54 protein-coding genes and 1 riboswitch (2 of these 55 running past the window's edge) are annotated in these 56812 nt (G+C 65.2%); of the genes, 22 read left to right on the top strand and 32 right to left on the bottom strand.

What is annotated here, in order from left to right; genetic code table 11:
* Both thiS and thiO read right to left on the bottom strand, forming a co-directional pair.
* Positions 1-201, bottom strand: the 5' portion of a protein-coding gene (thiS, locus tag Q8Z05_RS00770) for a sulfur carrier protein ThiS (protein ID WP_055796656.1). Its footprint begins 36 nt before the window's first position; the window shows 201 of its 237 coding nt (coding positions 1-201); the start codon lies at positions 199-201; its stop codon lies beyond the left edge, outside the window.
* Entirely contained in the window at positions 198-1505 is a 1308-nt protein-coding gene (gene thiO, locus Q8Z05_RS00775) for a glycine oxidase ThiO (protein ID WP_371745905.1), read from the bottom strand. The genes thiS and thiO overlap by 4 nt, the downstream gene beginning before the upstream one ends.
* A riboswitch (TPP riboswitch) is annotated at positions 1492-1611 on the bottom strand. It overlaps the preceding gene by 14 nt.
* Positions 1612-1637: 26 nt before the next feature.
* Between thiO and thiE the strand changes: the two genes are divergently transcribed.
* A complete protein-coding gene (gene thiE / locus Q8Z05_RS00780) occupies positions 1638-2357 on the top strand; it encodes a thiamine phosphate synthase (RefSeq protein ID WP_305941645.1) in 720 nt (239 codons plus the stop codon).
* On the opposite strand, the gene Q8Z05_RS00785 is transcribed toward thiE, so the two are convergent.
* Positions 2358-3032, bottom strand: coding sequence for a ferritin-like fold-containing protein (locus Q8Z05_RS00785; protein WP_305941646.1), 675 nt, complete (start codon positions 3030-3032; stop codon positions 2358-2360).
* A 41-nt stretch (positions 3033-3073) separates the two neighbouring features.
* Between Q8Z05_RS00785 and Q8Z05_RS00790 the strand changes: the two genes are divergently transcribed.
* The 3 genes from Q8Z05_RS00790 (at position 3074) to Q8Z05_RS00800 (ending at position 7460) form a co-directional block, all read left to right on the top strand.
* A complete protein-coding gene (locus Q8Z05_RS00790; RefSeq protein WP_305941647.1) occupies positions 3074-4546 on the top strand; it encodes an RNB domain-containing ribonuclease in 1473 nt (490 codons plus the stop codon).
* Positions 4547-4845: 299 nt separating this feature from the next.
* Positions 4846-6579: a DEAD/DEAH box helicase gene (locus Q8Z05_RS00795; protein ID WP_305941648.1), complete on the top strand. Its 1734-nt coding sequence runs from the start codon at positions 4846-4848 to the stop codon at positions 6577-6579.
* An 8-nt stretch (positions 6580-6587) separates the two neighbouring features.
* Positions 6588-7460, top strand: coding sequence for a DNA-methyltransferase (locus tag Q8Z05_RS00800; RefSeq protein WP_305941649.1), 873 nt, complete (start codon positions 6588-6590; stop codon positions 7458-7460).
* A 64-nt stretch (positions 7461-7524) separates the two neighbouring features.
* Here Q8Z05_RS00800 and Q8Z05_RS00805 read toward each other — a convergent pair whose 3' ends face one another.
* Positions 7525-8373 (bottom strand): PHP domain-containing protein, encoded by an 849-nt coding sequence (locus tag Q8Z05_RS00805; RefSeq protein WP_305941650.1) that lies wholly within the window; start codon positions 8371-8373, stop codon positions 7525-7527.
* A 72-nt stretch (positions 8374-8445) separates the two neighbouring features.
* Between Q8Z05_RS00805 and Q8Z05_RS00810 the strand changes: the two genes are divergently transcribed.
* On the top strand, positions 8446-10038 hold the full coding sequence (locus Q8Z05_RS00810; protein WP_305941651.1) for an aminopeptidase P family protein: 1593 nt from the start codon (positions 8446-8448) through the stop codon (positions 10036-10038).
* A 60-nt stretch (positions 10039-10098) separates the two neighbouring features.
* Here Q8Z05_RS00810 and Q8Z05_RS00815 read toward each other — a convergent pair whose 3' ends face one another.
* Entirely contained in the window at positions 10099-10986 is an 888-nt protein-coding gene (locus Q8Z05_RS00815; protein WP_305941652.1) for a general stress protein, read from the bottom strand.
* Positions 10987-11062: 76 nt separating this feature from the next.
* Between Q8Z05_RS00815 and Q8Z05_RS00820 the strand changes: the two genes are divergently transcribed.
* Genes Q8Z05_RS00820 through Q8Z05_RS00830 form a run of 3 tightly spaced genes read left to right on the top strand, consistent with a single transcriptional unit; the run spans position 11063 to position 14182 of the window.
* Complete coding sequence (locus tag Q8Z05_RS00820) at positions 11063-12346, top strand: magnesium transporter MgtE N-terminal domain-containing protein (protein WP_305941653.1); 1284 nt, start codon at positions 11063-11065, stop codon at positions 12344-12346.
* Complete coding sequence (locus tag Q8Z05_RS00825; RefSeq protein WP_305941654.1) at positions 12327-13043, top strand: DUF1003 domain-containing protein; 717 nt, start codon at positions 12327-12329, stop codon at positions 13041-13043. The genes Q8Z05_RS00820 and Q8Z05_RS00825 overlap by 20 nt, the downstream gene beginning before the upstream one ends.
* 11 nt (positions 13044-13054) lie before the next feature.
* Positions 13055-14182, top strand: a complete 1128-nt coding sequence (locus Q8Z05_RS00830) for an Mrp/NBP35 family ATP-binding protein (protein ID WP_305941655.1) — start codon at positions 13055-13057, stop codon at positions 14180-14182.
* Positions 14183-14216: 34 nt separating this feature from the next.
* Here the strand turns inward: Q8Z05_RS00830 and Q8Z05_RS00835 are convergent, their stop codons facing one another.
* From Q8Z05_RS00835 to sigE, 3 genes are all read right to left on the bottom strand, one after another.
* A complete protein-coding gene (locus tag Q8Z05_RS00835) occupies positions 14217-14618 on the bottom strand; it encodes a Sec-independent protein translocase TatB (RefSeq protein ID WP_305941656.1) in 402 nt (133 codons plus the stop codon).
* 81 nt (positions 14619-14699) lie between these two features.
* Complete coding sequence (locus tag Q8Z05_RS00840) at positions 14700-15752, bottom strand: anti-sigma factor (protein WP_305941657.1); 1053 nt, start codon at positions 15750-15752, stop codon at positions 14700-14702.
* Positions 15753-15760: 8 nt separating this feature from the next.
* Complete coding sequence (gene sigE, locus Q8Z05_RS00845; RefSeq protein ID WP_305941658.1) at positions 15761-16390, bottom strand: RNA polymerase sigma factor SigE; 630 nt, start codon at positions 16388-16390, stop codon at positions 15761-15763.
* A 296-nt stretch (positions 16391-16686) separates the two neighbouring features.
* On the opposite strand from sigE, the gene Q8Z05_RS00850 reads away from it, so the two are divergent.
* Entirely contained in the window at positions 16687-17319 is a 633-nt protein-coding gene (locus Q8Z05_RS00850) for an O-methyltransferase (protein ID WP_305941659.1), read from the top strand.
* Positions 17320-17364: 45 nt separating this feature from the next.
* Here Q8Z05_RS00850 and Q8Z05_RS00855 read toward each other — a convergent pair whose 3' ends face one another.
* The 4 genes from Q8Z05_RS00855 to Q8Z05_RS00870 form a co-directional block, all read right to left on the bottom strand.
* Positions 17365-17532 (bottom strand): DUF3117 domain-containing protein, encoded by a 168-nt coding sequence (locus Q8Z05_RS00855; protein ID WP_009357720.1) that lies wholly within the window; start codon positions 17530-17532, stop codon positions 17365-17367.
* Between the two features lie 245 nt (positions 17533-17777).
* Positions 17778-19040, bottom strand: coding sequence for a hypothetical protein (locus tag Q8Z05_RS00860; protein WP_305943445.1), 1263 nt, complete (start codon positions 19038-19040; stop codon positions 17778-17780).
* A gap of 50 nt (positions 19041-19090) precedes the next feature.
* Positions 19091-19450 (bottom strand): DivIVA domain-containing protein, encoded by a 360-nt coding sequence (locus tag Q8Z05_RS00865; RefSeq protein WP_305941660.1) that lies wholly within the window; start codon positions 19448-19450, stop codon positions 19091-19093.
* 23 nt (positions 19451-19473) lie between these two features.
* Entirely contained in the window at positions 19474-20298 is an 825-nt protein-coding gene (locus tag Q8Z05_RS00870; RefSeq protein ID WP_305941661.1) for a TIGR00730 family Rossman fold protein, read from the bottom strand.
* 164 nt (positions 20299-20462) lie between these two features.
* Here Q8Z05_RS00870 and Q8Z05_RS00875 point away from each other — a divergent pair, with 164 nt between their 5' ends.
* The 4 genes from Q8Z05_RS00875 to Q8Z05_RS00890 all read left to right on the top strand — a co-directional run bounded on the left by Q8Z05_RS00875 (position 20463) and on the right by Q8Z05_RS00890 (position 23754).
* Positions 20463-21218: an amino acid ABC transporter ATP-binding protein gene (locus tag Q8Z05_RS00875; protein ID WP_305941662.1), complete on the top strand. Its 756-nt coding sequence runs from the start codon at positions 20463-20465 to the stop codon at positions 21216-21218.
* A 68-nt stretch (positions 21219-21286) separates the two neighbouring features.
* The gene (locus Q8Z05_RS00880; RefSeq protein WP_305941663.1) at positions 21287-22171 is read left to right on the top strand and encodes a glutamate ABC transporter substrate-binding protein; all 885 of its coding nucleotides are present in this window, start codon (positions 21287-21289) and stop codon (positions 22169-22171) included.
* 96 nt (positions 22172-22267) lie between these two features.
* On the top strand, positions 22268-22918 hold the full coding sequence (locus Q8Z05_RS00885; RefSeq protein WP_305941664.1) for an amino acid ABC transporter permease: 651 nt from the start codon (positions 22268-22270) through the stop codon (positions 22916-22918).
* Positions 22915-23754: an amino acid ABC transporter permease gene (locus Q8Z05_RS00890; RefSeq protein ID WP_305941665.1), complete on the top strand. Its 840-nt coding sequence runs from the start codon at positions 22915-22917 to the stop codon at positions 23752-23754. The genes Q8Z05_RS00885 and Q8Z05_RS00890 overlap by 4 nt, the downstream gene beginning before the upstream one ends.
* Before the next feature lie 74 nt (positions 23755-23828).
* Here the strand turns inward: Q8Z05_RS00890 and dapE are convergent, their stop codons facing one another.
* Positions 23829-24953 (bottom strand): succinyl-diaminopimelate desuccinylase, encoded by a 1125-nt coding sequence (gene dapE, locus Q8Z05_RS00895; RefSeq protein ID WP_305941666.1) that lies wholly within the window; start codon positions 24951-24953, stop codon positions 23829-23831.
* Between the two features lie 50 nt (positions 24954-25003).
* Between dapE and dapD the strand changes: the two genes are divergently transcribed.
* Positions 25004-26035: a 2,3,4,5-tetrahydropyridine-2,6-dicarboxylate N-succinyltransferase gene (dapD, locus tag Q8Z05_RS00900; protein ID WP_305941667.1), complete on the top strand. Its 1032-nt coding sequence runs from the start codon at positions 25004-25006 to the stop codon at positions 26033-26035.
* 55 nt (positions 26036-26090) lie between these two features.
* Positions 26091-26942 carry a hypothetical protein gene (locus Q8Z05_RS00905; protein ID WP_305941668.1) on the top strand — a complete coding sequence of 284 codons (852 nt, stop codon included), beginning with the start codon at positions 26091-26093 and terminating at the stop codon, positions 26940-26942.
* Positions 26943-26952: 10 nt separating this feature from the next.
* On the opposite strand, the gene Q8Z05_RS00910 is transcribed toward Q8Z05_RS00905, so the two are convergent.
* Both Q8Z05_RS00910 and Q8Z05_RS00915 read right to left on the bottom strand, forming a co-directional pair.
* Entirely contained in the window at positions 26953-27564 is a 612-nt protein-coding gene (locus tag Q8Z05_RS00910; RefSeq protein WP_305941669.1) for a hypothetical protein, read from the bottom strand.
* Positions 27565-27635: 71 nt separating this feature from the next.
* Complete coding sequence (locus Q8Z05_RS00915; RefSeq protein WP_305941670.1) at positions 27636-28274, bottom strand: TetR/AcrR family transcriptional regulator; 639 nt, start codon at positions 28272-28274, stop codon at positions 27636-27638.
* 81 nt (positions 28275-28355) lie between these two features.
* Between Q8Z05_RS00915 and galE the strand changes: the two genes are divergently transcribed.
* Entirely contained in the window at positions 28356-29369 is a 1014-nt protein-coding gene (gene galE, locus Q8Z05_RS00920; RefSeq protein WP_305941671.1) for a UDP-glucose 4-epimerase GalE, read from the top strand.
* 177 nt (positions 29370-29546) lie between these two features.
* Here galE and Q8Z05_RS00925 read toward each other — a convergent pair whose 3' ends face one another.
* The 3 genes from Q8Z05_RS00925 to fdxA form a co-directional block, all read right to left on the bottom strand.
* On the bottom strand, positions 29547-30830 hold the full coding sequence (locus tag Q8Z05_RS00925; protein WP_043482784.1) for a citrate synthase: 1284 nt from the start codon (positions 30828-30830) through the stop codon (positions 29547-29549).
* 259 nt (positions 30831-31089) lie between these two features.
* On the bottom strand, positions 31090-32238 hold the full coding sequence (dapC, locus tag Q8Z05_RS00930) for a succinyldiaminopimelate transaminase (protein WP_305941672.1): 1149 nt from the start codon (positions 32236-32238) through the stop codon (positions 31090-31092).
* A 10-nt stretch (positions 32239-32248) separates the two neighbouring features.
* A complete protein-coding gene (gene fdxA / locus Q8Z05_RS00935) occupies positions 32249-32575 on the bottom strand; it encodes a ferredoxin (RefSeq protein WP_055796733.1) in 327 nt (108 codons plus the stop codon).
* A 201-nt stretch (positions 32576-32776) separates the two neighbouring features.
* Here fdxA and Q8Z05_RS00940 point away from each other — a divergent pair, with 201 nt between their 5' ends.
* Positions 32777-33022, top strand: coding sequence for a putative acetyltransferase (locus Q8Z05_RS00940; RefSeq protein WP_305941673.1), 246 nt, complete (start codon positions 32777-32779; stop codon positions 33020-33022).
* An 18-nt stretch (positions 33023-33040) separates the two neighbouring features.
* On the opposite strand, the gene Q8Z05_RS00945 is transcribed toward Q8Z05_RS00940, so the two are convergent.
* Both Q8Z05_RS00945 and typA read right to left on the bottom strand, forming a co-directional pair.
* Complete coding sequence (locus Q8Z05_RS00945) at positions 33041-33403, bottom strand: hypothetical protein (protein ID WP_305941674.1); 363 nt, start codon at positions 33401-33403, stop codon at positions 33041-33043.
* A 49-nt stretch (positions 33404-33452) separates the two neighbouring features.
* Positions 33453-35381, bottom strand: a complete 1929-nt coding sequence (typA, locus tag Q8Z05_RS00950) for a translational GTPase TypA (protein ID WP_305941675.1) — start codon at positions 35379-35381, stop codon at positions 33453-33455.
* Positions 35382-35652: 271 nt separating this feature from the next.
* On the opposite strand from typA, the gene Q8Z05_RS00955 reads away from it, so the two are divergent.
* Complete coding sequence (locus Q8Z05_RS00955; RefSeq protein ID WP_305941676.1) at positions 35653-36594, top strand: SGNH/GDSL hydrolase family protein; 942 nt, start codon at positions 35653-35655, stop codon at positions 36592-36594.
* 82 nt (positions 36595-36676) lie between these two features.
* Here Q8Z05_RS00955 and Q8Z05_RS00960 read toward each other — a convergent pair whose 3' ends face one another.
* The 5 genes from Q8Z05_RS00960 to Q8Z05_RS00980 all read right to left on the bottom strand — a co-directional run bounded on the left by Q8Z05_RS00960 (position 36677) and on the right by Q8Z05_RS00980 (position 44182).
* Entirely contained in the window at positions 36677-38404 is a 1728-nt protein-coding gene (locus Q8Z05_RS00960; RefSeq protein WP_305941677.1) for a dipeptide ABC transporter ATP-binding protein, read from the bottom strand.
* An 11-nt stretch (positions 38405-38415) separates the two neighbouring features.
* A complete protein-coding gene (locus Q8Z05_RS00965; protein WP_305941678.1) occupies positions 38416-39366 on the bottom strand; it encodes an ABC transporter permease in 951 nt (316 codons plus the stop codon).
* Positions 39356-40285, bottom strand: coding sequence for an ABC transporter permease (locus Q8Z05_RS00970; protein WP_305941679.1), 930 nt, complete (start codon positions 40283-40285; stop codon positions 39356-39358). Before Q8Z05_RS00970 ends, Q8Z05_RS00965 begins: the two co-directional genes overlap by 11 nt.
* A gap of 133 nt (positions 40286-40418) precedes the next feature.
* The gene (locus Q8Z05_RS00975) at positions 40419-42104 is read right to left on the bottom strand and encodes a peptide ABC transporter substrate-binding protein (RefSeq protein ID WP_305941680.1); all 1686 of its coding nucleotides are present in this window, start codon (positions 42102-42104) and stop codon (positions 40419-40421) included.
* Between the two features lie 239 nt (positions 42105-42343).
* Complete coding sequence (locus Q8Z05_RS00980; protein WP_305941681.1) at positions 42344-44182, bottom strand: ABC transporter ATP-binding protein; 1839 nt, start codon at positions 44180-44182, stop codon at positions 42344-42346.
* Between the two features lie 77 nt (positions 44183-44259).
* Here Q8Z05_RS00980 and Q8Z05_RS00985 point away from each other — a divergent pair, with 77 nt between their 5' ends.
* Positions 44260-44889: a PH domain-containing protein gene (locus Q8Z05_RS00985; protein ID WP_305941682.1), complete on the top strand. Its 630-nt coding sequence runs from the start codon at positions 44260-44262 to the stop codon at positions 44887-44889.
* A gap of 24 nt (positions 44890-44913) precedes the next feature.
* Here Q8Z05_RS00985 and Q8Z05_RS00990 read toward each other — a convergent pair whose 3' ends face one another.
* The 4 genes from Q8Z05_RS00990 to ychF form a co-directional block, all read right to left on the bottom strand.
* Entirely contained in the window at positions 44914-46014 is a 1101-nt protein-coding gene (locus Q8Z05_RS00990) for an ABC transporter permease (RefSeq protein ID WP_305941683.1), read from the bottom strand.
* On the bottom strand, positions 46011-47552 hold the full coding sequence (locus Q8Z05_RS00995; RefSeq protein ID WP_305941684.1) for an ABC transporter permease: 1542 nt from the start codon (positions 47550-47552) through the stop codon (positions 46011-46013). The genes Q8Z05_RS00990 and Q8Z05_RS00995 overlap by 4 nt, the downstream gene beginning before the upstream one ends.
* A gap of 178 nt (positions 47553-47730) precedes the next feature.
* Positions 47731-49509, bottom strand: coding sequence for an ABC transporter family substrate-binding protein (locus Q8Z05_RS01000; protein WP_305941685.1), 1779 nt, complete (start codon positions 49507-49509; stop codon positions 47731-47733).
* A gap of 322 nt (positions 49510-49831) precedes the next feature.
* The gene (gene ychF / locus Q8Z05_RS01005; protein WP_305941686.1) at positions 49832-50917 is read right to left on the bottom strand and encodes a redox-regulated ATPase YchF; all 1086 of its coding nucleotides are present in this window, start codon (positions 50915-50917) and stop codon (positions 49832-49834) included.
* Positions 50918-51018: 101 nt separating this feature from the next.
* Here ychF and Q8Z05_RS01010 point away from each other — a divergent pair, with 101 nt between their 5' ends.
* Positions 51019-52242: a DNA recombination protein RmuC gene (locus Q8Z05_RS01010; protein WP_305941687.1), complete on the top strand. Its 1224-nt coding sequence runs from the start codon at positions 51019-51021 to the stop codon at positions 52240-52242.
* Between the two features lie 17 nt (positions 52243-52259).
* Here the strand turns inward: Q8Z05_RS01010 and Q8Z05_RS01015 are convergent, their stop codons facing one another.
* Together Q8Z05_RS01015 and Q8Z05_RS01020 are read right to left on the bottom strand one after the other, a co-directional pair.
* Positions 52260-53339 (bottom strand): 4-hydroxy-3-methylbut-2-enyl diphosphate reductase, encoded by a 1080-nt coding sequence (locus Q8Z05_RS01015; RefSeq protein WP_305941688.1) that lies wholly within the window; start codon positions 53337-53339, stop codon positions 52260-52262.
* Between the two features lie 9 nt (positions 53340-53348).
* Positions 53349-54221 carry a hypothetical protein gene (locus Q8Z05_RS01020; protein WP_305941689.1) on the bottom strand — a complete coding sequence of 291 codons (873 nt, stop codon included), beginning with the start codon at positions 54219-54221 and terminating at the stop codon, positions 53349-53351.
* A 226-nt stretch (positions 54222-54447) separates the two neighbouring features.
* Between Q8Z05_RS01020 and xseA the strand changes: the two genes are divergently transcribed.
* On the top strand, positions 54448-55722 hold the full coding sequence (gene xseA, locus Q8Z05_RS01025) for an exodeoxyribonuclease VII large subunit (protein ID WP_371745963.1): 1275 nt from the start codon (positions 54448-54450) through the stop codon (positions 55720-55722).
* 65 nt (positions 55723-55787) lie between these two features.
* Positions 55788-56018 (top strand): exodeoxyribonuclease VII small subunit, encoded by a 231-nt coding sequence (locus Q8Z05_RS01030; protein WP_305941691.1) that lies wholly within the window; start codon positions 55788-55790, stop codon positions 56016-56018.
* Between the two features lie 39 nt (positions 56019-56057).
* On the opposite strand, the gene Q8Z05_RS01035 is transcribed toward Q8Z05_RS01030, so the two are convergent.
* Positions 56058-56812, bottom strand: the 3' portion of a protein-coding gene (locus tag Q8Z05_RS01035; RefSeq protein ID WP_305941692.1) for a polyphosphate kinase 2 family protein. Its footprint extends 100 nt past the window's final position; 755 of the gene's 855 nt are visible here — the last part of the coding sequence; the start codon falls outside the window, past its right edge — the gene reads right to left on this strand; it ends in the stop codon at positions 56058-56060.

Below are 56812 nucleotides of genomic sequence, written 5' to 3' on the forward strand. Positions count from 1 at the left end.
GTCGCCCTCGGCGAGCGCCGTCACGAACCACTGGCTGCGGGGCACCACCTCGGAATTGCGTGCCACCGCCACGCCCAGCTTCCGGCCGTCGGCCGCCTGCCCGTTGGGGGCGAGGTTCCTGCCGGTGACCTGGCTGATGAGGGTGGTGACGGACGCGCCGTCGTCCACCGCGTGGACCGTGCCGTTCAGTGTGATGTTCATGCTGTTTCCTTGATCGGGGCAGGGGTGGGAAGTTTCGCGGGGGTGGCCGGAGGCCCGGAAAACCGGTCGGGCCGGAACGGCGCCCACCGCGGATCGGCCGTGCCGTCCAGGAGCTGTCTGCAGATGGAGGCTGCCGCAGGAGTGAGCAGGACGCCATGGCGGAAGAATCCGGTGGCAATGATGAGCCCCTGTACATCACCGCCGGTTCCGGCGTCCGCGACGCGCCCCAGCAGCGGCGCGTTGTCGGGTGTTCCCGGCCGGGCCCGGGCTGTGGCTTCCAGGAGTTCCAGTTCAGCGACGGCGGGTACCAGCACCTGCGCGTCACGGAGCAACTGGTAGACGCCGCCCGCTGACACGGCTGAGCCGGGCAGCCCTTCCGGCGCGGCCGGCCCGGCATGGTCGTTGCCGGCTCCTGCGAGGGCGTCTTCGCGCTGGGTGGCCCCGATCACCACCGTGCCATCCTGCCGGGGCACGATGTAGACGGGGACTCCGTGGACCATGCCGCGGACGGTGGATGTCAGCATCGGCTGCAGGTAGGCGGGGACACGCAGCCGCAGGATGTCGCCGTACACCGGGCGGAGCGGCAGCCGGAGGCCGGCCGGCAGTCCGCCGAGTGACGCTGCTTCCAGCCCGTTGGCGATGATGGTCTCCCCGGCATGCACGGTGCCTCCCCCGGCCAGGCCGACACCGGTGACCCGCCCGTCCTCCCAGAGCAGGCCGGCGGCCCGCTCACGCACGGCGCAGCCCGCCAGGGACTCCGCAAGCAGGGCCAGGAGCTTGCGGGGATCCACCTGGTGGTCGGCCGGGATGTCGAAGGCGCAGGAGATGCCCGGGCTCAGCAAGGGCTCGCGGGCACGCGCTTCCCTGACTGTCAGTGGTTCCACTGTGAGGCCGCTGGACCGCTGGACGCCGCGCAGGTCGGCGAGCGCCCGCCGGTCGGCGGCGTCGGCACCCACGGCGAGGGTCGACGTCGTGAGGTAACCGGTGTCCGGGCCGGCGCCGTCCCGGACACCGCCTTGCAGTCCGGCGGCGAAGGCCGGCCAGAGCCCTGAGGAGTGGAGCATGAGCTCCAGGAGCTCTTCCTCCTGGTAGTGCAGTTCGCTGACCGGGGCCAGCATGCCGGCGGCGGCCCAGCTCGCGCCCGTTCCGGGGGCGTCGTCGATGATCACCACGGACCTGCCCGACTCCCGGGCTTCCCAGGCGATGCCGTGGCCGATGATTCCGCCTCCGATCACGGCGACGTCGGCGCTGATGTCCGGGCGCGCGGCGGTGCAGCCTGCTGGAGGTTGCGGGGTCATTGTCATCCTTCCCTACGCCGGTACTAACCGGATCAGGTCAAGCGGTCGGCTCTGACGCCCTCTCAGCCCTGCAGCTTTGTGACAGCTGCAGCGGGCTCCCGCGGTACTCCACCAGTTTAGGGGAACTAGGCTGGTGCCATGACCGAGCAAGCCCTCCTCACCGATGCCCGCCTGTACCTCTGCACCGACGCCCGCACCGACCGTGGCGATTTCGGAGACTTCGTTGACGCCGCCTATGCCGGAGGCGTTGACATCATCCAGCTCCGGGACAAGAACCTGGAAGCGGCCGAAGAGCTCGAGCTGCTCGACGTGCTGGAAGCCGCGGCCCGCCGCCACGGCCGCCTCTGGTCGGTCAACGACCGCGCGGACATTGCCTCGCTCTCCGGCGCACCCGTGCTTCATGTCGGTCAGAAAGACCTCCCCCTGGCATCGGCCCGCAAGTTCCTCGGCAATGAAGCCGTCATCGGCCTCTCAACGCACAGTCCGGAACAGATCGATGCCGCCATCGCCGCATCACGCGGCCCCGGTGGCCTGGACTACTTCTGTGTCGGGCCGGTGTGGGCCACTCCCACCAAGCCGGGGAGGGCCGCCGTCGGCCTCGACCTGGTCCGCTATGCCGCGGCGGCCGCTGACGGCATAACCGCGTCCCAAACATCCGCTGCCGGCGCGGCGGCCGCTGGCGACGCCGGCACGGCGCAGCTGCCGTGGTTCGCCATCGGCGGCATTGACCTGGGCAACGTTGAGCAGGTGGTGGCTGCAGGCGCGCAGCGGATCGTGGTGGTCCGCGCCATCACCGAGGCCGATGATCCTGCCGCAGCAGCACGGTCGCTCCTGGCGGCCCTCGATGCCGGCTCCTGACTATCCGGCCAGGCCGAGCTCCGTCATCCGCCGTGAATGGTTCCCTGCCAGCCCGGCGATCAGCCCGCTGACCAGCTCGTTCGCCGCGGCAGTGTCCCCGCCGCCAATCAGGCGTCCCAGGAACGCATGCTCATGGCTGACCCGCTGCGCCTGCGTCAGTGCTTCGCCGAGCAGCCGCCTGGCCCATAGCGCAAGCCTGGAGGCGAGCCTGGGATCATCGGCCAGGGCGCCCCTGAGCAGTTCGCGGAGCACCTGGGTCGTCTCATCGGAGGCCTGGACCTGTTCGATGAGTTCCCGTGTGCCGGCGTCGACGTAGCGGGAGATGGCCCGGTAGAAGTCAGCGGAAACCGTATCGATGACATACGCCTTCATCAGTGATTCGAACCAGTCGCCCGGGCGCGTCCGCGAGTGGAAGAAGTCCACGGCTGCCTGGAACGGCAACATGGCGTCCTCCGCGTCGATCCCCATGTCCGCGAGGCGGGAGCTCACCAGCTCGTAGTGCTGGAACTCCACCACGGCAATCCTGCCGAGCACGGCCCGGTCATGGAGGGTGGGCGAATACCGCGCGTCTGCGGCGAACCGTTCGAAGGCCGACAGCTCGCCGTAGGCCATCATTCCGAACAGGTCTGCGACGAAGCGGTTGTAGTGAGCGGTGTCAGCCGGGGATAAGCTCATCGTCCAAGACTAATGGCGCAAATCGAGCTAATCTGACTTTCGTGTCACATCATCGCCTGACTCCCAGTGTCCACGAACAGACCAACCGGCTGGCCGAGGCCCTGAACGCGCTCCGTACGGAGCTGGAGCTACCCGGGCCGTTCCCTGAAGACGTCCTCGAGGATGCGCTGGCGGCCATTGCAGAGCACAAGATGCCGGACCTTGACCTGACTGCAGTGGAGTTTGTGACCATAGATCCCGCGTCCTCCACGGACCTGGACCAGGCCCTCTTCATCGAGAAGTCAGGGGACGGGTACAAGGTCTTCTACGCCATCGCCGATGTTCCTTCCTTCGTTTCACCGGGAGGGGCGCTCGACGCCGAGACACGTCGCCGGGGGCAGACGATCTACGCTCCGGACGGGCGGATTCCGCTCCACCCGGAAGTCATCAGCGAGCAGGCCGGCAGCCTGCTGGCCGGCCAGCTGTGCTCGGCCTTCGTGTGGGAGTTTGACCTGGACACGGCAGCCCGGGTCGATTCAGTGCTGGTGCGCCGCGCCAAAATCAGGAGCCGGGCAAAGCTCAACTACAAGGGCGTCCAGGCCGAGCTCGATTCCGGCACTGCTGTTCCTGTGCTGCAGCTCCTCAAGGAGGTGGGGCTCAAGCGCGTCGAACTGGAGCGGCTGCGCGGCGGCGCAAGCCTGAACATGCCGGAACAGGAAATCGAACAGACGCCCGACGGCGGTTACCGCATTGTCGCGGCACCCTCCCTCCCGGTGGAGGACTGGAACGCCCAGATCTCCCTCATGACCGGCATGGCTGCCGCGGACCTGATGCTCGACGGCAAAGTGGGCATCCTGCGTACCATGCCTGCCCCGGACGAACGGTCCCTCCTGCACTTCCGGCGGCAGACCAACGCCCTCGGCAAGCCGTGGGACGGCGAGGCGAGCTACGGGGAGTACCTGCGTTCCCTTGATCCCACCGATCCCCGGCAGCTGGCCATCCTGCACTCCGCCGGCATGCTGTTCCGCGGCGCCGGTTACACCCCCTTTGACGGCACGGTACCGGAGGCCGCCATCCAATCGGCCATCGGGGCTGCGTATGCGCACACCACGGCGCCGCTGCGGCGCCTGATTGACCGCTTTGTCCTGGTGATCTGCGAGGCGCTCAGCAACGGCACCGCGGTTCCCGACTGGGCCCGCGAGGCACTTCCTTCGCTGCCGGAAATCATGGCGGCCTCAGATCAGCTGGCCGCCAGGATGGAGCGGCTGGCCCTCGACACGGTGGAGGCGGCCCTCCTCGTCAACCACATCGGCCAGGAGTTCGACGCCGTGGTCATCTCCGGGTCGAAGCCGGGCAAGTCGAACGGGAACGGCGGCAACGGGAACGGGAACGGGCCGTCCGGCATTATCCAGATCGCAGACCCGGCAGTGACAGCCAGGTGCCCCGGGGAGCTCGAATCCGGCACGACGGTCCGGGTCAGGCTGGTCTCCTCGGACATCCGCACACGGGAGATCCAGCTGCAGCTCGTGGGGTGACTGCGGGATGGTTTCGGGCTGCGTCCGGGGCGTCAGTCGGAGGTTGTTGCGGTCAACAGCTAGACTGAGGGGGTAGTAATGGATGCCCGGTCGTTGATTTCCATGATTTTTGAATTCAACAAGCCCGCCCCTACGCGATCTTGAGATACACCCGCTGGTCCCCAGTGCCAGCATTTAGATAGCCCGCGATCGGCTTCCACTGGATTTGCTTGCGCGCCAGAGCGTGCTCCGGAACGGCCTTGCGGCCGGCCCCGTTGAGCAAGCAGCGCCAATGCCCAAATGAATAAGGAAACTCCCCTGTGAGTGAATTGCATACGCACCAACTTTTGACCGACGACACCGGCACGGAATCGATCGAGCCGGAAGAGACCATCATCTCGGACGAAAAACCGCACGAGATCGAGGAGAAATCCTTCGCCGACTACAACGTCCGCGCCGACATCGTCGAGTCCCTGGCCGACGCCGGAATCACCCACCCCTTCCCCATCCAGGCCATGACGCTGCCAGTGGCCCTCGCCGGCCACGACATCATCGGCCAGGCGAAGACGGGCACCGGCAAGACCCTCGGCTTCGGCATCCCGGCGCTGCAGCGCGTTGTGGGCCGGGACGACCCCGGCTTCGACAAGCTGGCCGTCCCCGGCGCCCCGCAGGCCCTCGTGATCGTGCCCACCCGCGAACTTGCAGTCCAGGTTGCCAAGGACCTTGAAAACGCGGCAAAGAAGCGCAACGCCCGCATCGCCACCATCTACGGCGGCCGCGCCTATGAGCCCCAGATGGAAGCCCTGCAGAAGGGCGTCGAAGTTGTTGTCGGTACGCCCGGCCGCCTGATCGACCTGTACAAGCAGAAGCACCTGAGCCTGAAGAACGTCAAGATCGTCATCCTCGACGAAGCCGACGAAATGCTGGACCTCGGCTTCCTGCCCGACGTTGAGACGCTCATCGCCGGCACCCCGGCGGTCCGCCAGACCCTGCTGTTCTCGGCGACCATGCCCGGTCCGGTCATCGCCATGGCCCGCCGCTACATGACCCAGCCCACCCACATCCGCGCTGCTGATCCGGACGACGAGGGTCTGACCAAGCGCGACATCCGCCAGCTGATCTACCGCGCCCACAGCATGGACAAGGTCGAGGTAGTCGCCCGCATCCTGCAGGCCCGCGGCCGCGGCCGCACCATCATCTTCACCAAGACCAAGCGCACCGCCGCCAAGGTCGCTGAGGAACTGGTGGACCGTGGCTTCGCCGCCGCCGCCATCCACGGCGACCTCGGCCAGGGCGCCCGCGAGCAGGCGCTGCGCGCCTTCCGCAACAACAAGGTTGACGTCCTGGTGGCCACCGACGTCGCCGCCCGCGGCATCGATGTTGACGACGTGACCCACGTGATCAACTACCAGTGCGTCGAGGACGAAAAAATCTACCTGCACCGCGTTGGCCGCACCGGCCGCGCCGGCAACAAGGGCACCGCCGTGACGTTCGTCGACTGGGACGACATGCCGCGCTGGGGCCTGATCAACAAGGCGCTGGGCCTGAGCTACCCGGAGCCCGTGGAAACCTACTCCTCATCGCCGCACCTGTATGAAGAGCTGGACATCCCGGAAGGCACCAAGGGCCGCCTGCCCCGCGACAAGCGCGTTCTGGCCGGCGTCGACGCCGAGGTCCTGGAGGACCTGGGCGAGACCGGGAAGAAGACCGGGCGCGGCAGCGCAAGGGACGGCGGCCGGGACAGTGCCCGCGGCACCGGACGCGACAGTGCCCGCGGCACCGCAAGGGACAGCGGACGCGACACCCGCCGTAGCGGCAGCGATGCCGGCGGACGCGCAGGTGACCGCCGCCGTCGTACGTCGGACAGCGGCGCCGCGGCAGCCCCGGCAGCAGAGGCCGCCCCCGTGGCGGCTCCGGCCGCGTCGGCGCCGGCCGAGGTGGACCGCGCCACGCGCGCACGACGCCGCACGCGCACCCGCCGCCGCAACGGCGAAGTGGTGGGCGGCGGGAACGCAGCGCAGGACGGCGCACACCACGGCAACGCCGAGGCCTAACAACGTCGATGACTGACACCGTCTGGGCGCCGGACGGCAGCAACCTGGTGGTACACGCGGATAACGCCGAGTACCTTCCCACGCTGCCGGACGGCGCCTTCACACTCATCTACGTGGACCCGCCGTTCAACACGGGCCGCGCCCAGAGCCGACAGCAGACCACCATGGTCCGCAACTCGGAAGGCGGCGGCGACCGCGTGGGCTTCAAGGGCCGCTCCTACGACACGATCAAAGGCGCCCTGCACAAATACGACGACGCCTTCAGCGACTACTGGTCCTTCCTGGAACCCAGGCTCGTGGAGGCGTGGCGGCTGCTGGCTGATGACGGCACCCTGTACCTGCATCTGGACTACCGGGAAGTCCACTACGCCAAGGTGATGCTGGACGCCATCTTCGGCCGCGAGTGCTTCCTGAACGAAATCATTTGGGCGTACGACTACGGCGCCCGCGCCAAGTTCCGCTGGCCCACCAAGCACGACAACATCCTGGTGTACGTCAAGAACCCGGCCACGTATCACTTTGACAGCGCTGAAGTGGACCGCGAACCCTACATGGCGCCGGGACTGGTGACACCCGAAAAGAGGGAGCTCGGCAAGCTGCCCACCGACGTCTGGTGGCACACCATCGTCTCGCCCACCGGCAAGGAGAAAACCGGCTACCCCACGCAGAAGCCGGAGGGCCTGATCCGCCGTGTCGTTGCGGCCTCAAGCCGCCCGGGCGACTGGTGCCTGGACTTCTTCGCCGGCTCCGGCACCCTGGGGGCCGTGGCCGCCAAACTGGGCCGGAAATTCGTCTGCGTGGACCAGAACCAGCCGGCCATCGACGTCATGGCCACGAGGCTGGGTGCCCACGCGACGCTGACCTCGTTCCCGCCCAACTGACTCGCATTTAACGTCGTCATTCTCGGTTTTGGGAGCGTTACTGCCAGTTAGTCGGGCCTGCACTTCAGGGACGGACGACGGCGGCGCCCGTGGCCTGCTCTTCAATCGCGGCCAGGACCTCTGGGGCGGTGAGGTTCTCGCCCAGCAGGTTCGGTTTGCCCGTGCCGTGGTAGTCGGAAGAACCGGTGACCAGCAGTCCGTGATCTTCGGCGAGCCCGCGGAGGAATTCCCGGCCCTCCTCCGGATTGTCCCGGTGATTGACCTCCAGCCCGGCCAGGCCGGCGTTGATCATCTCCAGGTAAGTGCGCCGGCCCACCACGCGGCCGCGGGCGGACGCCACCGGGTGGGCGAACACCGGAACGCCGCCCGCCGCGCGGACCAGGGCCACCGCAACGGCCGGATCCGGGGCATAGTGCTGCACGTAATACCGGGAATGTGACGTCAGGATCGACGCGAACGCCTCCGTCCGGTCCGCGACCACCCCGGCCGCCACCAGGGCGTCGGCGATGTGCGGCCGGCCCAGCGTTGCCCCCGGCGCCACATGGTGGATGACGTCGTCCCAGCTCAGCGGATAGTCCTCGGCCAGGAGTGTGACCATGCGTTCGGCCCGGGTGAGGCGGGCATCCTTGGACCTGGTGATTTCCTCCAGCAGGCCGGAATGCGTCGGATCATGGAGATAGCTGAGCAGATGCACGCTGATGCCCTGATCGGTCCGGCAGGAAATTTCCATGCCGGGCACGAGGGCGATCCCGTTGCTCCGGGCGGCCCGGGATGCTTCGGCCCAGCCGTCGGTGGAATCGTGGTCGGTCAGGGCGACCACATCCAGGCCTGCGGCTGCGGCGGCTGCCATCACCGCGGCAGGCGCCTCCGTGCCGTCGGAAACATTCGAGTGGGCATGCAGATCAATCCTCACCTGCCCAGCCTAGTAGATGGCCGGTGCGGTGTTCGGTGGCCGGGGCCACGCCGCTGGTGAGACTATGGGACGGTGAACGATGCAGACAACACCTACAACGGTGAAACTACAGCAACCCAGCCCCTCGAAGAGCGCGTCAACAACCGCTCGCAGCGGCCCAGTTCCGACGCCTTCAAGGCCTTTATGGCCAGCAACTGGGCGCCCTCGGCACAAGAGCTCCCCGATCGGGACGCCGTGGCGGACCACGCTGCCGCCCGCCGTCGTGCCATTTCCGGCCTGTTCAAGGGCGAACGGCTGGTGGTCCCCGCCGGGCCGTTGAAGGTCCGCTCCAATGACTGCGACTACCGGTTCCGCCCGCACTCCGGCTTCGCGCACCTGACCGGGCTGGGCCTGGACCACGAGCCCGACGCCGTGCTCATCCTGGAACCTGTCGAAGAAGGAAAGGGCGACGACGGCGGGAACCACCGCGCCACGCTGTACTTCCGGCCCCTCGCCGGCCGGGACACCGAACAGTTCTACGCCGACTCCCGCTCCGGCGAATTCTGGATCGGTGCCCGCCCCACGCTCGCCGAATTCGACCGGCGGCTGGGCCTGGCCACGGCCCACATCGACCAGCTTGAACTCGCCATCACGAAGAACGTCGGGGCCCCCGAAATTGGCGGCATCTCCATCCGGCTGGTGCGCAAGGTGGATGAAAACATCGACGCCCTGGTGGACACCGCCCGCTACAACACGGCCAAGGACCCCGACAACCTGGACCTGGGCGTGCTGGATGCCCTCGATGAGAAGCTCACGGAAGCACTCTCCGAGCTCCGCCTGCTGAAGGACCCGTGGGAAGTCGAGCAGATGAAGATCGCCGTGGCTGCCACGGTGGAAGGGTTCACCGAGGTGGTCAAGGCACTCCCCCGCGCCCTGACGCACCAGCGCGGAGAGCGCGTGGTCGAAGGTGCCTTCTTCGCCCGTGCCCGGGAAGAGGGCAATGAACTGGGCTATGACACCATCGCGGCCTCCGGCAACAACGCCACCGTGCTGCACTGGACCCGGAACACGGGCAAGGTGAACGCCGGTGAACTGCTGCTGCTGGACGCCGGCGTTGAGGCTGATTCCCTGTACACCGCGGACGTCACCCGCACCCTGCCCGCCAACGGCACGTTCACGGAGGTCCAGCGGAAGGTCTACGACGCCGTTTTGGACGCCGCGGACGCCGGCTTGGCCGCAGCGCAACCGGGTACCAAGTTCCGCGATATCCACACGGCCGCCACCACCGTCCTGGCCGAGCGGCTGGCCGAGTGGGGCCTGCTGCCCGTCTCCGTCGAGGAAGCCATCAGCCCGGAGGGCCAGCAGCACCGCCGCTGGATGCCGCATGGCACCAGCCACCACCTGGGCCTCGACGTGCACGACTGCGCCCAGGCCAAGCGCGAGCTCTACTTGGACGGCGTCCTCACCCCGGGCATGGTGTTTACGATCGAACCCGGCCTCTACTTCAAGAACGAGGACCTCGCGATTCCGGCGGAGTACCGCGGCATCGGCGTCAGGATCGAGGACGACATCCTCATGACTGCCGACGGCCCGGTCAACCTCAGCGCCGCCCTCCCCCGGAAGGCGGACGACGTCGAGTCTTGGATGGCCGGCATCTACCAGGAAATCGACAACACGCAGCCGTAAGTGAGCAAAGCAAAGGCCTCCGTCCGGATGATCCGGACGGAGGCCTTTGCTGTTTCCGGGCTAGCGCTGGGTGTCGCCCTCGGCGGGCTCGTGCTCAGGACCGTTCTCCTGTTTGGGCTGGTCGGTCACGCGGACGCCGTACTGGGGCCGGCCGTCGGGGAGGTCCGGGTAGCGCACGGCGGGAGTCGGCGCGGCACGGTGCTGGGCCTGCTCCTCGGAAGGCGCCTGGGGTCCGTGAGCCTCCGGGCCGGCGGCAGCATGCGCGCCGGTGGCGGGCTGGTTCCCTGCCTCGGGCGTCCTTTGGCCGTAGGGGTCGTTCCAGCCGGCGGGCCGCTGGGGTCCGGTTCCCTGTTGCGGAGCGTGCTGTTGCCCGGACTGCTGGTAGGGCTGGTGCTGATAGCCGCCCTGGCCGTACGTTGCGGCGCCCGCTGTCGCGTCAGACGTGGTCATGGGCAGCTGCTGGAGCATGCGCCGGGCCTCATGGGATGCTTCAAAGGCCACCACGACGTCGTAGTTGGTGGCCACCACCTGGCTCGTTGAGGTGAAGTCGCGCTTCCCGCGCTGCATTGCATACGTGACGATGCCGAACAGCATGAAGAATGCCGCACCCATGAGTACCGAGGTCACAATCGAGAAGTAGCCTCCGGTCGGCGAGAAGAAGGACAGCATGACGCCGACAAACAGGCCGAACCACATTCCGCTCAGTGCGCCGGACAAGGCGACGCGGGGGTAGCTCAGCCTCCCGGTGACCCGTTCCACCATCTTCAGGTCGTTGCCCACGATGGACACCAACTGGACTGGGAACTGCTGGTCGGCGAGGTAGTCCACCGCCTTCTGGGCGTCCAGGTAGGAGCTGTAGGAGCCGACGGTGTCCCCGGCCGGAACCGTGCGCAATTCATCCGGCCCGTTCGGGACACCGGCCTTGGGAGCACCAAAAATGTTTGACATACATCCATTCTTGCCCATCCGGCTGGGTGCACGCTGAAATTCAGCTAAAAGAGAGCAGACTCGGTAGCCTGTACAGGTGAGCACAAATCTTTCGCGGGTGTTTGTTGCGCGCCTTCTCGGACTGGACGTCTTCGACCCCCTGGGCGATCGGCTGGGCAGACTGCGCGATGTTGTCGTGCTCTCCCGCGGCACCAGGGGCGCACCCCACGTGGTGGGCATCGTGGTGGAAGTGCCCGGCAAGAAGCGGGTTTTTGTCCCGATGACACGGATTACTTCGATCGACCAGACCCAGATCATCTGCACCGGGCTGGTGAACCTGCGCCGCTTCGAACAGCGCGGCGCCGAAACCCTGGTGGTGGCCGAAATGTTCGACCGCCGGGTGACCCTGGCGGACGGCAGCGGCGACGCCACCATCGAGGACATCGCGATGGACCGGCACCGTTCCGGCGACTGGTTCGTCAGCAAGCTCTTCGTGCGCCGCGGCCACTCCCTCTCGCCGCTGAGCCGGCTCCGCCGCAACGAAACCATGATCATCGACTGGGCCGACGCCCAGCAGGGCGCCCGCACGGAGCCCCAGGCCGCCACCCAGTTCGTGGCAACGCACGAGGACCTGAAGCCGGCCGACTTCGCCGAAGCGCTTCAGGAAATGAGCGACAAGCGCCGCTTCGAGGTGGCCAGCGAGCTGCAGGATGAACGGCTCGCGGACGTCCTGCAGGAGATGCCCGAGGGCGACCAGGTGGAAATCCTCTCCGCCCTCGACGTCAACCGCGCGGCCGACGTCCTTGAGGAGATGGATCCGGACGACGCCGCCGACCTCCTCGCCGAACTTCCCTCGGCCCAGGCGGAGGAGCTCCTCCAGCTGATGGAACCCGAAGGTGCCGAGGACGTCCGCCGCCTCCTGGAATATGACGAAGACACTGCCGGCGGCCTGATGACGCCTGTTCCCGTCATCCTCCCTCCGGAGGCCACGGTGGCTGAGGCCCTGGCCCACGTCCGGCGCGAAGAGCTCTCGCCGGCGCTGGCGTCGTCGATCTTCATCGCCCGTCCGCCGCTGGAAACGCCCACCGGACGATTCCTTGGCGTGGTCCACATCCAGCAGCTCCTTCGCTACCCTCCGCCGGAGCCGCTCGGAAACCTCGTGGACAAGAACCTCGAACCCGTGTCTGACCAGGCGCACATCAGTGAAGTGGCCCGCACGCTGGCCACCTACAACCTGAACTCGCTCCCCGTCGTCAACAGCGACGGTCGGCTTGTGGGGGCGGTGACTGTTGACGATGTGCTGGACCATCTGCTGCCGGATGACTGGCGCGCCCACGATGATGACGCCCCGATAAGGAAACTTGGAGGCCGCATTGGCTGATCTCAGCTCACCGAGGAACTCCGGAAGCCGTCCGGGAGCCAAGATCACGGCCGGCCTGGACACACCCCTGAGCGGCCGCCAGCGGATCTTGCCCAAGTTCTCCCCCAACCCGGACGCTTTCGGCCACGCCACGGAAGGCTTCGCCCGATTCATGGGCACGCCGCAGTTCCTGGTCTACATGACGGTGTTCGTCGTGGTCTGGCTCGCCTGGAACACGTGGGCGCCGCTGGACTGGCAGTTCGATTCACGCGCCCTCGGCTTCACCTTGCTGACGCTGATGCTGTCCCTGCAGGCCTCCTACGCTGCGCCGCTGCTGCTGCTCGCCCAGAACCGGCAGGATGACCGTGACCGCGTATCGCTGCAGCAGGACCGCCAGCGCGCAGAACGGAATCTCTCCGACACCGAGTACCTCACCCGGGAACTGGCGTCGCTGCGCATCGCACTTCGCGAAGTGGCCACCCGTGACTACGTCCGCGCCGAACTTCGCAGCCTCCTGGAGGACATGCTGGAGGCGCAGGAAGAACTCCGCACCCATGATTCGACCGGCGAGGGCACGCACGAGTCCCCCAAGGACAAAGTCAAAGAGCGGTTGAAGGAACGGCGCGACAAGCAGCGCAACCCCCGGACCCAGCAGATCCCCAAGGTCAAGCCCGAACACCGCGATTTCCCTGCGCACCTCAACACCCCCGAAAGCTGAGCACTGACCGCATGAGCACCCCCCTGGACCAGGCAGTGGACGCTGCGCTGGCCACTGTTATCGACCCCGAACTGCGGCGGCCCATCACCGACCTCGGCATGGTGGAATCGGTGGATATTGCCGACGACGGCCGGGTCCGGCTCGTGGTGCTGCTGACCATCGCGGGGTGCCCGCTGCGTGGCACCATCACAGCTGATTCCGAGGCCGCGCTGTCCGCGGTCCCCGGAGTGACCTCCGTCGACGTCGAACTCAAGGTCATGACGCAGGAGCAGCGGGACGCCCTCAAGGAGAAGCTCCGCGGGCCCGGCGGCCAGCGCGGGATCCCGTTCAACCAGCCCGGTTCGCTCACGAAGGTCTTTGCCGTGGCCAGCGGCAAAGGCGGAGTGGGCAAGTCCTCCGTCACAGTGAACCTCGCCTGTGCCATGGCGGCCCAGGGCCTGCGCGTCGGCATCATTGACGCCGACGTATACGGGTTCTCGGTACCGGCCCTGATGGGCATCGGCCAGGCCCCCACCCGCGTGGACGACATGATCCTGCCGCCCGTCGCGTACGGCGTGAAGGTCATTTCCATCGGCATGTTCGTCAAGGGCAACCAGCCGGTGGCATGGCGGGGGCCGATGCTCCACCGGGCCCTCGAGCAGTTCCTCACCGACGTCTATTTCGGCGACCTGGACGCCCTGTTCCTTGACCTGCCCCCGGGCACCGGGGACATCGCCATCTCCGTGGCGCAGCTGCTTCCGAGGGCCGAGATCCTGGTGGTGACCACCCCGCAGGCCGCTGCCGCCGACGTCGCGGAACGGGCCGGGGCCATCGCCACCCAGACGGGTCAGTCGGTGGCCGGGGTCGTGGAAAACATGTCGTTCCTTGAAATGCCCGACGGCGGCAGGATGGAACTCTTCGGCAGCGGCGGCGGTGCTGTCCTCGCCGAACGGCTCACCGCAACAGTGGGGGCCGACGTGCCGCTTCTGGGTCAGATACCCCTGGACATCCTGCTGCGCGAGGGCGGCGATACCGGCGAACCGATCGTGCTCGGCCGCCCCGATACCCCGGCGGCCAAGGCGCTCACAGGGATTGCCGGCAAGCTCGCCGCCAGGCCGCGGGGCCTGACGGGCATGAAGCTGGGCCTCCAGCCGCGATGACTAGGCCCGGTGATTGTGCCGGCGAAATCCCGGCTTAGGTGGCCTCGGAGTCGAAGGGGGCCCGCTCGCCCTCGGCCAGCCGTTCGATGACGCGTGGCGGACGTTCCTCCGCGTAGGATGCGGCGGAGGCTGAGGCAACAGCCGCGACCGCAGCGGGCGCCCCGGCGCTGACCGGCTTGATGTCGTCGTCCAGCAGGGCTTCCTTGATGATCCGGCGCGGATCGTACTGGCGCGGATCGTATTTCTTCCAGTCGACATCGTCGATGTCGATGCCGACTTCGTCCTTGATCTGCTCCCGGGCGCCGGACGCCATCCGGCGGACTTCCTTGACCAGGTTCGCCAGTTTCTGGGTGTATTCGGGCAGCCGGCTGGGGCCGATCACCAGGACGCCGATGATCAGCAGAAGAAGAAACTCCGGGCCATTGATTCCAAACACCCTAGGAAGATTACCCTCTCCGGCGCGCTGGTGACGATTCCGCCAGCGAGCGCGCTGAACCGGCCTTGCCGGACTGATAGGTCATGGCGTAAAAAGCTCCACGATGCGCCCCAGGCCGCGCTGCAGCCTCGCTGCCAGCGGTTCCGGACCGGTTGCCGCACTGCCGCCCGTTGCGGGGGATTCGACGCCGGCCAGCGGCGTGCCGGAGCCCGCACGAACCAGTTCCGCCACGCCGTCGTCCGCAAAATCCGCGGGCAGGTCCGAAACGTACGTGAACGTCACGCCGGGGGCGGTGTAGATGGCCCGCCACGGCGCGGACGCGTTGATCCACAGCGCTCCGGCCCCGCCTGCGGGAGTGCCGGGACCGCCCGGGGCTTGCACGAACCCGTCATCGGCAGCGGAGCGGCCGGTCAGGATATTCGTGGGCGATGACGCCGGCACGGCCAGTGGCGCAGCACTGGCAGCGACAGGCTGCGAATGTTGCTCCAGCACGGTGGCGAAGTGTTTACCGTCAGTGAGCCTCAGCTCCAGGACCGGCTGCCCCGCAATGGCTTCCCGGCGCGCCCAGAGCACGTGGAACCCCATGTCCCGAAGCTCAGGGCATGACCACCCCCGTGCGCGAAGACCATCGAGGTCCGCGGCCGTCAGCGTGGCGGCGGCTCCCAGGGACGCGTCGCCAGCCGACGCCTGCAGCCCAAAGGACGCTTCCTGCTGCTGCATAGACCGGGACGAGGAGGCCCCTGCGACGGGCGTGGGGTCGCCGGCAACGAAGTAGGCGGCTGCGGACACCATTCCCGCCGCTGCCACGGCTCCGCCCGCCACAAGGCCCAGAGCCCGCAGCGCCGGGGACCCGGCAGAAGTGTTCCGGGGTGCAGGGTTTACAGCCGGCGTCCCGCCGGGTTCCATGGCGAGCTGCTGGGTCCGGGCCAGCAGCCTTGCCGTGAAGTCGTCGCTGGCGGCCGGGATCGACGCACGGCGCATGCGCTCAAGGTACTGGCGCTCACGCCACTGGCGCGAGGTGCACTCGGGGCAGGATTCCGTGTGCTTCGGGCTGCGGCCGCGCTTGCTGCGCGGCAGGAGTCCACGCGTACAGTTGCCTCCCAGGCCACGCAGCAGTTTTCTCAGCTGACCCATGGAGCCGATCAGAGGATGCCGGCGATGCGCGGCATCTTAAGCCGCGGCTTGAGGGACTGCCTGGTGCGGGGGTCGCGGTGCGCCAGCTTTTCCCGGAGCATAGTGCGCCCGCGGTGGATGCGGGACCGCACCGTTCCGAGCTTGACGCCGAGTGCCTCGGCCACTTCGTCGTAGGACAGGCCTTCAAGGTCACAGAGGACGACGGCGGCACGGAAGTCCGGCGGCAGTTCCTCCAGGGCGGCCTGCACGTCAAGGTCCAGGTTGTTGAATTCGAAGCTCTGTTCAGGGCCGGGTTCGCGGCCGGGCAGCCGTGATTCGGCGTCTTCGGCGAGGGCATCGAAGCGGATGCGGCTCTTTCGCCGCGCCTGGTCCAGGAAGAGGTTGGTGGTGATCCGGTGCAGCCAGCCATCGAGGGTGCCTGGCTTGAAGTTCTCCAGAGACCGGAAGACGCGGACGAACACCTCCTGGGTGAGGTCCTCGGCGTCGTACTTGTTACCGGTCAGACGGTAGGCAAGGCGATATACCTTGGCGGAGTGGTTCGTGACCACTTCCTCCCAGGTCGGCCGAACCCACTCGGCGTCCGGCCGGGCCACTGAATCTTCAATTGCCGGGACAGGTGCCACAACTGATGCTGACATCGTCCACTCCCCTCGTGGATGGTACTAACGCCTGGATGGTGCTGACACCAGTGCTTCGGCGCCGATCACCTCATGGATGAGCGGATAATCATCATTTCAAAGTTGGCTGGGAATTTCCTGACTATCCCGGCCCTTCAGCCTTGGGCGGAAAGCAACGCCGCCGCCCGTCGCCGAAGTGGTTCGCGTCACATCCGCAGGGCAGCCACAGCCTGCCGCAACGTCACCTCCGGGCCCGGCCCCGCCGGACACAGTACGCTGTTAGGAACACTCCCCTGCCGCCCAGAAAGCGAACCCTCATGAGCGCCGATAAGTCCACGAGCTGGTCCTATGCAGAAGATCTGCCTGCCGAGGACGAAGTACTCCTGCATGCTCGGGAGCGTTCCTTTGAGCTGGGCGTGACTCCGGTGGGGCCCGGCGTGGGAGCGGTGCTGACGGTACTGGCGGCAGCTTCGAAAGCGCAGACAGCGGTGGAGATCGGAACCGGAGCGGGCGTGTCCGGCGTCTGCCTGCTCCGCGGCCTCGGCCCCCAGGCGGTCCTGACCACCATCGATGTGGACGTTGAACACCTCAGGGCTGCACGGGAGGCTTTCCAGGAGGCCGGTAGCCCTGCCAACCGCACCCGCACCATTTCCGGCCGCGCCGGCGATGTCCTGCCGCGACTGACCGACAGCGCCTACGACCTGGTGTTTGTTGACGCGGACAAGCCGGGCATCCCGGGGTACGTCGAGCAGGCCATCCGGCTGCTGAAGCGCGGCGGACTGCTGATCATCAATGACGCCCTGGACAAGGACCGGGTGGCCAACCCGGCGGCCCGGGATTCCACCACAGTGGTTCTTCGGCAGGTGGGCAAGGCAATCCGCGACGACGAGCGCCTGGCCTCGGCCATGCTGCCCACCGGTGACGGGCTCTTGGTGGCGGTCAAGAAATAAGGAAGGGCCCGCAGCCACATGGCTGCGGGCCCCGCCCGAGCAAATCTATTCGGTCACGCCGACGAGGCATTCCTTGAGGTTTGCCGCCTCTGCCGCGTTAAGTTCGACCACAAGCCGCCCCCCGCCTTCGAGCGGCACACGCATAATCAAGCTGCGGCCCTCTTTGGTTACTTCCATAGGGCCGTCGCCGGTGCGTGGTTTCATAGCCGCCATGAGGAAAATCCCCTCCAATAGTCCCAGGACCTACCAGCCCGGGCGGGCTGTGGCCGCGTCGTCAATCAAGCCGCTATGGCGGCCTAGCTGCGACCGCCATGGCTGAACAGTGTCAAACGCAATGCGAGTGCGATTTGTTCATGCTTAACACCTATTATCCTGTAATTACCCGGCTGTAGCTAATTGATGGATTTTCTTCATCGCTTGGAAAATTGTGGCCTCAGTCATAGCGTCCCCCGCCTCCCTTACGGCGGATAGTCTCCCCCGCCAGGCAGCTGGGCCCAGGCCCACAGCCACACGATCCAGACAATCTGGAGCAGCAGGAACATGATGACGACGGTGCCGCGGTAAGCCTTCGATCGCGACACCAGCGCTGCACCCAGGGCCAGCGGAAACAGCGGCAACAGCATCCGGAACGTGCTCGTCTGGGGGTGCAGGAAGACGAGCAGATAACCCATGTAGCAGATGCACCAGAGCCGCAGCTCGGCCCCCAGCGCCACGACTGGAGGGGACGTCATAACCAGTCCGAAGACGGCAACGAACACAAACGGAGCCAGCACACCCAGCACGGGCCCAAAAAGCTGGATCCCGGTGTCGAACCATGGCTTGAAGGGCACCAGGTCGTGGCCGCGCCAGACGGTTTCCGTCTTGGTGTAGGCCCCCGGGTCCCCCGTCACTGCCCAGGCGATGGCCGGCCACATCAGGGCACTCAGCCCGCTGACTCCGGCAAGGGCCGCCAAGGCCAGCAGTTCCCGTCCGCTGTGGGGCACGTGCTCCCGACTACCCGAAGCGTCGGGAAAGCGGGTGTCGGGAAGGCCAGCGCCGGGACGGCTGCGCTGCCACAGCCGGTGGGCGAGCAGCCCGCCGGCCATGGCGGCGAACGGAACACCCGTTGGCCTGGAAAGGCACATCAGGACAACAACCGGCATGGCCCACACATATCGCCGCTGCATTACCAACAGCAGTGCCGACGCCAGCAGCAGGAGGTTCAGGGATTCCGCATAGGGCACCTGAAGCACGGCGGCCACGGGGAACGTGGCGAAGAAGGCGACTGCCCACATCGCCGTGCGGTGCGTGGCTTTGTGCCGGAAGAGGCGGTACACCACCAGGGCGGCACCCAGCCCTGAGGCCATGGCGATGAACGTGAGCGCCAGGGCCGGGTCAAGGCCTGTCATGGCCGATACTGCCCGCCCCAGCATAGGAAAGAGCGCATAGAAGGCCCAGGCGTTCTCCTGGACGTTCCCGCTTTCGTCCACGGGAAGCTGGCTCGGGTAGCCGTTCAGGAGCACTTCGCCGTACCAGCGCGCATCCCAGATGTTGATGAAGTTCCAGTAGTCGGGTTTGGCGGGAAACCACGGGTTGACCCCCTGGTGCAGGGCGGCGGCCATGAAGATGCAGGCGCTGACAATCCGCGCAGCGGCGTAGACCGATGCCACCTGAACCCACCACGGCCACCTGCCGGCATGGGCGGCGACGGACGCGATCCCTTTCCGCACCCGGCCGTCCAGGCCCTGGGTTCCCTCCGGCGCCACGCGGCCGGCGGAAGTGCCCGGCCGGCTCAAGGCACAGTCTCCCCCGGCTGGGCCGGTGCATTCAGTTCCGCCCGCAGCCGATCGATTTCGCGATCCTTGGCGGCTAGCTGGTCACGGAGTTCGTCCAGTACCTGGTCGACCTGGTCCATGCGGTAACCCCGCAGCCCCAGTGCGAACCGGACCCGGTCGACGTCGGCCGGCGAGGCTTCGGCCGGAAGGAGCACCGGAGGAAGGGACGCCACAGGCTCGTCGAACCCGTCAAGGAGCGCAGATTCCCCGGACCGCCGGCGCCGGAAAATGCCGGACGCGCCATCAGCTCCGAAGAAGAGCATGGTGCCGATCAGGGCGATGGCGAGGAATATCAGGAAGAAACTCACAGGATCCATCGTGCCAGACGCCGGCGCGGCAGTTATTCCGGCCGCTGGTTGCCGTTTGGTCCGCTGGTGCCATAGCCCTGAGCGCCCTCCGGGGGCCGGATGGCGCCGTGGATGACGAGGTCCACCGCGTGCGCAGGCTCGTCGACGACCTGGATGAGGTCCAGGTCCTTCTCGGAGATCATGCCGTCTTCCACCAGCGTGCCCCTGATCCAGTCGATCATGGGTCCCCAGAACGCCGTGCCGAGGAGGACGATGGGGAACGAGGTGACTTTCCGGGTTTGCACCAGGACCATCGCCTCGAACAGCTCGTCGAGTGTGCCCAGTCCGCCGGGAAGCACAATGAAGCCCTGGGCGTACTTCACGAACATGGTTTTCCGTGCGAAGAAATAGCGGAAGTTGATCCCGAGGTCCACCCACTGGTTGAGGCCCTGCTCAAACGGAAGCTCAATGCCGAGCCCCACGGAGACACCGTTTCCCTGAACTGCGCCTTTGTTGGCCGCTTCCATGGAGCCGGGGCCGCCGCCGGTGATGACAGCCACCCCGGCTTCGGCCAGCTTGCGGCCAACCTCAACGCCCAGCTCGTAGTACACGGAGCCGGGCTTGGTGCGGGCGGACCCGAACACGCTGACAGCCGGCCCGAGGTCCGCGAGTGCGCCGAAGCCTTCCACGAACTCACTTTGGATCCTGAGCACCCGCCACGGATCCGTGTGGACGAACTGGCCCGGCCCCTTGGTGTCCAGCAGGTGTTGGTCCGACATCTCCACTGCTGCCTGTTTGCGCCGCAGCTCCAGCGGACCCTTGTGACGGGTGGCAATGGGAGGTACTGGAGTTGGAGAAGGCTGCGGATCGGTACTCATCCACCAAGGCTAGCGCGCTTCGACAAGCGCGACCGTCCGGCGCGTCCCATCCTGTTGGAGCAGGCACCCGGGGCTTTGACCTGCAGGTATCTCTTGAATCACGATCTGCAGGAAGTTGGAGTGATTGCCGTCATATCCCGCTAATGTTCGCTAGATTCTCTCTTATGACTACTCAAGTGCCCGGCGAAGCTCTCGTCTCCCTGAAAGCCGTGAATAAGCACTACGGCCAGCTGCACGTACTCAAGGACATCAACCTGAACGTCCGTAAGGGCGAAGTTGTTGTGGTCATCGGACCGTCCGGGTCCGGTAAGTCCACACTCTGCCGGGCCATCAACCGCCTCGAAACCATCGACGACGGCAAGATCGCCATCGACGGCAAGGAACTGCCGGAGGAAGGCAAGGAACTCGCCAAGCTGCGCGCCGACGTCGGAATGGTGTTCCAGTCCTTCAATCTCTTTGCCCACAAGACGATCCTCGAAAACGTCACCCTGGGTCCGATCAAGGTCAAGGGCGTTGCCAAGGCGCAGGCCGACAAGGACGCCATGGCGCTGTTGGAGCGTGTGGGCGTCGGCCACCAGGCACCCAAGCTCCCGGCGCAGCTCTCCGGCGGCCAGCAGCAGCGCGTGGCGATTGCCCGTGCCCTGGCGATGAAGCCGAAGGTCATGCTGTTTGACGAGCCCACCTCGGCCCTTGACCCGGAAATGATCAATGAGGTCCTCGACGTCATGATCCAACTCGCCAAGGAAGGCATGACCATGATCGTGGTTACCCACGAGATGGGCTTCGCCCGCAAGGCCGCCGACCGCGTGGTGTTCATGGCCGACGGCCAGATCGTCGAAGACGCAACACCGGAAGAGTTCTTCACGAACCCGAAGAGCAACCGCGCCAAGGACTTCCTCTCCAAGCTCCTCACCCACTGATTCCACGAGACCGCACCTACGCAGTTCGCACCCAGGCCACCACAGTGGCCGCCAATGAAAGGTATGTCATGAAGGCATTTTTGACCCGACGGAAGTCCTTTGTGGTTGCAGCATCAGCAGCCCTCGCCCTGACTCTGAGCGCATGCGGCGGCAGCACCGGTACCACCAGCGACCCCACGGTTGCCGAGAAGCCCACCTTCGCGGCCGGCAGCACCATGGAGAAGCTCGCTTCCGCCGGAACGATCAAGATCGGCACCAAGTTCGACCAGCCCCTCTTCGGCCAGGTGGGCCTTGACGGCAAGCCCATCGGCTTTGACGTCGAGATGGGCAAGCTGATTGCCGCCAAGCTGGGCATCGCGGCGGACAAGATCGAATGGTCGGAGACCGTCTCCGCGAACCGCGAACCGTTTATCGAACAGGGCAAGGTGGACCTGGTCATCGCCACGTACACCATCAACGACAAGCGCAAGCAGGTCGTCAGCTTCGCCGGGCCGTACTACGAGGCCGGCCAGGCCCTCATGGTCAACAAGGACAACGACACCATCAAGAAGCCCGAGGACGTCAAGGGCAAGAAGGTCTGCTCCGTGACGGGTTCCACCCCTGCCGGCACCATCGTGGAGAAGTACGGAGCAGTACTCGTTCCTGCGGCCACCTACTCGGCCTGCCTCGAACCGCTGCGCAACAAGCAGGTGGAAGCCATCACCACCGACAACGTGATCCTGGCCGGCTTCGTGGACAAGGAACCTGACGCCTTCAAGCTGGCCTCGGACGAGACCTTCACCAAGGAGCCCTACGGCATCGGCCTGAAGAAGGATGACACCGTCTTCCGCAACTGGATCAACGACCAGCTGGAAGAGTTCAGCAAGGACGGGTCTTACAAGAAGGCCTGGGAAGCAACCGCGGGCTCCGTCATCAAGACGGCGCCGGAACTTCCGGCCATCAACCGTTACTAAGTAACGCAGGGCGGTTGCCGGAGTCCGTTTGCCAAGGCTCCGGCAGCCGCCGCTCCCATCTTCGCTCCCGTCCGCGACACACAGCCAAAGGATGTTATGGACGTCATCATCGATAACCTGCCACTTTACTGGGAAGGCTTTCTCCGAACCCTGTTCCTGTCAGCCGTATCCGGAGTCATCGCCCTCCTGCTGGGAACGGTGCTGGCCGCCGCCCGGGTTTCACCCGTTGCCGCCCTCCGCGGCTTCAGCATGACCTACGTGGAGATTCTGCGGAACACCCCCCTGACCATTGCCTTCTTCTTCGCCGCGATCGTCCTGCCGAGGCTCGGGGTGAAATTTGAGCAGTTTGAAGTGGCGGCCATCATTGCCCTGAGTGCCTACACAGCAGCCTTCATCGCTGAAGCAGTGCGCTCCGGTGTCAACAGCGTTCCGGTCGGCCAGGCCGAGGCCGCGCGCAGCATCGGCATGAAGTTCGGCCAGGTGCTGTCCCTGATCATTCTGCCGCAGGCGTTGCGGACGGTGATCCCGCCGTTGATCAATATCCTGATCGCCCTGGTCAAGAACTCATCCGTCGCCGGCGCCTTCTTCGTCCTGGAGCTGTTCGGCTACGGCCGCCAGCTCGCCAACTCCAACGGCGACCAGGTGATGGCCGTTCTCATCGGGGTGGCTTTCTTCTACCTGCTGATCACTGTTCCGTTGGGTATCCTGGCGAGCACCGTCGAACGAAAGGTGGCGATCGTCCGATGAGCTCGGTTCTGTACGACGTCCCAGGGCCAAAAGCCCGCCGGGTTTCACTTATTGGCTCCGTAGTGGGCTCCCTGTTGATCCTGGGACTGCTGGCATGGATCATCAGCACACTGGCCCAGCAGGGCATCTTCGAGGGACGCCGCTGGGCGATCTTCACGCGGGCGGACGTCTGGTCGCTGCTCGGCAACGGCATTGGCGCAACCCTGAGCGCTGCGGCCGTCGCTGCCGTCATCGCGTTCCCGCTGGGACTGCTGCTGTGCCTGCTGCGGATATCCGACCTTGCCGCCATCCGGGTCCCCACCCGGATCGTGCTGGAATTCCTGCGCGGCATGCCCGTGGTCCTGATGATGTTCTTCGTCTTGCTCGTCTTCGGAACCAATCAGTTCATCGCGGTGGTAGCCGGCCTTGTCCTGTACAACGCGGCGGTCTTCGCGGAGATTATCCGTGCCGGTATCCAGTCCCTGCCGAAGGGCCAGCGCGAGGCAGGCCTGACCATCGGCCTGACCAGTTTCCAGTCCCGCATGGTCATTGAACTGCCCCAGGCCGTCCGGCGCATGATGCCGTCACTCGTTGCCCAGCTCGTGGTGCTGCTGAAGGACACGTCCCTGGGCTACATCGTGGCCTACGGTGAACTGCTCCGTGCCGTGCAGGTCATGGCCGACTTCCTGGGAACCCAGTTCCTGTTCCCGATCTTCTTCGTGGCCGCAGCAATCTACATCGCGATCAACATCTGCGTTTCGCGCATCGCAGTCTGGATCGAACGGCGCGGTTCCAAGAAAGCTGCCGGGGGCGTGGCCAAGGCTGAGCCTGAACCGATTGAAGCCGAAGTGAAGTAGCACGCAGGAAGTGAAGCACCAGGAAGGCCCGGATCACAGATCCGGGCCTTCCTGCCTGAGCGGGGTCCTTGCGGTTAGTTTCCCAGCCACGTCCGCAGCGCCCGGAGGCACTCACGGATCGCATCGGCGTCGACGTGTTCGTTATCTTTATGCGCCAGCAGTGGGTCGCCGGGCCCGAAGTTCACGGCCGGAATTCCCAGTTCGCTGAAACGCGCGACGTCGGTCCAGCCGTACTTGGGTTTCGGTTCCGCGCCGACTGCTGCCACGAAGGACGCGGCAGCAGGATGATTCAGTCCCGGCCGCGCGCCGGCGGCGCTGTCCGTTTTGACCACCTCGAACCCGTCGAGAAGTTCCCGCACGTGGGCCTCCGCCTGTGCCGGCGTCTTGTCCGGAGCAAAGCGGTAGTTGATCTCCACCACGCAGCGGTCCGGAATGACGTTTCCGGCAGTGCCTCCGTTGATCTTCACCGCGTTGAGGCTTTCCCGGTAGTCCAGGCCGTCCACGTTGATGGTGGCCGGTTCGTAGGCGGCCAGCCTGGCGAGGACGGGGGCGGCCGCATGAATGGCGTTGCGTCCCATCCAGGCCCGGGCGGAGTGTGCTGCCTCACCGATGGTGGTTGCCTCGAACCGCATGGTGCCGTTGCACCCGCCTTCCACGGTTCCGTGAGTTGGCTCCAGCAGGATGGCGAAGTCACCCTCGAGAAGCCCGCCGTGATTGCGCACCAGCCGACCGAGGCCGCTCTTCACCGCTTCTACTTCCTCGTGGTCGTAGAACACGAAGGTGACGTCCTTGCCCGGTTCCTTCCCGCCGTCGAACATGCCGGCGGCCAGTGCAAGCTGCACCGCGACGCCGCCTTTCATGTCCGTCGCGCCGCGGCCGTACAGGAGTCCTTCGCCGGGCGCGCCTGAAGGCCAGAACGAAGGGACGGTGCCAAGGGCGCCGTCGGTGGTGGGGAGCGGCACCGTATCCAGGTGCCCGGCCAGGATGACCCGCTCAGCGCGGCCCAGGGCAGTGCGGGCGATGATCGAATCGCCGTCCCGGACGACCTCAAGCTGCGGAATCTTCCGCAGGGCATGTTCGACGGCGTCGGCCAGTTCCTCCTCGTTGGCCGAGACACTGTTGATGTCGATGAGTGCAGCAGTGAGGAGGGCGACGTCCTGGCGGAGGTCCAGGCGGGCAGAGGCGGTTTGAGCAGTCACACGGACAGTCTAGTTCGAGACCTGCTCCCGCCTCTCGATAGACTGGGACCATGACTGAAACCGCTGCTGCTTCCGCCGTGCCCGCCGATAATTCCGCATCCGCCGATGCCCGCTCCGCCTATGGCTACGGCGTGGCCACCATTTCCACCCGCAACGGCGAGGCCACCGTGCTGGACGTTTGGTTCCCCGCACCGTCCCTGGGAACCGCAGCGGATAGCCTCCGGAACGTGGAGAGCGCGGATCCCGTGCTGGCCGAGATCGCCGCAGCCGGCAGCGACGCCGACCGCGGCACCGAGCAGCAGGTCGTTTTCGTCCAGGTGCACCTCGATGAAGCCCCTGCCGACACCGCGGACGCCTACCTCCGCCTGCACCTGCTTTCGCACCGGCTTGTGCAGCCCAACACCATCAACCTGGACGGCATCTTCGGCAAGCTCCCCAATGTCGTGTGGACGAACTTCGGCCCTGCTGCCGTTGAAGGCTTCGAACTGACCCGGGCGAAGCTGCGCAAGCGCGGCCCCGTGACTGTTTACGGAGTGGACAAGTTCCCGCGCATGGTTGACTACGTGGTGCCCGCAGGCGTCCGGATTGCCGACGCCGGCCGCGTCCGGCTTGGCGCCCACCTTGCCGAGGGCACCACGGTGATGCACGAAGGGTTCGTGAACTTCAACGCAGGCACCCTGGGCACCTCCATGGTGGAAGGCCGCATCTCGGCCGGGGTTGTCACCGGCGACGGAACGGACGTCGGCGGCGGCGCCTCCATCATGGGTACGCTGTCCGGCGGCGGCAAGGAGAAGATCTCCCTCGGTGCGCGTGTGCTGCTGGGTGCCAACTCCGGCGTCGGGATCAGCATCGGCGACGACTCGGTGGTCGAGGCCGGCCTGTACGTCACGGCAGGCACCCGCGTCCGCGTCATCGGTCCGAAGGACGCCGACGGAGTGGACACCACCCGGGTGGTCAAGGCCGTTGAACTCTCAGGTGTGCCCAACCTGCTGTTCCGCCGCAATTCCACGAACGGCGCCGTGGAGGTACTCCCCCGCAAGGGCCAGACCGTGGAACTCAATGAGGCCCTCCACGCCAACTGATTCCGCCCGCCCGCAGACGTCAACCGGCCCGATCAGGGCCTCAGGGAGCAACCTCGTGTCACGGAGACGTGGCCTGCGCCGCCTGCTAGTGCTGGGGCTGGTCCTGGCCCTGATTGCCGGCGGTGTCTACACGGCCGTGGCCTTTATCCAGCGTTCGGAAACGCTCATTGCCGAAAAGTGCACTGCCGCCGTCGGATCGCGGGAGGCCGACCTGGCCACCGACCAGGCGGCAAATGCGGCGCTCATTACAGCCGTTGCCGTGCGCCGCGGGCTGCCCCCGCGGGCCGCAAGCATCGCACTGGCAACCGCCATGCAGGAATCCAAGCTGCGCAACATCGAGCACGGAGACCAGGCCGGGCCGGATTCCCGCGGCCTGTTCCAGCAGCGTCCCTCCCAGGGCTGGGGCACCGAGGAACAGGTGATGGACCCGTATTACGCCAGCGGGGCGTTCTACGACGCCCTGGTGAAGATTCCGGACTATGAGTCACTGGAAATCACGGCTGCGGCGCAGCAGGTGCAGCGCTCTGCCTACCCGCAGGCCTATGCGCAGCATGAGGACATGGGCCGGGCATTTGCCTCCGCCCTGACCGGGCAGTCAACCGGGGCACTGGACTGCACCCTCAAGTCGCCCGAGGCCCCTGGCGACGTCCAGGCTGTCCTTGGCGAACTGACCGCCGCCTTCGGGAACGTCCCGGCGACCACAGACGGCACCACACTTGTGCTGGAGGCGAGCGGGACCCAGGCCTGGGCCGTGGCACAGTGGGCCGTGGCGAACGCCAAATCCCTGTCCGTGACGAACGTCGGTGTGGAAGGACGCAGCTGGGACCGGGCGGCCAGCAACGGCTGGCAGCCCTCGGAGAGTCAGTCCGGCCTGGTCACGGTCACGGTCGCTGCCGGGACTTCCTGACGGCCGGGACTCAGACGAGAAGCTCCACGACCGGCTGGACGTAGCTTCGGAAAACCTCGGGCTGGGACAACAGTTCCTTGCTCATGATGATCTTGTCCGGCTCGAGGTACCATGCCCGAGGTTCCGTCAGCGGAAGTTCGATGATCGTCAGGGTGAAGTCCCGCGAACCGCGGCCCACTTCCAGCAGCCGGTCTTCCACCATGTCGCCCAGGAGTTGCGGGGCGCCGCTCGCCTCCCGTTCGGCCTCAAGTGCGGCGTATTCGGAGCGGCGCTCACGGGCCCAGGTCAGAGCCGACCCGAAATGCGCCTGCAGGACGCGCTGGAGGGCGGGAGAGTTCCCGAAGGCGTCAAAATCGGGGGGCTTCACATCGGGCGCCATTTGGGGATGCGACTTGAGCAGCTGCTCCCACCAGGCTTCCCATTCAGTCTTAAGGGCACTGATTCCGCCGACTTCGGACGTGAGGTTGGTGTGGTCCACCGGTCGGATCTTGGGAGCCATATGGCACAAAGCCGGACGCCCGGCGCTGTTGAGGCCTGCAGCGTCCCGGACGTAGAGTGCAATGAGCATGGGACCCGAGGTGTCCATGGTGATCCGCCAACCAGGACCGCCTGTTTGGTGCATCCGAATGGCCTCCCTTGGCTTGTTTACTGTCCCAGTGTATTCCTCTTGACTACTGACGTTAATGGCTTGTTTTAGTGGCTCAGCGCAGACTGGCCCAGGCTCAGCAGGTGCGACGACAGCACGTCCCGGCACATGTCAGCCGTCATCCACTCAGGCTGCAGCAGGACATGCATGGTCAGTCCGTCCAACGTAGCGAGCAGCCGCTCCGCTTCGATAACCAGGCCCTGATGGCCATCGTCGGCCCCTGTCACCCCGGGCGGGCTGAGTTCCATGATCAGCCAGCCCACGACGGCGGCCACGGACCGGTGGCTGCGGTCAGCCTCGGCGACCAGGAACGGCCTGATCCGGGCTGCGTTCTTGAACGCCATCCAGACGCACGCGTCCACGGCCCGCTCCTCGTCCAGCGGGAGGAACTGGCCCAGCAGGGTTAACACGCCGTCCCGGTGCTCAGCTGTCCCGGGAGACAGTTGGGTGAGTCGGTCCCGCGCCGCGTCCAGCCTGCCGGTGATCCTGTCCACCACCACACCGAATGAATGGGCCAGCAACTCGTCACTGCTGGAGAAGTAGTGGCGGACGGATCCCACGGCAAGTCCGGCCTCGTCAGCCACTTCACGCAGGGAGGCCCGTTCCAGTCCGTCCGCTGCAATGATCCTGAAAACGGCTTCGACAACTTCCTGGCGCCGGACTGCGGCATCAACGATTTTGGGCACTCCTACTATTTAGCACAGTTGTGCCGCCAAGGTGTGGGCAACACGGGCGGAAGCGCGGCCAACTGGGATAGCGTTGAGCTCATGAGAATTCTGGTTACGGGCGGCACCGGCTACATCGGGTCCCACACTGTTCTGTCCCTGCAGGAAGCCGGCCATGAGGTGGTGGTCATCGACAACCTGGTCAATTCCAGCGAAGAGTCGCTGCGCCGCGTCGCCGAGCTCAGCGGCAAGGAGGCGGTGTTCCACAACGTGGACCTCGTGGACGAACAAGCTGTCGAGGCCGTCTTTGCGCAGGACCGGATCGACGCTGTGATCCATTTCGCGGGCCTCAAGGCCGTGGGCGAATCCGTCCGTGAGCCGCTGAAGTACTACTACAACAACCTGGTAGGTACCCTGAACCTGATCCGGGTGATGGACCGGCATGACGTCCGCTCACTGGTCTTCAGCTCCTCGGCCACCGTGTACGGCGAGCACAACCCGATCCCCTACGTGGAAAAGATGGAGATCGGCGCCAACAACCCGTACGGCCGGACCAAGGAACAGATCGAGGACATCCTCTCGGACCTTGGCACCGCGGACAGTCGCTGGCACATCGCGCTCCTGCGCTATTTCAACCCGGTGGGTGCACACCCGTCCGGCCGGATTGGCGAGGACCCCCAGGGCATCCCCAACAACCTGGTTCCGTTCATCGCCCAGGTCGCAGTGGGCCGCCGCGAAAAACTGATGGTCTTCGGCGGCGACTACGACACACCGGACGGCACCTGCCTCCGTGACTACATCCACGTGGTGGACCTCGCCGAAGGCCACGTCGCCGCCCTCAACCACGTGGCCGGCCGCACGGGTGTGTTCCGGTGGAACCTCGGTTCCGGCAAGGGATCATCGGTGCTGGAGGTGCTGCGTTCCTTCGAAAAGGCCGTAGGCCACGAACTCCCCTACGAGATTACGGGCCGCCGCGCCGGCGATCTCCCCGCGTTCTGGGCCGATGCCACGTCGGCCCTGGCTGACCTCGGCTGGTCCACTACGAAAACCGTGGACCAGATGTGCGAGGACCACTGGCGCTGGCAGAAGAACAACCCGCTGGGCTACAACTCCTGACATCGGTTGCTCCGTAGGTGTCGTTTTCACGGCCCAAAACGACCGTGGGCCCACGCCGGCGAGGGCCCCGGCCCGAGCTTGCGAGGGCAGGGAGCCGGTGGGGATCAATCGATGAAAGAACGACGCCGGCTGCGCACCCAAGGTGCGCAGCCGGCGTCGTAGTTTAATTCGTCAGCCTTAGCTGGCAGGGTAGTTCCGCTCCGGCTCTCCTGTGTAGAGCTGGCGCGGACGGCCAATCTTGGTGCTGGGGTCGTTGATCATTTCGCGCCACTGGGCAATCCAGCCCGGCAGGCGGCCGATCGCGAAGAGCACTGTGAACATCTTCTCCGGGAAGCCCATGGCCTTGTAGATCAGGCCGGTGTAGAAGTCCACGTTCGGGTAGAGCTTGCGCTGGATGAAGTAGTCGTCACCCAGGGCCTTCTCCTCAAGGCGCATGGCGATGTCCAGCAGTTCGTCGTTGCCGCCGAGTTTGCCGAGCACTTCGTGTGCCGTGTCCTTGACGATCCTGGCCCGCGGATCGTAGTTCTTGTAGACGCGGTGCCCGAAGCCCATGAGGCGGACGCCGTCTTCCTTGTTCTTGACCTTCTCCATGTAGTCCTCGGGCTTGATGCCCTCGGTCTGGATCTGGCGCAGCATCTTGAGCACGGCTTCGTTGGCGCCGCCGTGGGCGGGGCCGAACAGCGCGTTGATACCTGCGGACACCGAGGCGAAGAGGTTGGCGTTGGACGAGCCGACCAGTCGTACGGTGGACGTGGAACAGTTCTGCTCGTGGTCCGCGTGCAGGATCAGCAGAAGGTCCAGGGCCTTGACCATCACCGGGTCCAGCTCGTACTGCTCGGCCGGAAGGCCGAAGCTGAGGCGGAGGAAGTTCTCCACCAGGTTCATGGAGTTGTCCGGGTAGAGCATGGGCTGGCCAATGCTCTTCTTCAGGGCGTAGGCCGCGATGACCGGCATTTTGGCCAGGAGCCGGTACGTGGAAACTTCCACATGCTCCGCGTTGAAGGGATCCAGGGAGTCCTGGTAGAAGGTGGAGAGCGCGGATACGGCCGAGGACAGCACGGGCATCGGGTGGGCGTCGCGCGGGAACCCGCCGAAGAAGCCCTTGAGCTCTTCGTGCAGCAGCGTGTGGCGGCGGATCCTCTGGTCGAAGGCGTCCAGCTCGGTGGGAGTCGGCAGGTTGCCGTAGATCAGCAGGTAGGAAACTTCCAGGAAGCTGGAGTGCTGTGCCAGCTGCTCAATCGGGTACCCGCGGTACCGCAGGATGCCGGCATCGCCGTCGATGTACGTGATGGCCGAAGTGGTGGCCGCGGTGTTCATGAAACCGGGGTCAAAGGCGACGGCGCCTGTCTGCTTCAGCAGTTTGGAAACGTCATAGCCTTCGTTTCCTTCTACAACCTTGATACGGGGGAGTTCGAGCTCGCCGCCCGCGTGGCGCAGGGTTGCGCTGGTGGTCTCAGTCATGGAGTCTCCTCATGAGGCGTCAGGGCCTCTCTGTAGAAAGCTTGATCCAACCTCCGGTGAAGCCGGCCGAGGAGCCTGCAGGGCAGGGATTCCAACGGCCGGGCTGCCTTCTTGTAGAAAGCCACCATTGATAGTCAGTTAAAAAGTACCGCTCCAAGGCAAGGTGACACTAATCCGGTAGTGCCGAAATGCCCCGAAAACGCCCCCGTTGTGTTGCGTGTCACACCATTGTTACGGACCTGTTGCCGCCCGTTGCCGGCTACGCGCCAGCGGTCAGCCGTGCCACTCCCGCGTCGATCCGCTCATCCGCGGCGGTCAGTGCCACCCGGATAAACCCGTTTCCGGCATCGCCGTAGAACACGCCGGGACCCACCACAATCCCGAGCCCGGCCAGCCTGCCTACGGTGTCCCACGTGGCTTCACCGGCACTGCACCACAGGTAGAGTCCCGCCTGGGACTCGTGGATTGACAGCCCGAAGGATTCGAGAGCCGGCACTATCCGCTCCCGCCGCCCGCGGTAGAGGTCCTTCTGGGCCTGCACGTGGGCGTCGTCACCGAGTGCCACGCGCATGGCTTCCTGGACCGGGTAGGGAACGATCATGCCGGCATGCTTGCGGCTGTTGACCAGGTTGGCCATGATGACCGGGTCGCCTGCAACAAACGCTGCGCGGTACCCCGCAAGGTTCGATTGCTTGCTGAGGGAGTACACCGCCAGCAGGCCGTCATGGGATCCCCCGGCGACGCGCGGGTCCAGGATGCTGGGCACCGGGCGGCCGCCGCGCTGGACGTCCCACTCCCCCCAGCCGAGCTCCGCGTAGCATTCGTCGGAAGCCACGACGGCGCCAAGCCCGCGGGCCTGGTCCACTATCCGCTTCAATGATGCGGCATCGCGGACGCTGCCGGTGGGGTTGGCCGGCGAATTGACCCAGACGAGCCGGACCCGCCGCCGTGTCTCGTCATCCAGTTCGTCGAGATCGTCAGCGGCGATGTGTTCCGCGCCTGCGAACGTCGCCCCGATGTCGTAGGTCGGGTAGGCAACGGTAGGGCGGACGACGACGTCACCGGGCTTGAGGCCCAGGAGGAACGGCAGCCACGCCACCAGTTCCTTGGAACCGACAGTGGGCATCACGTCCCTGGGATCCAGTCCGGGAACGCCGCGGCGGCGTGCGAACCAGTCAGCAATCGCTTCGCGGAGCGCCGGCGTACCGTGCACCGTGGGGTACCCGGGGGCGTCGGCGGCCCGCTGGAGCGCCTCCTGGACCAGGACGGGCGTGTGGTCAACCGGGGTGCCGATGGAAAGGTTGACAGGCCCGCCGGGGTGCTTGGCGGCCGTGGCAAGATACGGGGCCATGGCCTCCCACGGGTAGTCGGGCAGGCTAAGGCCGAAGCTGCGTACCGCGGATGTCACGCCAGGTGCCTCAGTGGTCCTGGTTCTGCGGCGGCAGGGCAGCAATCATCGGGTGGTCGGTGTGGGTGTTGCCCACCTTGGCGGCGCCGCCGGGCGACCCCAGGTCGTCGAAGAATTCGACGTTCGCCTTGTAGTAGTCGGCCCACTCGTCAGGGGTGTCATCCTCGTAGTAAATGGCCTCGACGGGGCAGACAGGTTCGCAGGCACCGCAGTCGACGCATTCATCCGGGTGGATGTAGAGGGACCGCTCGCCCTCATAGATGCAGTCGACGGGGCATTCCTCAATACATGCCTTGTCCTTGACATCTACACACGGCTGCGCGATTACGTACGTCACGTCCCTTGCCTCTCCACGTTGGTTCCGGCACTCGGCCGGTGATCTTCCCGGCCTGAGCGCCGGACTGCTGACTTCTGAGCCTATTATCTATCAGCCTGTTCCCGCGAACCTAGCAACGCGTCATAGAAGCCCGGCGTCACAGAAGCCCGGCGTCATACACGCCCGCGGTGCTGACAGGAAGGGGCGTCCTAGGATGAAGTGGTGACGTCACAGGCCCCCGATTTCCGCCAGTTCCTCGACAACGCCCCGCTGGGCACGCGGGTGGTGGTTCGCTACCGCATCCCGGAGGGCCTGACGGACGCGCTGGGCGACCTGGTGGGGATCACCGCGGCCGAGTGTACCGTCCGCACCCGGCGGGCCGACGTCGTCATTCCCCTGGCCATGGTAGTGGCAGCGAAACCGGTACCACCGCCTCCCCCGCGGCGCGCGGCGCGAGCGGCGGGCTAAGCCTGCCGTCCGGCGGCTTCAGGCGCGCCGGGGCGGTTCCCGGTAGCGCCGGCACCACACGAGCATCAGCACGGTCACCGCGGCGATACCGTAGATCCAGAGGTAGCCGGGAACGTCCGCGGCGATAAGCCGTTTGCCGGGCTCCAGGTTCGACCACAGACCTGCCAGGACGTAGCACAGCACGCCGCAGGCCGCCGGCGGGATCACCGACCTAAAAGCCGCCCCGAGGAGCAACTGGACCGAGCCCAGAAGGACCAGCGCCGCCACCGCACCCCAGGGAAGAACGACGCCGGACACCATCCACTGCTGGCGATGCAGGGCCGTGCCTGCCGCCGCAACAAAAAGAGCTGCCGGCACGGCGGCGGCGATGCCGCCTGCCATACCGGCAGCTCTATTGTTCACGAAGGTAATAACCGGAACGTGCCGGGGGTCAGACCTTGGCGCGGGCGCGGTTGGCCTTGGCGCGCTCGTTGGTGTCCAGGATCACCTTACGGATGCGGATGGACTCCGGGGTAACCTCAACGCACTCGTCCTCGCGGGCGAATTCGAGGGACTCTTCGAGGGTCAGGTCGCGGGGCGGCGTCAGGTTCTCGAAGGTGTCGGAAGAGGCTGCACGCATGTTGGTGAGCTTCTTTTCCTTGGTGATGTTGACGTCCATGTCGTCGGCGCGGGAGTTCTCCCCCACGATCATGCCTTCGTAAACCTCGGAGGTGGGCTTCACGAAGAAGGAACCGCGTTCCTGCAGGTTGATCATGGCGAACGGCGTGACAACACCGGCGCGGTCGGCGATCATCGAACCGTTGGTGCGGTATTCGATCGGGCCGGCCCAGGGCTCGTAGCCCTCGGAGATGGAGGCTGCGATGCCGGCGCCGCGGGTGTCCGTGAGGAACTTGGTGCGGAAGCCGATCAGGCCACGGGCGGGAACGATGAACTCCATGCGGCACCAGCCGGTGCCGTGGTTGGCCATGTTGGTCATGCGGCCCTTGCGGGCTGCCATGAGCTGGGTGACGGCGCCGAGGTACTCTTCCGGCACGTCGATGGTCATGTGCTCCATCGGCTCGTGGATCTTGCCGTCGATGGTCTTGGTGACCACCTGCGGCTTGCCGACGGTCAGCTCGAAGCCTTCGCGGCGCATCTGCTCAACGAGGATGGCCAGTGCCAGCTCGCCACGGCCCTGAACTTCCCAGGCGTCGGGACGCTCGGTGGGGAGGACCTTGATGGAGACGTTACCGATCAGTTCCTTGTCCAGGCGGTCCTTCACCTGGCGGGCCGTGACCTTGGCGCCCTTGACCTTGCCGGCCAGCGGCGAGGTGTTGATACCGATGGTCATGGAGATCGCGGGATCGTCCACGGTGATCAGCGGCAGCGGCTGCGGGTTCTCGGCGTCGGTCAGGGTCTCACCGATAGTGATTTCCTCGATGCCGGCGACGGCCACGATCTCACCGGGGCCTGCGGACTCGGCCGGGACGCGGTCCAGGGCCTTGGTGGCCAGCAGTTCGGTGATTTTGACGTTCTTCAGTTCGCCGTTGGCGCGGGCCCATGCAACGGTCTGGCCCTTGCGGAGCGTGCCGTTGTAGATGCGAAGCAGCGCCAGGCGGCCCAGGAACGGAGAGGCGTCGAGGTTGGTCACGTGCGCCTGCAGGACGCCGTTGGGGTCGTACGTCGGTGCCGGGATGTGCTCGATAATGGTCTTGAAGAGCGGCTCGAGGTCCTCGTTCTCCGGGGCCGTGCCGTCGGCAGGCTGCTCGAGGGAGGCGCGGCCAACCTTGGCTGCTGCGTAGACAACCGGAACTTCGAGGATCTTGTCCAGGTCCAGGTCGGGAACTTCGTCCGCGAGGTCGGAGGCCAGGCCAAGGAGCAGGTCCATGGACTCGTGGACAACTTCTTCGATCCGCGCGTCGGGGCGGTCGGTCTTGTTGACCAGCAGGATCACCGGCAGGTGCGCGGCGAGGGCCTTGCGGAGCACGAAACGGGTCTGGGGCAGGGGTCCCTCAGAAGCGTCGACGAGCAGCACTACACCGTCAACCATGGACAGTCCGCGCTCCACCTCGCCGCCGAAGTCCGCGTGGCCCGGAGTGTCGATCACGTTGATGGTGATGGTCTCGCCCTTTGAGGACGGTCCGTTGTAGGCCACGGTGGTGTTCTTGGCCAGAATGGTGATGCCCTTTTCGCGCTCAAGGTCACCGGAGTCCATCACGCGGTCTTCGAGGTGGTTGTGCTCGGCAAAGGAGTTGGTCTGCTTGAGCATGGCGTCGACCAGCGTGGTCTTGCCGTGGTCAACGTGGGCCACAATCGCGACGTTGCGCAGGTCACTGCGCGATGCAGTGGCTACCGCAGTGTTGGTGGTGGTTTCAGACATGCGTTATTGCTCGATTCAGTGGTGAAGTCAGCTGTGGTATCGCGACATTTCCAACCGGAACGCACGACGAGAAGACCCTTTGGCACAGGGCACCTGCTACCAGTCTAAGCGCTAGGTCATTTATTGGCCTAAAAACCCGAAACGGGCCCCTCCGCGCCCCCGTTACAGGATCGTCACCGGGATGGGATGAATAGTGCCTAAAGTTACTGGCTATTCCTTGTGCTATGCCCCATCATTACGGGATAACAGCAAGCCAGCCCGGAGACCATAGATGCGAATCGCCTCAGCTCTGACTCGCTTCGTCGCACCTGTGATCGCCACCGGCGTTCTGATGGCCGGCTGCGGGCAGCCCCCCCAGACACCAGATGCCGCCCCGGCGTCGTCGGTTCCCGCAGCATCCGCAGCCTCACAGCCGCCGGAACAGACGGCCACCAACGCCGCGCCCCGGAAGTCCGCGGCCGCCCCTGTGGCCGCCGAACCCGGCGCGCCGGTGGCCGCAGGCGCGGCACCGAAGGCACAGCTCGCCCCGGAGCCTGATCCGGCAACGATGGTTCCCGGGTCGACCTACCTTAACCCGGCCAACGGCCGCATTGAAGTCATCGTGGCGGACATCAGGCGGACAGCCGTCCTGATCGGGGACTCGCAGTCCGAGCCGGAAGCCGGCTGGCCACGCCAGGGGCTCGCCGGCATGGGCTATAACGTCTTCTTCTGCGGACGCGGCGGCACAGGGTTCGTTGCGGCGAACGGCAAGACCGGAAACTACATCGACGCGCTGCAGCGCGGCGACTGGAAACTCCCCTACGGTTCACCCGGACTCGTGGTCATCCAGGGCGGCGGAAACGATGCCGCCCGCGGAGCCACCGACGCCCAGATCGCGGCCAATGCCGAGCGCCTGATCTCGACGCTCAAGCAGCGATACCCCGGATCCAAGTTCGCCATGATCGGCACCCTGGCCCGCGGCGTCAACTACGGCGGCGGGCGCCGGTCGCAGGTCGATGCACTTCTCGGCACCGTCGCAGCCAAGCACGGCATTCCTTTCGTCAGTGTCGGAGACTGGCTGACGAAGTACAACCTGGCCAAGGAACTTGCCGACGGCGTACACATGAACGACGTCGGCCACAAGGCGCTGGGCACGATCCTCGCCACCAGGCTGATGGAACTGGGGCTCGAGGCTCCGGCCCGGCCGGCCACGTCCGTGCTACCGGTGGGTTGACCCGCCGATAAATGGAGCCGGCCCCCGCCCCTGACGGGCGGAGGCCGGCTCCTTTTCTGCCTACCTACTCAAGGCAACGTGCTCAGGCGACTTCGGGCGGCAGCATCAGCCGGGCACCCGGGATGGCGTTGAGCAACGCCTTGGTGTACTCCCGCTGCGGCGCGTCGAAGACGTCGTCCGTTGAACCGGTTTCCACCAGCTTGCCCTTTTCCATCACACACACGTGGTCCGCGATCTGACGGACCACGGCAAGGTCGTGGGTGATGAACAGGTAGGTCAGTCCCAGCCTGGACTGAAGCTCGGCGAGGAGGTTCAGCACCTGCGCCTGGACCAGTACATCGAGTGCGGAGACCGCTTCGTCGCAGATGATCACCTCAGGGTCAAGCGCCAGTGCACGGGCGATGGCGACGCGCTGGCGCTGGCCGCCGGACAGCTCGTTGGGGTACCGCTGCATGGTGGACTGCGGCAGCGCCACCTGGTCCAGGAGCTCGCGGACCTTCTTCTCGCGGCTGGCCTTGTCACCGATCTTGTGGGTCCGCAGCGGTTCCTCGATGGTCCGGAAGATGTTGTACATCGGATCAAGCGAGCCGTAGGGGTCCTGGAAGATCGGCTGCACACGGCGGCGGAAGGCAAAGATTTCCTTGTTGTTCAGCGTGGACGTATCCACGCCGTCGAATACGATCTTGCCTGACGTGGGCTGCAGGAGGTTCAGCACCATCTGCGCCACGGTGGACTTGCCGGAACCCGACTCCCCCACGATCGCCGTCGTGGTTCCGCGTTTGACGCTGAACGAAACGTCGTCGACGGCGGTGAAGTCCGTGGACTTCCCGAAACCGGACCGCAGCTTGAACACCTTGCGGAGGTTCTGGATCTGCAGCACGTCTTCGGGCATGGTCGGCTCCACCACGATGTCCGCGCCGGAAGCTGCGCCCGGAGCAAGCAGTTCATCCGACTCGACGCCGAGCTCCTTGGCCACTTGGATGCGCCGTGAAGCCAGCGACGGCGCCGAGGCCACCAGGCGCTGAGTGTACGGGTGCTGCGGGTTCTGCAGCAGTTCCAGCGACGGACCCGCTTCCACCACGTTGCCCCGGTACATGACTACCACCTTGTCCGCACGTTCTGCGGCCAGGCCCAGGTCGTGGGTGATGAGGAGCACCGACGTGCCCAGTTCCGAGGTCATGTGTTCAAGGTGATCGAGGATCTGGCGCTGCACCGTCACATCGAGGGCGGAGGTGGGCTCGTCCGCGATGAGCAGCCGGGGCTGGCAGGAGAGGCCGATCGCGATCAGCGCCCGCTGGCGCATGCCGCCGGAGAACTCGTGCGGATACTGCTTCGCACGCCGCTCGGCGTCAGGAAGACCTGCCTGGGCAAGCACTTTCGCAACGTCGGCCGGTCCGCTGGGCCGTCCGTTGGCACGCAGCGTTTCCTTAACCTGGTAACCGATCTTCCACACCGGGTTGAGGTTGGACATCGGGTCCTGCGGGACCATGCCGATGGTGTTGCCGCGCAGCTCGATCATGCGCTTTTCAGGGGCCTGCGAAATGTCTTCGCCGTCCAGCAGGATCTGGCCGCCCGAGACCCTGCCGTTGCCGGGCAGCAGCCCGATCGCGGCCAGCGCTGTCGTCGACTTTCCGGAGCCCGACTCCCCCACGATGGCGACGGTTTCACCCGGCATGATGGTCAGGTGGGCGTTCCGGACGGCCTGGACTTCGCCCGAGCCGGTCTGGAAGGAAATGGCGAGGTCGCGGATTTCCAGGAGCGCCTTTTCCGCCCGGCCGGCCTCGCTGATAATGACGTCGGAAGTTGTCATGGTTGCCTCGTTCATCGTTGGCGGCTCTTCGGGTCAAGGGCGTCGCGCAGGGCATCGCCGAGCATAATGAAGCTCAGGACGGTGACGGACAGCGCCATGGCCGGGTACAGCAGGATGGCCGGGTTGGTGCGGACGGACGACTTGGCGGCGGCGATGTCGTTACCCCAGGACATGATGCTCCCGGGAAGTCCGATGCCGATGAAGGACAGCGTCGCTTCCGCGACAATGAAGACGCCGAGCTCCATGGTGGCCAGGACGATGATCGGCGCGAGTGCGTTGGGCAGCACGTGCCGGACCAGTGAGCCGAGCCGTGAAACGCCCAGCGAACGCGCAGCGGTCACGAAGTCGGCGTTGCGCACTTCGATCACCGCACCGCGCGTAATGCGGGCCATCTGAGGCCAGCCGAGCACCACCAAAACCATGACCACTGTCCAGACGCCCCGGTTTTCACGCATGAACGGCAGCTGGGAAACCACCAGCGCGCCGAGGATGAGGGGCAGTGCGAAGAAGATGTCGCCGAGGCGGGCAATGACGGCGTCAATCCAGCCGCCGTAGAATCCCGCGAGGGCACCGAGCGTGACACCGATGATGAGGACGAACAGCACCGAGAAGACACCAACCATCAGCGATGCCTGGGTCCCGTGGATGATCCGGGAATAGACGTCGCAGCCCTGGAAGGTGAAGCCGAGCGGATGCCCTGCCGCCGGGGCTCCGTCCGAATTCGCCAGCTGGCAGTTGTCATTCGGAGCCACCTGGGTGAACAGGCCCGGAAAGAGCGCCACGATGATGATCAGTGCGATCATCATCGCGGAAATAATGAACAGCGGACGACGGCGGAGCTTGCGCCAGGCATCTGCCCAGAGGCTCAGCGGTGCCTGGTCCGTTTTGAGCGAGTCCGTTGCGAGCAGAGGGGTCTCCTCCACGGGGGCAACGAAGTGCTCGATTTCGCGATTAGTTTTCATAGCGGATCCTTGGATCAAGCCAGGCGTACAGCAAATCGACCAACAGGTTGGCAACGACGAAGACGAGCACCAGCACGCTGACAATCGCAACGACGGTGGGGCCTTCGCTGCGGATGACAGCCTGGAACAGCTTCTGGCCAACGCCGGGGACGTTGAAGATACTTTCCGTGACAATGGCCCCGCCCATCAGGCCGCCGAGGCTGGCGCCCAGGTAGGTGATGACCGGAATCATGGAGTTGCGCAGGATGTGGGTGACCACAACGCGGGGTCGTGACAGGCCCTTCGCGGTGGCGGTGCGCACATAGTCGGCGTTCATGTTTTCGATGACCGATGCGCGGGTGAGCCGGAGGACGTAGGCGAAGGAAACCAATCCCAGCACGGTGGCCGGCAGGATCAGGTTGCCCCAGTCTGCGTTTGCGCCGACCGTGGGTTTGGCCCAGCCCAGCTGCACGCCGATCAACAGCTGCAGGACGAAGCCGAGCACAAAGGTGGGAATGGCGATGACCACGAGGGATGCGACGAGCACCGTCGCATCAAAGATCTTTCCTTTGCGGAGTCCGGCAATGAGGCCGAAGGTCACGCCGAAGACGGCCTGGATGACCAGTGCTTCAACGGCGAGCATGACGGTCACGGGGAAGATCCGGCCCAGGGATGCCGCAATGGGCTGGCCGGTGAAGTCGACGCCGAGGTTGAAGGTGAACAGGTTCTTGAGGAAGAGCCCGTACTGCACCCAGAACGGCTGGTCGAGGTTGTACTGCTGGCGGAGCTGCGCAATAACGGCTTCGCTGGGGGGACGGTCGCCGAAAAGCGCCCGGATCGGGTCGCCGGGAAGGGCGAAGACCATGAAGTAGACGAGCAGCGTGGTTCCGATGAACACCGGAATGATCTGCAGCAGGCGCCGGAGGATGTACTGGATCACAGCAACTCCTCCTGGGCGTTGGTGGGGCTAAGGGGGATCATGTAGGACAGCTTTCGTGCCGGTTCCAAGGCTATGGGGGCCCGGCTTTGTGGCCGAACCCCCATGAGCTTTTGACGTGGATTTGTTCCGAAGACTACTTGGCGGTGATGGCCCAGTACTGCAGAACACCGTTCCAGCCAGCATCTACGTTGCTGACGTTCTGGCTCCAGACGGCCTGGCGTGCGGAGTACCACAGCGGCAGGTTCGGGAGTTCCTCGAAGAGGATTTCCTGGGCCTCGGTGAACTTCTTGTTGGCGTCGTCCGTGGACTTGGCGCCGAGGCCTTCGGTGAGGAGCTTGTCGAACTCGGGGTTCGTGTAGCCCTCATAGTTGGCGCTGGCGTCGGTCTTCAGGAGCGGGCCGAGGAAGTTGTACAGCGACGGGTAATCTGCCTGCCAGCCGGCGCGGGTCAGGCCGGGAAGGCCCTTGGCGGTACGCAGCTTCAGGATTTCAGCGAACTTGGCGAACGGCTGGCCTTCGGCCTTGATTCCCAGGTTGTTCTTGAAGTTGTTGGCAACGGCGTCGATCCATTCCTTGTTGCCGCCGTCGGTGTTGTAGGCAAGCTGCAGGGTCTTGTCCGCCGGCCACGGGCTGATGGCGTCGGCCTGCGTCCACAGTTCCTTCGCCTTGGCGGCGTCGAACTTCAGGACCTCGGAGCCGGCAACATTCTCGTTGTAGCCGTCAACGGCCGGGGAGGTGAAGTCCTTGGCCGGGATGCGGGTGCCGGAGAAGATGACCTTGGTGATCTCTTCGCGGTTGATGGCCATGGACAGCGCCTGGCGGCGGAGCTTGCCCGCTTCGCCCTGGAACTCAGGGAGGTAACCCGGAATGTTCAGGGTGGAGTTGCCCGCGTACGGCTTGTTGAGGTGGTTCTCAGGGAAGTCCGTGGTGTAGGTCTTCAGGGCGTCGGTCGGCAGGACGTCGGTAACGTCGAGGTTGTTGCCCTGGATGTCCGTGTAGGCCGGAGCCGGGTCGGTGTAGAACTTGAAGGTCACGCCGCCGTTCTTGGCAGCACGCGCACCCTGGTAATCAGCGTTCTTGACCAGTTCGATCTGGCTGTCGTGCTGCCAGGCGCCTTCCTTGGCCATCTTGTACGGGCCGTTGCCAACCGGGTTCTCGCCGAACTTCTTCGGGTCCTTGATGGCATCTGCCGGCAGCGGCATGAAGGCGGAATAGCCGAGGCGCAGCGGCCAGTCAGCTTCCGGCTGGGTCAGCTTGACCGTGATGGTTGAATCGTCCTTCAGGGCAAGGCCGGAGAGGGTTTCCGCGGTGGGGGCCGGGACGTCGGTGTCCTTGCCGTCCGCGTCCTTCTCCGTCTTGGTGGCGCTGACTGCGTCGTAGCCTTCGATGGATTCGAAGAAGCTGCTGTTGCTCTGGGCATTGGTGCTCAGGGCGGCAAAGTTCCAGGCGTCAACAAAGCTCTTGGCGGTGACTTCCTCGCCGTTGGTGAACTTGCTGCCGGACTTGACCTTGATGGTGTAGTTCTGGCCGTCCGGGGACTCGATGGACTCGGCCAGCGCGTTGACTGACTTGCCGCTGGGGTCGTAGCTCCGCAGGCCCTCGAACAGAAGCTCGACGACGCGGCCACCATAGACTTCGCCGGTATCGGCGGGCATCAGGGGCTTCTGCGGTTCATTGCTGTACGCAGTGATGACCTTGTTGGGGTCGCCGGCAGCCTGGCTGGCACCGTCCGCGGCGCCGCCTCCGGCGCCGCATCCGGTCAGGGCAAGGGCCGCGATGGCCACCATGCCCAGTGCTTTGGAAGTGCGCGAAAAACGCATTCCGCCTCCTATGAGTTGTGGGAGTTGAGAAGGGAAAGTCTTGTGCTTCCCCGCAGGCCGGGCACAGAGGTGTACTGTGACGTGGCATACATAAGTGAGTAGCGTAACCGCAAATTGTCCAGATGTTGGAACTCTGTTGCCAAACTGTAACTCGGTCACGATTTGACCACTAACGTCAACACCGGAGTATTTCAAGTCACAGGTTACTCAGTGGTAGCCTACACCTGATGTGACGTACGCTACTCCACTCCGCTCGCCAGCAACTGCGCCCGCAACTCCCTCCGCTCACGCTGTTTTTCGGGGTCCGGAAGGGGCACCGCGGCAAGAAGGCGCTGTGTGTAGGGTTCCTGCGGATTGCGCAGGATCTGGTCCCGGGTGCCCTGCTCAACGATCCTGCCCCGCTGCATCACGCAGATGTGGTCGGCCAGCACGTCGACCACTGCCAGGTCATGGGTCACGAAGAGGCAGGCGAACCCGAGTTCTTTCTGGAGGTTCTGGAACAGTTCAAGCACCTTGGCCTGGACCGACACGTCCAGTGCCGATGTCGGTTCGTCGGCCACCATGAGCTTGGGTTTGAGCGACAGCGCCCGCGCGATGCCGACGCGCTGCTTCTGCCCGCCGGACAACTCATGCGGATAACGGTTCCGGTAGCTCCGGGGCAGCTCGACCTGGTCCAGGAGGGCCTCGATACGCTTCTGCAGGGCGCTTCCCTTGGCCTCCCCGGCGAGGAACATGGGTTCGCCGATGCTCTCGCCGATCGGAAGGCGCGGATTCAGCGACGACGACGGGTCCTGGAACACCATGCCGATGTGGCGGCGGACGTGGTGCAGCTGTTTGCCGTTTCTCCTGGCGCCGGAAATGTCCTGGCCAACGACCCGCATCGTGCCGCCAGCGACAGGAAGCAGGCCCACGGCCGCACGGCCAATGGTGGTCTTGCCCGAGCCGGATTCGCCGACCAGCCCAACCACCTGCCCCGGATAGATCACGAGGTTTGCCCCCTCCACGGCCCTGAAGGCAGGCACACGGCCCTGTTTGGGATACTCAATGGCTACATCGGTAAGTTCAAGAACGGGTTCACCCTGGGGCTGTTCTGCGGCCGCCGCAGCAGCAAGCGCCGCAGCGTTGTCCCGCTCGCGGCGGACCAGTTCCTCCGGATCCACCGATTCCAGTTCGGCGTGGGTGGCGGCGGCCAGGGCGGCGGTGACGTCCACCTCCTGCCCTTCCTCCGCACTGCCCTGGCCGAGGTGCGGCACTGCCGCCAGCAGTGCCTGCGTGTATTCGTGCCGGGGGTTGCGGAAGACCTGCTCCGCCGTTCCGGTTTCCACGATTAGCCCCTGCCGCATGACAGCGATCCGGTCTGCAAGGTCCGCCACCACACCCATGTCATGGGTGATGAGCACAATGGCGCTGTCCAGCTTGTTCCGCAGGTTGCGCATGAGGTCCAGAATCTCGGCCTGGACCGTCACGTCCAGGGCTGTGGTGGGCTCGTCGGCAATCAGCAGTTTGGGGTCGCAGGACAGCGACTGCGCAATCATCGCCCTTTGACGCTGGCCGCCGGACAACTGGTGCGGATAGGACTTGAATGCTTTCTCGGGGTCCGGGAGTTCCACCAGTTCCAGCATCCGCAGGGCGCGTTCCTTGGCCTGGTCCGGCGAGACTTCGTTGTGCAGCCGCACCGTCTCCACGATCTGTGCCCCGACCGTGTACACAGGGTTCAGTGCCGTCATGGGTTCCTGGAAGATCACGGCCACGTCCTTGCCGCGCACCGCCCGGATGTTGGCCGGACTGGCTCCGAGGAGCTCTTTCCCGGAAAGGCGGACGCTGCCGGACACCCGGCTGTTGCTGGGCAGGAGGCCCAGCAGCGCCATGGAACTGGCGCTCTTGCCGGATCCGGACTCCCCCACGATGGCCAGGACTTCACCTGCCCTGACTTCGTAATTCAGGCCGATGGCCGCGGGCACCCACTTCTTGTCCACGCCGAAGTCGACGCTGAGGTCGCGGACCTCCAGGACAACTGCTCCCTTGGCCGGATCCTGCGCCGGGGCACTGTCCTGGTTCGGGGTGATGTTGTCAGTCATGACGGGTTCCCTTCCGCCCGGGCCGCGGCTGCACGGGAGATTAGTGCTGCGGCCCGGAATCCTGAATTATTAGGGGCATGAGCAGTGTGCCGCACGCCGGAAATGTTGAAGTCTTCAAAGCCAGCACGAACAAGTGGTTCGCCTGGCTTTCCTGGCTCGTCGCAGCCCTTGGCCTGGTGGTCACTGCGGCGGCCGGCGGGCCGGCCGCCTTGGTGGGTGCGGGCCCGCTGCTGCTGATCGGTTTTCTCGGCTGGCTGCTCTTCTGGATGCCTTCCGTGGTGGTCCACGACGGCGGCATCACCTTGGAGAATCCGTTCCGGTCCGTTGACGTGCCGTGGGCGGCCCTGGTTAATGTTGATACCCGGTACGCCCTGACCCTCGTTACTCCGGCCAGGAACTATGTCTCCTGGGCTGCACCGGCGCCGGGAATCTGGGGCGGCCGGAACGCCCGCCCTGAGGACCTCAAGGGCCTGCCCTCCGCAACGTATGGACCGGGGAAGTCCGTTCGCCCGGGTGACCTGAAGACCACCGACTCCGGCCAGGCCGCCCGGCTGGTCCGCGGGCGCTGGGAGGCATTGGTCGAAGCGGGTGCCGTGGACGCCGGCAACGCTGAAACAACGGCTGTTAGGGTGACATTCCGGTGGACGGCACTGGCCGCCACCGCCGTCCTCCTGGCGGCCAGCTACTGGGGTGTCGCAGTTCCCTAGGGCCGATGCCTGATAAGAGCGCATTCAGTCGCCTGCGGGCTCGTCGGCTGCGGCAGTCGGAATCCTGCCCGGTTCGCCGGACTTCCGGGTCTCCTTGGCCTTCTTGGCGTTGAACTTCTTCTGCCTCGGATCGAAGGCATCCCGCAATCCGTCGCCAATGAAGTTGATGCTGAGGCAGATCAGGACAATGAAGAGGCCCGGGAACCAGAACAACCAGGGCCGGGTGGCGAATGCTTCCTGGTTTTGTGAAATGAGCAGGCCCAGGGAAGTGTCCGGGGATTTTACGCCGACGCCCAGATAGCTCAGGGCCGTCTCCAGGAGGATCGCGGCGGACATGGTCAGGGTCACGTTGACGATCAGCACGCCGATGGCGTTGGGCAGGATGTGCTTGAAAATGATCCGTGAATTGCTGGCGCCCGAGATGCGTGCCGCATCAACGAACTCCCGCTCACGCAGGGTGAGGAACTCTCCGCGCATCAGCCGGGCGAGGCCGACCCAACTGACGAGGCCCAGGAAGATTCCGAGGATCAAAATGCCGTTGCTGGCCGCGAAGCCCGAAAACCAGCCTCCCTGGTCCCGGCGGTTGACGCTCTGGGCCACGACGGCGGCGAGCAGCAGTACAGGGATGATGATGATGACGTCGGTGATCCGCATCAGGATGGCTTCCACCCAGCCGCGGAAGTATCCGGACAGTCCGCCCACTACAGTGCCCAGCAGGCCCGCGATGGTGCCGATCAGGAGCATGATGGTGATGGACTGCTGGGCTCCGCGCATGGTCATGGCGAAAAGGTCGCGCCCGATCCGGTCCTGCCCGAACGGGTGCTCACCCCAGGCCGGCGGCAACAGCGATGCGGTTGGAACGCCGTCGTTGACAAGCGGTGAGACGTCCAGATGGTCGTATTTCCACCAGCCCGGGATCCCTGCCCAGCCCACGGAGGTGAAGGCCATCAGGAAGATGACGGCGAAAATGAACAGGCCGGCGATGGCTCCGCTATGTCCGAGGAACCGCTTACGGACAATCTGCCCCTGGCTCAGTCCTTTCGCATCGGGCTCGAGGGGTGCGCCCGGGGGCCTGGGGTGCGAGTGTTCGGCGAGGAATTCTTCCTGCTGGGTGGGCTGGCTCATGCCTTAATCCTTACGCGGGGATCGAGTGCGGAATACGCAAGGTCTGCTATCAGGTTGAACACCATCGCGGTGACCGCCACGCAGACGAAGACGCCCATGACGGGATTCGGGTCGGTGTGCATGATGCCGTCCAGGAACAGGAACCCCATGCCGCGCACGGAGAACACCGTCTCCGTGATGACGGCCCCGCCGATGAGCGCCCCGATATCAAAGGCCACGATCGTTGCAATCGGAATCAGCGCGTTGCGGAAAGCGTGGCCCATCACCACGGACCGTTCGGAAAGACCCTTGGCACGGGCTGTCCTGATGTAATCCATGTTCATGATTTCCAGCATGGAGGACCTGGTGAACCGCGTGTAGCTGGCCAGCGAAACAAGGATGAGGGCCATGGTGGGCAGTATCAGGTGTGTAAAGGTGTCCAGGGTCAGGATCCAGAAGTCGCCCTGGATGTTGGGGGTGCCTGCCCCGATGGTGGCGATCGGCCTGCCGCGCACCCTACTGTTGCTGAAGTAGCTGGGCCAGGCCTGCATAAAGCGGTCCATCAGGATAAGTCCGCCCACCAGGAACGCGGTAATTCCGGCAGCCCGCATCGACTGGCCCCGGTCGTAGCCTCCCATCAGGTAGCCCGTTCCAACGCCCACGCCGATTGTCGCGACGGCCAGGAGCACGATCATGAGCGCTGTCGCCTGGTTCAGGAGCGGCTGGACGGCGAAGTACGCAACCAATCCGATCCCCACCACGATGAGCGATGCCTGTAGCGCCTTCCTATTCTTCAGCCCGGCCACCAAAAGCGTCACGGCGAACGCGAGGCCCACACCGGCAATCGCAATGACCACCGGACCAAGGCCGGGATTCCGGAACCATTGGACAACGGAGAAGTAGATCAGGATGAGGCTGACCGCGAGGAACACTATGCCGCCAGACACGAGCCGGCGGCGCGCCTCGCCGCCGACGGCTACGGCAACGATCAGGCCCGCGACGGCGCCAATGCCGAGTGCCACCGGCAGTGGAATTTCGGGATTGCGGAGGAAATCGTTGAACCCGATGGCTCCGTATTCCTTCAGCAGCACCGCGACCCAGAAGATGGGCAGGGAGAAAAACAGGAACGCCATGAAAGTCACGCCGTAGTCCAGCGCACTGTACTGCCGCAGTGCCGTGATGATGCCGAGGGCAATGCCGATAAGAATGGCCAGGATCGTGGCCCCGGTGACGAGTGTGAGGGTCTGCACCAGCGCGAACCCCAGGGCTTCGGTAATCGGCTGGCCGGCGATGTTCTTGCCCAGGTCGCAGGAACCACCGAAGGGAACCAGGCACCTGGCTGCTCCGCCAAGCCACTTGAAGTACCGGAGCGGTGCCGGGGTATCCAGGTCAAGGAGCTGGCTGCGTGAGTCCATCAGCTGTTGTTTGTTCGGGGCGCTGCTGGCGCGGAACTCCTCCAGTGGATCCCCTGACGACGCTGTCAGGAGGTACACGAGGAATGATGCCCCGAGAAGTATGAGTGCGGCCGTAATCAGCCGCCGGACGATGTACGTCACCATGGTGGGAAGCCTCTATATCCGGGCCGGGATCTCACCGGGCCCATCGCAGAATCAGTCCGGCTTCCCGCATGAGGTGGGCGGAAAACCGGCAGAATGCCGGTGGTGCCGGAGAAGGCGCCGGGACGTTGATGCATGTGTCCCGGCGCCTTCTCCTGCTGTTCACTCGCTGAGCGGGGCTTTACTTCTCAGCCCACTCCCAGAAGTTCCACCAGACACCGGTCTGGTTCGGCATGAACTTCACGCCCGTGATGCGGTCGCTGTAGGCGTCCACTCCTACGGACTGGAAGAGCGGAAGGCCGTAAGCGGACTCCCAGATCTTCTTGTCGATCTGCGTAATCAGCTCGTCCTGCTTGCTGCGGTCGGTGGTGACGATCAGCTCATCCATCAGCTTGTCGGCTTCCGGATCGCTGAACAGGTTGAAGTTGGAGCCGTTGCCGCTGCGGAAGATCTGCGGCACGCCGGATACACCCACGCCCGGGTTGATCCAGCCGAAGATGGTGGCATCGTAGCTGCCGTCGCCCAGGGCCTTGCCCCAGTCGGAGGCACCCAGTCCGCCGTCAACGATCTTGAAGCCGGCCTTGGTGGCAGATTCGCGGATCAGGGAGAAGGCGTCAACGCGGTTGGGGTTGTCCTTGTTGTACATGATCCGGACCTCGGGAGTCTTGCCGGCAAGGAGTGCCTTGGCGCCGTCAATGTCCACATCCTGGTATGCCGAAGAACCGTTGTTCTTTGCGGATTCCTCATAGGCTGCTTGGGCCGGAACGAAGAGCTGCGAGTCGAGCGGCTTGGCTTCCGGATCGAGCTTCTTCACGATCTTGTCGACGATGTCCTTGCGCGGGACCGTCTTCATGAAAGCTTCGCGGACGCTCTTCTCGGCGAACGGACCCGAGTAGTTCAGGTCGATGTGGTCGTAGGAGAGCTGGTTGCCCTGTTCCACAGTGACGCCCTGGCTCTCAAGCGCCTTCAGCTGCTCGATGGTGTCTGCCGAGGCCTGCGGAGCGATGATGTCGGCTTCGCCGTTCTTCAGTGCCTGGACCTGCGCCGGGGCGGAACCGATGTAGCGGACGGTGATCTCGTCCAGGCTCGCTTCCGGGCCCCAGTTGTAGTCCTTGTTGCGGACCATGGTCAGCGACTGGTCCTGGGTGATGCTCTTGACAATGTAGGGGCCGTTGGACAGGTAAAGGCTGGGATCGGAAGGCAGGGTCTTCGTGTCGAAACCGGTGTTCCAAAGGTCAGCCATGGCCTTCAGCTTCTCGTCGGCGGGCTTCGGTGCCTTGGCATCGCCCTTCGGCTTTTCCTTCAGGTAGTCCACGAATGCCTTGGCGTCAGTGAGGCCGGCACCCTTGGCCAGGACATGCGCCGCAATGTCGATGCCCGGACCGCCGAGAACGGTTTCCCAGTCAGCGAACGGCTTGGAGTACTTGATGGTCATGGAGCGGTTGTCGTCACCGAGCTCGGGGAAGTCAGTGAGCTTGAGTCCGGTGGGGTCCCCGGCGTAGGAGAAGTACTGCGTACCCGTCTTCGCCTCCGAGTCGACGTCATCGTAGTACCCCGAGAATGCTGCCCACTGCAGCAGGAGGTCAGCCGCCGTCACCGGAGTGCCGTCGGACCATTTCACGCCCTCATTGATGGTGTACTTCACCGTCAGCGGGTCATCGGAAGTCTTTTCCATCTTGCCGAACTTCTCGTTGCGCACAACGTTCAGCTGGTTGTCGATGTAGTAGAAACCCGAGTGGGTGGCATAGCTGATCTTCGAGTTGATGTCCGTGTTGCCATCGGCAGTATTCGGGTTGAACGTGTTGAACGCGTTCACCTCGACCACCGTGGCTGAACCACCCTGTTTGCCGGCAGTAGCGCTTGACGGGGTTGACCCGCCGCTGTTGCCGGCGCAGGCGCTGAGAGCTAGCGCGGCTGCAGCCGCGACGCCTACCGCTTTGGAAATACGACCTAAGCGCATTCCGCCTCCTATGTTTCTGTGGTGTTGAAAAGACCGCCGCTGTAGGCGCCGGCCAGACCGCCCATTCCCCCAGTGAGAATGTGGCTCGTCTCACATGAGCAGTAGCCTAGACCCGAAAAGTATGCCCATGGGACCAAAGTTGCCCATGGGTAAAGGTTGTTACCGAGCTGCAACAAAGTACCTGCGGAACCGTTTTCATCAGGGGTGAAGGACGAGGTGCAAAAGCAGTCCGTAACCCGTCCTATGACGACAGAAAGCCCCGATTCCGAGGAATCGGGGCTTTCACCGTTAATGCTCTAGTCGCCGGCGGTGGCTGGTCCTGCTACACGTTGAAGCGGAACTCGACGACGTCGCCGTCGGCCATGACATATTCCTTGCCTTCGATCCTGACCTTGCCCCGGGCCTTTGCCTCAGCCATGGAGCCGGCCTCGATGAGGTCGTCGAAAGAAACAACTTCGGCCTTGATGAAACCGCGCTGGAAATCCGAGTGGATGACGCCCGCTGCCTGCGGGGCGGTGTCCCCCTGGTGGATGGTCCAGGCACGGGTTTCCTTGGGACCGGCGGTGAGGTAGGTCTGCAGTCCCAGCGTGTGGAAGCCGACGCGCGCCAGCTGGTCGAGGCCGGACTCGTCCTGACCGTTCATCTCCAGCATCTCGCGGGCTTCTTCCTCGTCCAGTTCCACGAGGTCGGATTCCAGCTTGGCGTCCAGGAAGACGGCGTCCGCCGGAGCAACCATGGCGCGCAGTTCTTCCTGTTTCTCGGGGTTGCCCAGAATTCCTTCGTCAGAGTTGAAGACGTAGATGAAGGGCTTGGCCGTCAACAGGCCGAGCTCCTTGAGGTGCTCCATCTCGAGCTTGTCGCTCTTGATCGAGGAGAAGATGGTGTCGCCGCGTTCGAGCACGGTCTGCGCCGCCTTGATGGCTGCGAGTTCTGCGGCGTCGCGCTTTTTGATCTTGACTTCTTTTTCGATCCGCGGAATGGCGTTTTCGATGGTCTGAAGGTCAGCCAGGATCAGTTCGGTGTTGATGGTCTCCATGTCGGAGCGGGGATCCACCTTGCCGTCAACGTGGATGACGTCAGGGTCATCGAACACGCGGACAACCTGCGCGATGGCCTCGGCTTCGCGGATGTTTGCGAGGAACTTGTTGCCCAGGCCTTCGCCCTCCGATGCGCCCTTGACGATCCCGGCGATGTCGACGAACGACACCGGAGCAGGCAGCAGGCGCTGCGATCCGAAGACGGCGGCCAGTTTGGCAAGCCGCGGGTCCGGGAGGTTGACCACGCCGACGTTCGGCTCAATCGTGGCGAACGGATAGTTCGCCGCGAGCACCTGGTTGCGGGTCAGTGCGTTGAAAAGGGTTGATTTGCCGACGTTGGGCAGTCCGACGATGCCAATAGTAAGAGCCACGAGCACTAATTCTACCGGTAATCGGGCCCGCCCCTTATCTGCCGCCTGGTGTGCAGTGCGTCTGCGCAAAAAATGTCAGAGGCCCGTGCCACAGTGAACCCATGGACGCTTTTGCACTGATACTTGCCCTGTTAATGCTGATTCTCGGCGCCGTGATCGGCGCCGCCTGCAGTTATATGGTGCTCCGGCGGCGGAGCGTGGCCCTGGAGCAGGATTTCGACGGCGTCTCGGCCCGCCTTTCGGAGGTCAACGCCCAGTTCGCGGCGGCCGACGCCGAGCGGCGCCTTCTGGCGGTTCAGAACCGGGAGCTGGGCGAGTCACGCAACCAGGACGGCAGCGTCCTCCGGGCCCTTGCTCCTGTGGCGGAGAAGCTCACCGCAGTGCAGCAGCAGGTGTCCCTGCTCGAACGCGACCGCCTGGAACAGTACGGACAGCTGGCGCAGCAACTGCAGGAGGCCCGCCTCTCCGACGAACAGCTTCTCCGCTCAACCCATGCCCTGGAGTCCGCCCTGCGGTCCAACAGCGCCCGCGGCCAGTGGGGCGAAGTCCAGTTGCGGCGGGTTGTGGAGGCCGCCGGCATGCTCCGCCACGTGGATTTCCACGAGCAGCAGCACAGCACGGGTGCGGGCGCGGGCGCGGGCGCCGCCGTACGGCCGGACCTCGTGGTGCAACTTCCGGGGCAGAAGCAACTGGTGGTCGACGCAAAGGTGCCCCTGGCGTCCTACCTTGAGGCCCAGGATCTGGGGACCCCGGCGGGACGCCAGCAGCACGGGCACTCGATTAACGGCCAGAACGCGTTGCTGGCAGCACATGCCAAGGCCCTCAAGGCCCACGTGGACGCCCTGAGCAACAAGAAGTACTGGGACATTCCCGGCAATTCGCCGGAACTCGTGATCTGCTTCCTGCCGGCAGAATCCATCCTGGCGGCCGCGCTGGCGGCGGACCCCGGCCTCCTGGACTACGCGCTGACGAAGAACGTGGTGCTGGCGTCCCCTGGCACCCTGCTGGCCGTTTTGAAGTCCGTGGCATTCACCTGGCGCCAGGACGTGCTGACAGACAGTGCCCGGGAGCTGTTCGAGCTGGCGCGGCAACTCTACGAGCGGATGGGAACGCTCGGCGACAACGTGACCAAGCTGGGGTCGTCGCTTAAGACGTCCGTGGACCGTTACAACTCGATGGTGGGGACACTGGAAGCACGTGTGCTTCCCACGGCACGAAAGCTCAACGCGCTTGAAGCGGAGGGACTGGTGACGCCGCCTGCGATCGACGTGACGCCCCGGTCGGTGGCTGCGCCGGAACTCCAGTCGGAAGAGTCAGCCGCGTAGCCCGCAGCCGGCGGCAGTCAGACCCGCGCCCCGCGCCCGCCCAGGGCGCGGGTCACGTCGCCGGATTTCTTCAGCGTTGCGCGAAGCTCCTTGGGAAGCGAGAAGAGCAGGTCTTCCTCGGCCGTGACCACTTCTTCCACAGCGCCGTAGCCGTAGTCGGCGAGGAGCCGGAGCACGTCCTTCACCAGCACCTCCGGAACGGACGCACCGGACGTCACGCCGACTGTGGCGACGCCCTCGAACCAGGCCTCGTCCACTTCGTTGGCGAAGTCGACGCGGTAGGAGGCCTTGGCCCCGTATTCCAGGGCAACCTCCACGAGACGGACGGAGTTGGAGGAGTTGGCGGAGCCCACCACAATAACCAGGTCGGCCTGCGGGGAGATCTTCTTGATGGCCACCTGGCGGTTGGTGGTGGCATAGCAGATGTCGTCGCTGGGCGGATCCTGCAGCGTCGGAAAGCGTTCCTTCAGCAGCCGGACCGTTTCCATCGTTTCGTCCACGCTCAGTGTGGTCTGCGAAAGCCAGATGACCTTTTCCGGATCCCGGACCGTCACCTTGTCAACTTCGTGCGGGCCGTTGATGATCTGGATGTGCTCCGGTGCCTCCCCGGCAGTTCCTTCGACTTCCTCGTGGCCGTCATGGCCGATCAGGAGGATGTCGAAGTCGTCCTTCGCGAAACGGACAGCTTCCCGGTGCACCTTGGTCACCAGCGGGCACGTCGCATCAATGGTGCGGAGCCCGCGGTCCTCTGCGGACTGCACCACGGCCGGCGATACCCCGTGGGCCGAGAAGATCACCAGGGCGCCTTCGGGGACTTCATCGGTCTCATCTACGAAGATGGCGCCTTTTTCCTCGAGCGAGCTCACGACGTGGACGTTGTGGACGATCTGCTTACGCACGTAGACGGGCGGACCGTAATGTTCCAGTGCCTTCTCCACCGCGATGACGGCCCGGTCCACTCCGGCGCAGTAGCCGCGGGGGGCCGCAAGCAGCACCTTTTTGGGACCTGACACCGGGGCCGCAGCCAGCACGTCCTCAGGCGAACGGCGCCTGCGTGGAATTGAAGGCATGGGGATGGAGACAGCTGAGGAGGTCATTGTTCAATGCTACCGGGAACGCTGGTCGCCGCTTGTGCGGCCCGCAACGGCGCCGGCAACAATGCGGAGAATGACGCCCGCCACGATGAGGACGGCACCGGCAATAAGGGTTGCCACGATCCACTGTCCGAACCGCTCGGACGATGCCGCCACGAATTCGCTCTTGAAGATGTCCGCCACCTCGTTGCCGCTGGCCGTCCCGCCCACCGCGAGGCCCGCCGCGTCGGAGCCGAGTTTCCAGACCGCTGCCAGCACCAGCGCTCCGAGCCCCGTGCCCACGAGCACAGTCCAGCGCCGACGTGCGGCAATGAGGGCAAGCAGAAGGGCGATCGCCGAGCCGGCCGCCAGTGCATACCCCATGGGGGCATAGGCCGAAACCTGGTCCACGAGCTGGCGCTGGCTCGGTTGCCCGATGTCGATGAGAGTTTGGTCCGGCGCGTCCAGCGGAACGTTGGTTGCCTCGGAGATCTGCCGGGTCAGCAGCCCCACCAAAGGGGCCACATCCAGGGTGAGGGACGTCGATGGTTCAGTCTCCGGGCTGGCGGCCCCGGGCGCCGGGAAATTGAGCCGGTGGCTCTTCCTCAGCGTTTCCTCCCATGCCGCCGGATATCCGGGGAGCGTGATCAGTGAGCTGGCGGCAGAGTCAAGGATCGGCTGGACAAGTTCCGCGAACGGTTCAGGAATTCCCGCTGCCGGATCAATGCTGCCGACCGCTGCCGAAGCCAGTCGTTCCTGGAAGACGGTGTCTTTGCCGAGCGGGGCGGCGAGGGAAACAAAGCCGTCCTCCTGCACAATGTTCCGGTCCACCCAGATGGCCGGAACGGAGACTGCGGCCAGCAGCAGTCCAAGGATGACGGCGGCAGCTGAGACAAAAGTGCGCAAGGGATTCCTCGGTTGTGGTTGGCGGTACTGCCATCCTAGGGGTGCCGGCCGGGAAGCAAAAATGTCGGCGGACAGTGGTAGAGCTATGGATAGAGTTGATTCGGTCTGGTGCCATTCCGCTTTGATGCCACGCCGTTTTGATGCCATTCCGTTTTGCACTGCCACCCGCGAAGGATTCCCATGCCCCAGGCTCCCTCCCCGTCACGGTCCCGCCGTGGCTGACAACATGCCCGCGGCCACCACGGTTCCTGCTACGGCCGCCGAAACGAGTCCGGACAATCCCTGGCCCCTGCAGCTGCTGTCCCAGAAACTCAAAGCCCACATTGACCGGACCCCCGCGGCCTGGGTGGAGGGCCAGGTCATTGAGCTGAACCGACGCGGCGGCAGCGCCTTCATGACACTCCGGGATGTGGACGCCGAGATTTCCCTGCCCGCCTCCATCTGGTCGAATGTGCTGGATCGCCAGGAGGTTCCCCTGGAACGGGGCTCCCGGGTCGTGGCGCTCCTGAAGGCCGAATTCTGGCTCAAGACCGGACGCCTGAACATGTCGGTCAAGGACATCCGGCCGGTGGGACTCGGCGACCTGCTGGCGCGGATTGAGCGGCTCCGCCACGCGCTTTCCGCGGAAGGACTCTTTGCGGATTCCCGGAAGAAGCGCCTCCCGCTCCTCCCCCACCGCATCGGGCTGATCACCGGCCGCGATTCCGATGCGAAGAAGGACGTGCTGCGCAATGCCGCACTCCGGTGGCCCGCCGTCGAATTCGAGGTCCGGGAAGTCGCGGTGCAAGGAGCCACTGCCGTCTCCCAGATCATGGGTGCCCTGCGGGAACTCGATGCTGACCCGCACGTTGACGTCATTGTGATTGCCCGCGGCGGCGGTGCCCTTGAGGACCTTCTCCCCTTCAGTAATGAGGAGCTGATCAGGGCGGTGTCCAACGCGTCCACCCCGGTGGTCAGCGCCATAGGCCACGAAGCGGACCGCCCCATCCTGGACGACGTTGCGGACCTTCGGGCCTCCACGCCCACGGACGCCGCCAAGCGGATCGTTCCCGACGTGACGGAGGAGCTTGCGAGGGTACGGCAGGCCCGGGACCAGCTGCGGCGCGGGGTGAACCGGCTGGTGGATCGGGAATCCGACCGGCTGGCCTCCCTGCATTCGCGGCCCGTACTGGCGGCGCCTGAGGTCATGGTCAGTGCCCGCGCCGAAGACGTGGCACGGCTCAGCAGCCGCTCCCGTGCAGCCATCGGCGCGGCCGTCCTGAGGGGCGCCGACCAGATCCTCCACCTGCGCAACCAGGTGCGCTCGCTCTCCCCGCAACAGACGCTGGACCGGGGCTACGCCGTGGTCCAGGCCGCCGGCGCGGGCAAGGACGCAGACGCTCAGCGGGAAGTCGTCCGGCACCCTAGGCAGGCTCCTGAGGGCTCGGACCTTTTCGTCCGGGTTGCGGGCGGCAGCTTCAACGCCCGGTCCACGGGCGGCCACCGGATGACGGGCAGCTGAACCGGTCCTGCGCCGGAGGCAAACCGGCGACGTCCATCCATTTACCACCAGCAGGGAGCAACACATTGGCAGCAGAACAGAATCCGAATGCGGACATCGAAGCACTCAGCTACGAGGAGGCCCGGGAGCAACTCGTCGCCGTCGTCGGCAAGCTGGAGGCCGGCGGCGCCAGCCTGGAGGACTCACTCGCGCTGTGGGAGCGGGGCGAAGCCCTGGCCAGGCGCTGTGAGGACTGGCTGGAGGGCGCCCGCAAACGGCTGGCCGCCGCCCGGAACCAGGCGGGGCCGGAGTCTTAGCCCCCAGGGCTTCACCAGACCCGGCGGAACCGGATCCCGTCAGGACCGTTCCACCAGGCTGCGCTCAAGGGCGACGTCGAACTCTGCCTTGGGCCACTGAAGGTGGAGGTCTTCCATGGCCTGGAGCAGCAGCTGCTGCACGGCGATCCGCGCGTACCACTTCTTGTTCGCGGGGACCACATGCCAAGGCGCCACCTCGGTGTGGGTGTTGTCGAATGCCGCCTGGTAAGCGGCCATGTAGTCGTCCCAGAACGCGCGTTCCTTCAGGTCGCCGCTGCTGTACTTCCAGTGCTTCGAGGGATCGTCCAGGCGGGCGAGCAGCCGGGCTTTCTGTTCGTCCCGGCTGATATTCAGCATCACCTTGACGATCCGGGTGCCGGTGTCTGTCAGCCTGGCTTCAAATTCGTTAATCGCCACGTAGCGTCGCTCGATCTCGGCCGGAGAGGCCCAGCCGCGGACCCGGTGTATGAGGACATCCTCATAATGCGAGCGGTCGAAGACACCCACCATTCCCGCCGCCGGCACTTCCTTCTCGATCCGCCACAGGAAGTCGTAGGATTTCTCCTCGTCGGTGGGAGCCTTGAACGCCTTGAGCTGCACGCCCTGCGGGTCCATGGCACCCACCACGTGGGCCACGATGCCGCCTTTTCCGGCCGTGTCCATGGCTTGCAGGATCAGGAGGATGCGCTTGTTGCCGCCAAATTTGGCTTCGGCGAAAAGCTGCTCCTGGAGCGTGGCAAGTTTGCCGTCGAGTTCGGCCAGGAGGGCCTGCCCGTCGGATTTTCCGCCGGGAA

Source organism: Arthrobacter oryzae (genome assembly GCF_030718995.1).
GTDB classification, from domain to species: domain Bacteria; phylum Actinomycetota; class Actinomycetes; order Actinomycetales; family Micrococcaceae; genus Arthrobacter; species Arthrobacter oryzae_C.

Bases quoted from the DNA above. Each gene is read 5' to 3' on its own strand.
- thiO (WP_371745905.1), bottom strand. From the start codon at position 1,505: ATGACAATGACCCCGCAACCTCCAGCAGGCTGCACCGCCGCGCGCCCG.
- thiE (WP_305941645.1), top strand. From the start codon at position 1,638: ATGACCGAGCAAGCCCTCCTCACCGATGCCCGCCTGTACCTCTGCACC.
- Q8Z05_RS00785 (WP_305941646.1), bottom strand. From the start codon at position 3,032: ATGAGCTTATCCCCGGCTGACACCGCTCACTACAACCGCTTCGTCGCA.
- Q8Z05_RS00800 (WP_305941649.1), top strand. From the start codon at position 6,588: ATGACTGACACCGTCTGGGCGCCGGACGGCAGCAACCTGGTGGTACAC.
- Q8Z05_RS00815 (WP_305941652.1), bottom strand. From the start codon at position 10,986: ATGTCAAACATTTTTGGTGCTCCCAAGGCCGGTGTCCCGAACGGGCCG.
- Q8Z05_RS00830 (WP_305941655.1), top strand. From the start codon at position 13,055: ATGAGCACCCCCCTGGACCAGGCAGTGGACGCTGCGCTGGCCACTGTT.
- Q8Z05_RS00840 (WP_305941657.1), bottom strand. From the start codon at position 15,752: ATGGGTCAGCTGAGAAAACTGCTGCGTGGCCTGGGAGGCAACTGTACG.
- sigE (WP_305941658.1), bottom strand. From the start codon at position 16,390: ATGTCAGCATCAGTTGTGGCACCTGTCCCGGCAATTGAAGATTCAGTG.
- Q8Z05_RS00850 (WP_305941659.1), top strand. From the start codon at position 16,687: ATGAGCGCCGATAAGTCCACGAGCTGGTCCTATGCAGAAGATCTGCCT.
- Q8Z05_RS00855 (WP_009357720.1), bottom strand. From the start codon at position 17,532: ATGGCGGCTATGAAACCACGCACCGGCGACGGCCCTATGGAAGTAACC.
- Q8Z05_RS00865 (WP_305941660.1), bottom strand. From the start codon at position 19,450: ATGGATCCTGTGAGTTTCTTCCTGATATTCCTCGCCATCGCCCTGATC.
- Q8Z05_RS00870 (WP_305941661.1), bottom strand. From the start codon at position 20,298: ATGAGTACCGATCCGCAGCCTTCTCCAACTCCAGTACCTCCCATTGCC.
- Q8Z05_RS00875 (WP_305941662.1), top strand. From the start codon at position 20,463: ATGACTACTCAAGTGCCCGGCGAAGCTCTCGTCTCCCTGAAAGCCGTG.
- Q8Z05_RS00880 (WP_305941663.1), top strand. From the start codon at position 21,287: ATGAAGGCATTTTTGACCCGACGGAAGTCCTTTGTGGTTGCAGCATCA.
- Q8Z05_RS00885 (WP_305941664.1), top strand. From the start codon at position 22,268: ATGGACGTCATCATCGATAACCTGCCACTTTACTGGGAAGGCTTTCTC.
- Q8Z05_RS00890 (WP_305941665.1), top strand. From the start codon at position 22,915: ATGAGCTCGGTTCTGTACGACGTCCCAGGGCCAAAAGCCCGCCGGGTT.
- dapD (WP_305941667.1), top strand. From the start codon at position 25,004: ATGACTGAAACCGCTGCTGCTTCCGCCGTGCCCGCCGATAATTCCGCA.
- Q8Z05_RS00910 (WP_305941669.1), bottom strand. From the start codon at position 27,564: ATGCACCAAACAGGCGGTCCTGGTTGGCGGATCACCATGGACACCTCG.
- galE (WP_305941671.1), top strand. From the start codon at position 28,356: ATGAGAATTCTGGTTACGGGCGGCACCGGCTACATCGGGTCCCACACT.
- Q8Z05_RS00925 (WP_043482784.1), bottom strand. From the start codon at position 30,830: ATGACTGAGACCACCAGCGCAACCCTGCGCCACGCGGGCGGCGAGCTC.
- Q8Z05_RS00945 (WP_305941674.1), bottom strand. From the start codon at position 33,403: ATGGCAGGCGGCATCGCCGCCGCCGTGCCGGCAGCTCTTTTTGTTGCG.
- typA (WP_305941675.1), bottom strand. From the start codon at position 35,381: ATGTCTGAAACCACCACCAACACTGCGGTAGCCACTGCATCGCGCAGT.
- Q8Z05_RS00955 (WP_305941676.1), top strand. From the start codon at position 35,653: ATGCGAATCGCCTCAGCTCTGACTCGCTTCGTCGCACCTGTGATCGCC.
- Q8Z05_RS00960 (WP_305941677.1), bottom strand. From the start codon at position 38,404: ATGACAACTTCCGACGTCATTATCAGCGAGGCCGGCCGGGCGGAAAAG.
- Q8Z05_RS00965 (WP_305941678.1), bottom strand. From the start codon at position 39,366: ATGAAAACTAATCGCGAAATCGAGCACTTCGTTGCCCCCGTGGAGGAG.
- Q8Z05_RS00975 (WP_305941680.1), bottom strand. From the start codon at position 42,104: ATGCGTTTTTCGCGCACTTCCAAAGCACTGGGCATGGTGGCCATCGCG.
- Q8Z05_RS00980 (WP_305941681.1), bottom strand. From the start codon at position 44,182: ATGACTGACAACATCACCCCGAACCAGGACAGTGCCCCGGCGCAGGAT.
- Q8Z05_RS00985 (WP_305941682.1), top strand. From the start codon at position 44,260: ATGAGCAGTGTGCCGCACGCCGGAAATGTTGAAGTCTTCAAAGCCAGC.
- Q8Z05_RS00990 (WP_305941683.1), bottom strand. From the start codon at position 46,014: ATGAGCCAGCCCACCCAGCAGGAAGAATTCCTCGCCGAACACTCGCAC.
- Q8Z05_RS00995 (WP_305941684.1), bottom strand. From the start codon at position 47,552: ATGGTGACGTACATCGTCCGGCGGCTGATTACGGCCGCACTCATACTT.
- Q8Z05_RS01000 (WP_305941685.1), bottom strand. From the start codon at position 49,509: ATGCGCTTAGGTCGTATTTCCAAAGCGGTAGGCGTCGCGGCTGCAGCC.
- Q8Z05_RS01010 (WP_305941687.1), top strand. From the start codon at position 51,019: ATGGACGCTTTTGCACTGATACTTGCCCTGTTAATGCTGATTCTCGGC.
- Q8Z05_RS01015 (WP_305941688.1), bottom strand. From the start codon at position 53,339: ATGACCTCCTCAGCTGTCTCCATCCCCATGCCTTCAATTCCACGCAGG.
- xseA (WP_371745963.1), top strand. From the start codon at position 54,448: ATGCCCGCGGCCACCACGGTTCCTGCTACGGCCGCCGAAACGAGTCCG.